Annotated in this window: 71 protein-coding genes (1 of these 71 only partly in view); 68 read left to right on the top strand and 3 right to left on the bottom strand. The window is 32.1% G+C overall.

What is annotated here, in order from left to right:
• Positions 1 to 75 precede the first annotated feature (75 nt).
• The 50 genes from QZU75_RS05635 (at position 76) to QZU75_RS05390 (ending at position 40,391) form a co-directional block, all read left to right on the top strand.
• Entirely contained in the window at positions 76 to 279 is a 204-nt protein-coding gene (locus tag QZU75_RS05635; RefSeq protein WP_296882160.1) for a hypothetical protein, read from the top strand.
• A gap of 154 nt (positions 280 to 433) precedes the next feature.
• Entirely contained in the window at positions 434 to 793 is a 360-nt protein-coding gene (locus QZU75_RS05630; protein ID WP_296882159.1) for a hypothetical protein, read from the top strand.
• 7 nt (positions 794 to 800) lie between these two features.
• Positions 801 to 1,145 (top strand): hypothetical protein, encoded by a 345-nt coding sequence (locus tag QZU75_RS05625; RefSeq protein WP_296882158.1) that lies wholly within the window; start codon positions 801 to 803, stop codon positions 1,143 to 1,145.
• Positions 1,146 to 1,150: 5 nt separating this feature from the next.
• Complete coding sequence (pcn, locus tag QZU75_RS05620; protein ID WP_296882157.1) at positions 1,151 to 1,888, top strand: proliferating cell nuclear antigen (pcna); 738 nt, start codon at positions 1,151 to 1,153, stop codon at positions 1,886 to 1,888.
• Complete coding sequence (locus tag QZU75_RS05615; RefSeq protein ID WP_296882156.1) at positions 1,889 to 2,575, top strand: ERCC4 domain-containing protein; 687 nt, start codon at positions 1,889 to 1,891, stop codon at positions 2,573 to 2,575.
• The gene (locus QZU75_RS05610; RefSeq protein WP_296882155.1) at positions 2,575 to 2,859 is read left to right on the top strand and encodes a hypothetical protein; all 285 of its coding nucleotides are present in this window, start codon (positions 2,575 to 2,577) and stop codon (positions 2,857 to 2,859) included. The genes QZU75_RS05615 and QZU75_RS05610 overlap by 1 nt, the downstream gene beginning before the upstream one ends.
• Before the next feature lie 2 nt (positions 2,860 to 2,861).
• A complete protein-coding gene (locus tag QZU75_RS05605; protein WP_296882154.1) occupies positions 2,862 to 3,473 on the top strand; it encodes a DUF3310 domain-containing protein in 612 nt (203 codons plus the stop codon).
• 101 nt (positions 3,474 to 3,574) lie between these two features.
• A complete protein-coding gene (locus tag QZU75_RS05600) occupies positions 3,575 to 3,700 on the top strand; it encodes a hypothetical protein (protein WP_296882153.1) in 126 nt (41 codons plus the stop codon).
• A gap of 185 nt (positions 3,701 to 3,885) precedes the next feature.
• Positions 3,886 to 4,143, top strand: coding sequence for a hypothetical protein (locus QZU75_RS05595; protein WP_296882152.1), 258 nt, complete (start codon positions 3,886 to 3,888; stop codon positions 4,141 to 4,143).
• On the top strand, positions 4,136 to 4,333 hold the full coding sequence (locus QZU75_RS05590; protein ID WP_296882151.1) for a hypothetical protein: 198 nt from the start codon (positions 4,136 to 4,138) through the stop codon (positions 4,331 to 4,333). Before QZU75_RS05595 ends, QZU75_RS05590 begins: the two co-directional genes overlap by 8 nt.
• A gap of 6 nt (positions 4,334 to 4,339) precedes the next feature.
• The gene (locus QZU75_RS05585; protein WP_296882149.1) at positions 4,340 to 4,669 is read left to right on the top strand and encodes an ASCH domain-containing protein; all 330 of its coding nucleotides are present in this window, start codon (positions 4,340 to 4,342) and stop codon (positions 4,667 to 4,669) included.
• Positions 4,659 to 4,829, top strand: coding sequence for a hypothetical protein (locus tag QZU75_RS05580; RefSeq protein ID WP_296882147.1), 171 nt, complete (start codon positions 4,659 to 4,661; stop codon positions 4,827 to 4,829). The genes QZU75_RS05585 and QZU75_RS05580 overlap by 11 nt, the downstream gene beginning before the upstream one ends.
• Positions 4,830 to 5,126: a hypothetical protein gene (locus QZU75_RS05575; protein WP_296882146.1), complete on the top strand. Its 297-nt coding sequence runs from the start codon at positions 4,830 to 4,832 to the stop codon at positions 5,124 to 5,126.
• A gap of 34 nt (positions 5,127 to 5,160) precedes the next feature.
• The gene (locus QZU75_RS05570; RefSeq protein WP_296882145.1) at positions 5,161 to 5,667 is read left to right on the top strand and encodes a hypothetical protein; all 507 of its coding nucleotides are present in this window, start codon (positions 5,161 to 5,163) and stop codon (positions 5,665 to 5,667) included.
• Between the two features lie 3 nt (positions 5,668 to 5,670).
• On the top strand, positions 5,671 to 6,030 hold the full coding sequence (locus QZU75_RS05565; RefSeq protein WP_296882144.1) for a hypothetical protein: 360 nt from the start codon (positions 5,671 to 5,673) through the stop codon (positions 6,028 to 6,030).
• A gap of 232 nt (positions 6,031 to 6,262) precedes the next feature.
• Positions 6,263 to 6,466 carry a hypothetical protein gene (locus QZU75_RS05560; RefSeq protein WP_296882143.1) on the top strand — a complete coding sequence of 68 codons (204 nt, stop codon included), beginning with the start codon at positions 6,263 to 6,265 and terminating at the stop codon, positions 6,464 to 6,466.
• Between the two features lie 338 nt (positions 6,467 to 6,804).
• Positions 6,805 to 7,134: a hypothetical protein gene (locus QZU75_RS05555; protein ID WP_296882142.1), complete on the top strand. Its 330-nt coding sequence runs from the start codon at positions 6,805 to 6,807 to the stop codon at positions 7,132 to 7,134.
• Positions 7,135 to 7,209: 75 nt separating this feature from the next.
• Positions 7,210 to 7,647 carry a hypothetical protein gene (locus QZU75_RS05550; protein ID WP_296882141.1) on the top strand — a complete coding sequence of 146 codons (438 nt, stop codon included), beginning with the start codon at positions 7,210 to 7,212 and terminating at the stop codon, positions 7,645 to 7,647.
• Positions 7,648 to 7,756: 109 nt separating this feature from the next.
• On the top strand, positions 7,757 to 8,380 hold the full coding sequence (locus tag QZU75_RS05545) for a ParB N-terminal domain-containing protein (RefSeq protein ID WP_296882140.1): 624 nt from the start codon (positions 7,757 to 7,759) through the stop codon (positions 8,378 to 8,380).
• Positions 8,349 to 9,332 (top strand): DNA cytosine methyltransferase, encoded by a 984-nt coding sequence (locus tag QZU75_RS05540; protein WP_296882139.1) that lies wholly within the window; start codon positions 8,349 to 8,351, stop codon positions 9,330 to 9,332. The genes QZU75_RS05545 and QZU75_RS05540 overlap by 32 nt, the downstream gene beginning before the upstream one ends.
• 56 nt (positions 9,333 to 9,388) lie before the next feature.
• Complete coding sequence (locus QZU75_RS05535) at positions 9,389 to 9,796, top strand: hypothetical protein (protein WP_296882138.1); 408 nt, start codon at positions 9,389 to 9,391, stop codon at positions 9,794 to 9,796.
• Positions 9,783 to 11,096, top strand: coding sequence for a PBSX family phage terminase large subunit (locus QZU75_RS05530; RefSeq protein WP_296882137.1), 1,314 nt, complete (start codon positions 9,783 to 9,785; stop codon positions 11,094 to 11,096). The genes QZU75_RS05535 and QZU75_RS05530 overlap by 14 nt, the downstream gene beginning before the upstream one ends.
• 14 nt (positions 11,097 to 11,110) lie before the next feature.
• Positions 11,111 to 12,442, top strand: coding sequence for a phage portal protein (locus tag QZU75_RS05525; protein WP_296882136.1), 1,332 nt, complete (start codon positions 11,111 to 11,113; stop codon positions 12,440 to 12,442).
• Positions 12,439 to 15,654 (top strand): phage minor head protein, encoded by a 3,216-nt coding sequence (locus QZU75_RS05520; RefSeq protein WP_296882134.1) that lies wholly within the window; start codon positions 12,439 to 12,441, stop codon positions 15,652 to 15,654. The genes QZU75_RS05525 and QZU75_RS05520 overlap by 4 nt, the downstream gene beginning before the upstream one ends.
• Positions 15,655 to 15,715: 61 nt before the next feature.
• Positions 15,716 to 15,994: a hypothetical protein gene (locus QZU75_RS05515; RefSeq protein WP_296882133.1), complete on the top strand. Its 279-nt coding sequence runs from the start codon at positions 15,716 to 15,718 to the stop codon at positions 15,992 to 15,994.
• A 1,082-nt stretch (positions 15,995 to 17,076) separates the two neighbouring features.
• The gene (locus tag QZU75_RS05510; protein WP_296882132.1) at positions 17,077 to 18,240 is read left to right on the top strand and encodes a hypothetical protein; all 1,164 of its coding nucleotides are present in this window, start codon (positions 17,077 to 17,079) and stop codon (positions 18,238 to 18,240) included.
• Positions 18,241 to 18,343: 103 nt separating this feature from the next.
• The gene (locus tag QZU75_RS05505; protein WP_296882131.1) at positions 18,344 to 19,456 is read left to right on the top strand and encodes a hypothetical protein; all 1,113 of its coding nucleotides are present in this window, start codon (positions 18,344 to 18,346) and stop codon (positions 19,454 to 19,456) included.
• 28 nt (positions 19,457 to 19,484) lie between these two features.
• The gene (locus QZU75_RS05500) at positions 19,485 to 19,631 is read left to right on the top strand and encodes a hypothetical protein (RefSeq protein WP_296882129.1); all 147 of its coding nucleotides are present in this window, start codon (positions 19,485 to 19,487) and stop codon (positions 19,629 to 19,631) included.
• Between the two features lie 74 nt (positions 19,632 to 19,705).
• On the top strand, positions 19,706 to 20,278 hold the full coding sequence (locus QZU75_RS05495) for a hypothetical protein (protein ID WP_296882128.1): 573 nt from the start codon (positions 19,706 to 19,708) through the stop codon (positions 20,276 to 20,278).
• Positions 20,279 to 20,284: 6 nt separating this feature from the next.
• A complete protein-coding gene (locus QZU75_RS05490) occupies positions 20,285 to 20,623 on the top strand; it encodes a hypothetical protein (protein ID WP_296882127.1) in 339 nt (112 codons plus the stop codon).
• Between the two features lie 4 nt (positions 20,624 to 20,627).
• Entirely contained in the window at positions 20,628 to 21,050 is a 423-nt protein-coding gene (locus tag QZU75_RS05485) for an HK97-gp10 family putative phage morphogenesis protein (protein WP_296882126.1), read from the top strand.
• Between the two features lie 46 nt (positions 21,051 to 21,096).
• A complete protein-coding gene (locus tag QZU75_RS05480; protein ID WP_296882124.1) occupies positions 21,097 to 21,705 on the top strand; it encodes a hypothetical protein in 609 nt (202 codons plus the stop codon).
• Entirely contained in the window at positions 21,702 to 21,959 is a 258-nt protein-coding gene (locus QZU75_RS05475; protein ID WP_296882123.1) for a hypothetical protein, read from the top strand. Before QZU75_RS05480 ends, QZU75_RS05475 begins: the two co-directional genes overlap by 4 nt.
• Positions 21,960 to 21,963: 4 nt before the next feature.
• On the top strand, positions 21,964 to 23,133 hold the full coding sequence (locus QZU75_RS05470) for a hypothetical protein (protein ID WP_296882121.1): 1,170 nt from the start codon (positions 21,964 to 21,966) through the stop codon (positions 23,131 to 23,133).
• Positions 23,134 to 23,139: 6 nt separating this feature from the next.
• Positions 23,140 to 23,550: a hypothetical protein gene (locus QZU75_RS05465; RefSeq protein ID WP_296882119.1), complete on the top strand. Its 411-nt coding sequence runs from the start codon at positions 23,140 to 23,142 to the stop codon at positions 23,548 to 23,550.
• A gap of 131 nt (positions 23,551 to 23,681) precedes the next feature.
• Positions 23,682 to 24,413, top strand: a complete 732-nt coding sequence (locus QZU75_RS05460) for a hypothetical protein (protein ID WP_296882117.1) — start codon at positions 23,682 to 23,684, stop codon at positions 24,411 to 24,413.
• A gap of 213 nt (positions 24,414 to 24,626) precedes the next feature.
• Positions 24,627 to 28,586, top strand: a complete 3,960-nt coding sequence (locus QZU75_RS05455) for a hypothetical protein (RefSeq protein ID WP_296882115.1) — start codon at positions 24,627 to 24,629, stop codon at positions 28,584 to 28,586.
• Between the two features lie 20 nt (positions 28,587 to 28,606).
• On the top strand, positions 28,607 to 29,335 hold the full coding sequence (locus QZU75_RS05450) for a peptidoglycan-binding protein (RefSeq protein ID WP_296882114.1): 729 nt from the start codon (positions 28,607 to 28,609) through the stop codon (positions 29,333 to 29,335).
• A 19-nt stretch (positions 29,336 to 29,354) separates the two neighbouring features.
• Positions 29,355 to 30,407: a transglutaminase-like domain-containing protein gene (locus tag QZU75_RS05445; RefSeq protein ID WP_296882113.1), complete on the top strand. Its 1,053-nt coding sequence runs from the start codon at positions 29,355 to 29,357 to the stop codon at positions 30,405 to 30,407.
• A gap of 17 nt (positions 30,408 to 30,424) precedes the next feature.
• Positions 30,425 to 31,582 carry a hypothetical protein gene (locus QZU75_RS05440; protein WP_296882112.1) on the top strand — a complete coding sequence of 386 codons (1,158 nt, stop codon included), beginning with the start codon at positions 30,425 to 30,427 and terminating at the stop codon, positions 31,580 to 31,582.
• A complete protein-coding gene (locus QZU75_RS05435) occupies positions 31,579 to 32,286 on the top strand; it encodes a hypothetical protein (RefSeq protein ID WP_296882110.1) in 708 nt (235 codons plus the stop codon). The genes QZU75_RS05440 and QZU75_RS05435 overlap by 4 nt, the downstream gene beginning before the upstream one ends.
• Positions 32,267 to 32,710 carry a hypothetical protein gene (locus tag QZU75_RS05430; protein WP_296882108.1) on the top strand — a complete coding sequence of 148 codons (444 nt, stop codon included), beginning with the start codon at positions 32,267 to 32,269 and terminating at the stop codon, positions 32,708 to 32,710. Before QZU75_RS05435 ends, QZU75_RS05430 begins: the two co-directional genes overlap by 20 nt.
• Positions 32,707 to 33,864, top strand: a complete 1,158-nt coding sequence (locus tag QZU75_RS05425; RefSeq protein WP_296882107.1) for a baseplate J/gp47 family protein — start codon at positions 32,707 to 32,709, stop codon at positions 33,862 to 33,864. The genes QZU75_RS05430 and QZU75_RS05425 overlap by 4 nt, the downstream gene beginning before the upstream one ends.
• 169 nt (positions 33,865 to 34,033) lie before the next feature.
• On the top strand, positions 34,034 to 35,854 hold the full coding sequence (locus tag QZU75_RS05420; protein ID WP_296882106.1) for a hypothetical protein: 1,821 nt from the start codon (positions 34,034 to 34,036) through the stop codon (positions 35,852 to 35,854).
• A complete protein-coding gene (locus QZU75_RS05415; RefSeq protein WP_296882105.1) occupies positions 35,827 to 37,758 on the top strand; it encodes a hypothetical protein in 1,932 nt (643 codons plus the stop codon). The genes QZU75_RS05420 and QZU75_RS05415 overlap by 28 nt, the downstream gene beginning before the upstream one ends.
• A gap of 7 nt (positions 37,759 to 37,765) precedes the next feature.
• Positions 37,766 to 38,800, top strand: coding sequence for a leucine-rich repeat protein (locus QZU75_RS05410; RefSeq protein WP_296882104.1), 1,035 nt, complete (start codon positions 37,766 to 37,768; stop codon positions 38,798 to 38,800).
• Between the two features lie 5 nt (positions 38,801 to 38,805).
• Positions 38,806 to 39,171: a hypothetical protein gene (locus QZU75_RS05405; protein WP_296882102.1), complete on the top strand. Its 366-nt coding sequence runs from the start codon at positions 38,806 to 38,808 to the stop codon at positions 39,169 to 39,171.
• Positions 39,159 to 39,596, top strand: coding sequence for a hypothetical protein (locus QZU75_RS05400; RefSeq protein WP_296882100.1), 438 nt, complete (start codon positions 39,159 to 39,161; stop codon positions 39,594 to 39,596). The genes QZU75_RS05405 and QZU75_RS05400 overlap by 13 nt, the downstream gene beginning before the upstream one ends.
• Positions 39,597 to 39,824: 228 nt before the next feature.
• Complete coding sequence (locus QZU75_RS05395) at positions 39,825 to 40,079, top strand: hypothetical protein (RefSeq protein WP_296882099.1); 255 nt, start codon at positions 39,825 to 39,827, stop codon at positions 40,077 to 40,079.
• 54 nt (positions 40,080 to 40,133) lie between these two features.
• Complete coding sequence (locus QZU75_RS05390; protein WP_296882098.1) at positions 40,134 to 40,391, top strand: hypothetical protein; 258 nt, start codon at positions 40,134 to 40,136, stop codon at positions 40,389 to 40,391.
• On the opposite strand, the gene QZU75_RS05385 is transcribed toward QZU75_RS05390, so the two are convergent.
• Entirely contained in the window at positions 40,388 to 41,533 is a 1,146-nt protein-coding gene (locus QZU75_RS05385; protein ID WP_296882097.1) for an integrase, read from the bottom strand. The genes QZU75_RS05390 and QZU75_RS05385 overlap by 4 nt on opposite strands.
• A 214-nt stretch (positions 41,534 to 41,747) precedes the next feature.
• On the opposite strand from QZU75_RS05385, the gene QZU75_RS05380 reads away from it, so the two are divergent.
• From QZU75_RS05380 to QZU75_RS05325, 12 genes are all read left to right on the top strand, one after another.
• A complete protein-coding gene (locus tag QZU75_RS05380; RefSeq protein WP_296882095.1) occupies positions 41,748 to 42,926 on the top strand; it encodes a hypothetical protein in 1,179 nt (392 codons plus the stop codon).
• A 20-nt stretch (positions 42,927 to 42,946) separates the two neighbouring features.
• Complete coding sequence (locus tag QZU75_RS05375) at positions 42,947 to 43,222, top strand: hypothetical protein (RefSeq protein ID WP_296882094.1); 276 nt, start codon at positions 42,947 to 42,949, stop codon at positions 43,220 to 43,222.
• The gene (locus QZU75_RS05370) at positions 43,219 to 43,911 is read left to right on the top strand and encodes a hypothetical protein (protein WP_296882092.1); all 693 of its coding nucleotides are present in this window, start codon (positions 43,219 to 43,221) and stop codon (positions 43,909 to 43,911) included. Before QZU75_RS05375 ends, QZU75_RS05370 begins: the two co-directional genes overlap by 4 nt.
• Before the next feature lie 3 nt (positions 43,912 to 43,914).
• Positions 43,915 to 46,386: a hypothetical protein gene (locus QZU75_RS05365; protein ID WP_296882091.1), complete on the top strand. Its 2,472-nt coding sequence runs from the start codon at positions 43,915 to 43,917 to the stop codon at positions 46,384 to 46,386.
• A 2-nt stretch (positions 46,387 to 46,388) separates the two neighbouring features.
• The gene (locus QZU75_RS05360) at positions 46,389 to 47,222 is read left to right on the top strand and encodes a hypothetical protein (protein WP_296882090.1); all 834 of its coding nucleotides are present in this window, start codon (positions 46,389 to 46,391) and stop codon (positions 47,220 to 47,222) included.
• A gap of 16 nt (positions 47,223 to 47,238) precedes the next feature.
• Positions 47,239 to 47,367 (top strand): hypothetical protein, encoded by a 129-nt coding sequence (locus QZU75_RS05355; RefSeq protein WP_296882088.1) that lies wholly within the window; start codon positions 47,239 to 47,241, stop codon positions 47,365 to 47,367.
• Positions 47,368 to 47,445: 78 nt separating this feature from the next.
• Positions 47,446 to 49,134 carry a putative glycoside hydrolase gene (locus QZU75_RS05350; protein WP_296882086.1) on the top strand — a complete coding sequence of 563 codons (1,689 nt, stop codon included), beginning with the start codon at positions 47,446 to 47,448 and terminating at the stop codon, positions 49,132 to 49,134.
• 4 nt (positions 49,135 to 49,138) lie between these two features.
• Positions 49,139 to 49,327, top strand: a complete 189-nt coding sequence (locus QZU75_RS05345) for a hypothetical protein (RefSeq protein WP_296882085.1) — start codon at positions 49,139 to 49,141, stop codon at positions 49,325 to 49,327.
• Positions 49,317 to 49,523 carry a hypothetical protein gene (locus QZU75_RS05340; RefSeq protein WP_296882083.1) on the top strand — a complete coding sequence of 69 codons (207 nt, stop codon included), beginning with the start codon at positions 49,317 to 49,319 and terminating at the stop codon, positions 49,521 to 49,523. Before QZU75_RS05345 ends, QZU75_RS05340 begins: the two co-directional genes overlap by 11 nt.
• Positions 49,524 to 50,191: 668 nt before the next feature.
• Positions 50,192 to 51,094, top strand: a complete 903-nt coding sequence (locus QZU75_RS05335; RefSeq protein WP_296882082.1) for a CBS domain-containing protein — start codon at positions 50,192 to 50,194, stop codon at positions 51,092 to 51,094.
• 8 nt (positions 51,095 to 51,102) lie between these two features.
• On the top strand, positions 51,103 to 52,026 hold the full coding sequence (locus QZU75_RS05330) for a deoxyhypusine synthase (RefSeq protein ID WP_296882080.1): 924 nt from the start codon (positions 51,103 to 51,105) through the stop codon (positions 52,024 to 52,026).
• Positions 52,027 to 52,554 carry a hypothetical protein gene (locus QZU75_RS05325; RefSeq protein WP_296882079.1) on the top strand — a complete coding sequence of 176 codons (528 nt, stop codon included), beginning with the start codon at positions 52,027 to 52,029 and terminating at the stop codon, positions 52,552 to 52,554. It abuts the gene before it with no gap.
• Between the two features lie 39 nt (positions 52,555 to 52,593).
• Here the strand turns inward: QZU75_RS05325 and QZU75_RS05320 are convergent, their stop codons facing one another.
• Both QZU75_RS05320 and pyrF read right to left on the bottom strand, forming a co-directional pair.
• Positions 52,594 to 52,842 carry a DUF5654 family protein gene (locus QZU75_RS05320; RefSeq protein ID WP_296882077.1) on the bottom strand — a complete coding sequence of 83 codons (249 nt, stop codon included), beginning with the start codon at positions 52,840 to 52,842 and terminating at the stop codon, positions 52,594 to 52,596.
• A gap of 84 nt (positions 52,843 to 52,926) precedes the next feature.
• The gene (gene pyrF, locus QZU75_RS05315) at positions 52,927 to 53,574 is read right to left on the bottom strand and encodes an orotidine-5'-phosphate decarboxylase (RefSeq protein ID WP_296882075.1); all 648 of its coding nucleotides are present in this window, start codon (positions 53,572 to 53,574) and stop codon (positions 52,927 to 52,929) included.
• Between the two features lie 160 nt (positions 53,575 to 53,734).
• Here pyrF and cbiM point away from each other — a divergent pair, with 160 nt between their 5' ends.
• The 6 genes from cbiM to QZU75_RS05285 form a co-directional block, all read left to right on the top strand.
• Complete coding sequence (gene cbiM / locus QZU75_RS05310; protein WP_296882074.1) at positions 53,735 to 54,400, top strand: cobalt ECF transporter S component CbiM; 666 nt, start codon at positions 53,735 to 53,737, stop codon at positions 54,398 to 54,400.
• A gap of 10 nt (positions 54,401 to 54,410) precedes the next feature.
• A complete protein-coding gene (locus tag QZU75_RS05305; protein WP_296882072.1) occupies positions 54,411 to 54,698 on the top strand; it encodes an energy-coupling factor ABC transporter substrate-binding protein in 288 nt (95 codons plus the stop codon).
• 42 nt (positions 54,699 to 54,740) lie between these two features.
• Positions 54,741 to 55,436, top strand: coding sequence for a cobalt ECF transporter T component CbiQ (gene cbiQ / locus QZU75_RS05300; protein ID WP_296882070.1), 696 nt, complete (start codon positions 54,741 to 54,743; stop codon positions 55,434 to 55,436).
• A gap of 1 nt (position 55,437) precedes the next feature.
• On the top strand, positions 55,438 to 56,271 hold the full coding sequence (locus QZU75_RS05295) for an ATP-binding cassette domain-containing protein (protein WP_296882069.1): 834 nt from the start codon (positions 55,438 to 55,440) through the stop codon (positions 56,269 to 56,271).
• Positions 56,272 to 56,406: 135 nt separating this feature from the next.
• On the top strand, positions 56,407 to 56,865 hold the full coding sequence (gene ribC / locus QZU75_RS05290; protein WP_067041664.1) for a riboflavin synthase: 459 nt from the start codon (positions 56,407 to 56,409) through the stop codon (positions 56,863 to 56,865).
• 11 nt (positions 56,866 to 56,876) lie between these two features.
• Positions 56,877 to 57,176: the start of a glycosyltransferase family 2 protein gene (locus QZU75_RS05285; protein WP_296882067.1), read on the top strand. The gene runs 405 nt beyond the window's last position; 300 of the gene's 705 nt are visible here — the first part of the coding sequence; its start codon is at positions 56,877 to 56,879; its stop codon lies beyond the right edge, outside the window.

The raw sequence follows: 57,176 nt of genomic DNA, 5'->3' as shown, positions 1-57,176 counted from the left end.
AATTTTTAAGATTCACATAGATTTATTTTGATAAGATGTTACAATAGTACCAAGTTATTGATAAATATTAAAACTATGAATTCAGCAAATCAAATGCTCCAAGCAATCAAAAATAAAAAAGCATTATTGACAAAAGAAAAGAATGAATCAATCAGATATATTGAGGAATGTTATAAAAAAGACATGGAAACCTTAAACAAAGAAGAAAAAGAATGGTTAGAACAATTTGATGATATCCCAATCGAAGACATCTATAAAGAAAATAAAGTTAAAAAATAGTTGAAGCTTACATTGCAACCGAAGAAGAGTATATTAAAACCATTGAAGGAACAATGAAAGCAGACAAAGGAGATTATGTAATTACAGAAGTAAAAGGTGAACGATATCCTGTAAAACCAGATATATTCAATGAAACTTATGAGGAAGTGGAACAATGACAACAACCCATAAAACATGGCACAAGATCATCAAAAGACATAATGACTGTCGTGCAAAAATGATTGAACTAAACTTAAAAATCGAAGAAGGAATGAAAGAATATCTTAAAACAGTTGGTGAAACAGAAGATTTCATAATAAGATTCGAAGAGACTGGAACAATAAAATTAAACTGCAACGGAGATTTATTTAACTTGGAACAAATCTTTGATTTCTGTGATGTATTTAATTTATCATTGATTATTAATAATCGTGTTATAGTTGAAAATCATCTAAAAAATACTACTGAAATCAGAACTAACTACTTGTTTACTACTGGTAAATTAGAAGAGAAAACTACTGATTCTGGGGATTGATAGTTTTATGGAATCAATTGTAATATATGAGTTAATTCAAGAAGCTAAATCTATGAATAAATCAGTTAGATTAATTACAGATAAAGAACGGGCTTTTGAGAATGTTAATTTTAAATTTATCATTGGACCTGAAGATACTGTTACTTTTAGAAAGGGTAATGTTTTAAGGTGTAATGGTTGTGTAATTGATTTGAATTTTGTTGTATGTGCAATGATTGTTCCAAATAATCTTAAGCAAATGAATGCTACGACTTGGTGGATTGAGAATCCATATAAAAGTAATCCAAAAGGAAAAAGAACAAGGGATGATGTATATCCTCTTAAACCAGAAGGAAAAGAATATGTAGGGTGATTTAAATGACTTTCCAATTAGAACTAAGTAATAATAAAATATTCAAAGATGCCTTTAGCAGCATCCGCAAAATCATAGATGAAGTAATAATAGAATGTGACTCAGAAGGAATGAGACTAAACGCATTAGACCGCAGCCACATAACCTTTGTGAACATGGAATTTAAAGCAGAATTATTTGATGAATACCTTTGCGATGTTCCAGAAAAAATAAATGTTGATACTGAAGACTTAAATAAAGTTTTGAAAAAATGCAAAACATCTGATATTTTGAAACTTACTGTAGATGAAGGTAATGTAATATTAATTTTTGAAGGTGATGCTACAAGGAAATTCAAAATCCGATTAATAGATTTGGAATATGAATCTGCAACACCCCCAATGATTAACTATCCTGTTAATTTAACAATACCAACACAAGTTTTGAAAAATGCAGTAACAGATATGGAACTATTCAGCGACAAATTAACATTCACAGTAACACCCGATTACTTAATAATTTCAACAGAAGGAGCAACAGGAGATGCAGAAGTTTCATATATTCATGGAGAACATGTAAAACAAGTTTACAAATCAACATTCAACATTGATAGAATAAAAGACATGTTAGAAGCAAGCAACTTAAGTGAACAATGCGAATTATCTTTAGGTGAGGATATACCATTAAACTTAAAACTTAAACTTGTAACTGGAGATGGAGAATTAGGATTCCTCCTTGCACCTAGATTAGAAGAAGCTGATTAAATGTCAAAGAAAATAAAAAACTTCAACATTCAAATAGATCATCGTGAACATGATGACCGTATACGAAAAGCAGCATGTTATTACAAATCTAAAGGAGATACTGTAAATGTTAAAGAATTATTAATTGGGGATTATGTCTTCAATAACCAAGTATGCTTTGAATATAAAACATTAAAAGATTTCATAGGTAGTGTTGAAAGTAAACGTGTTTTTAATCAAGCAATAGACCAAACAACAAGTTTCCCATACCATTTTGTTATAATCGTTGCAAGTGACATGGAAAAACATGAATACTTCGATGGCCTTGATGGTGAAGCATATGTCTTCGGATGGGATAATTACGATGGAGCAATAGCAAGATTAAACACATTCACAACTGTTAAAGAATGCAGTACAGAAGAAAGAGCTATAAAATTCATGAGACAACAAGCACGAAAATGTATTGATAATAAACATGTTGTTAAAAGATTGAAACAGAAAACTGATAATCCTGCATTCAATTATTTAGCACTTACTAAACATATTGGTGATGATACTGCAGAGTTAATAGTTGATAATCTTGGAGTATATGATTTGGATGACTTATTACAATTAGATAATAATACTTTACAAGAAATTAATGGTGTTGGTAGTAAAAAAGCAGGGATTGTTATGCGTGCAATAAATAAGAAAAAAAGGGGATTATAATGAAACTTGGAATGAATGAAAGAGCTCCTTTGATTATAAATAATGTTAAAGAAGTATTAGATAAGATTAAGGATAAGATTAATGATTTTGCTTTATCTTTTCAATTGAATTATCATGAAGCAAATACTATTTTTTACTTGCGTAAAGTTGATGAGATTTATTTTGATGAATATTGGATTAAAATAAGTCAAAGCAATGGTACAGTAGCTTTCTTTAATTATGATTTTATTTTAGAATATTGTATTATTAATGCAGATGATGTGATTGATTTAGGAGTGGTTTAACTATGTTAAATAAGTTATTAAAAGATGAGGAATTTGGCAAAATCTTTTTTGCTGAATTATTAAATCAGAACGGTGCTGAAACTGGAATCGACACGGAAAGAATGTTTAAAGAATGGGCACGGGAGAATTCAAACAGTACTTTAGATGGAGTTGAATTAGAAAGATTCAAACAGAATCTAGTCAAAGAGATGCATTCATCTCCTGATGAAAATTTGGTTGTTTTAGGGGATGTGCTTGACAAAGAAAATGGGGATGATGATATGGAAGATATACCAATCAGTATTAGAGAACTTGAAGAAAAAGGAAAAGAACCAACTGAAAAATTAGCTGAACCGGAATATTATGCTGGAAATGGATTAAGTCCATTAGAAGCATTTAAAAAAGGATTATTATCACGTGAAGAAACAATTGGGTTCATCAAAGGAAATGTGATTAAATATACTGTTCGTGCAGGGCATAAAGAAAATGCTTCAACGGATATTGTTAAAGCAATTGATTATTTGGGGCATTTGAAGAGATTATATGAATCTGATGCATATTATATTGATAAAGTTGCTGAAAGAATGGTTATAAAAGCATTTGAAGGCCTTAATGAAATCGAGGATAAACAATGACATTTGAATTTTATTTGGGATGCATATGTTTTGGAGCATGTTTAATCGCAATAACTGTAGATAAAATAATCACAGCAATAGTTAGAAATAGGTGATTACTCATGAAAATTGAATTAAACCCTGATGAATTATTAGAACTCCTAAACGGAACAAATCAAACAATAGTTGATAGAATCAGATTAATTGCAGATGGGATAATTGAATCAAAAACAGATAAGGAAGATTGAATATGAAATGTAAATTTCCCGTACAAATAACTGAACATAAAACAGCACTTCCTGAAGAAACAATGAGGACAATAACACGTCTTCATTTAGGTTGTGCTTATTATAGTCAAGTATCTGACAAATGCGATTGCCCTTATGATGTATGCGCAATGGATTACCAAATAACATTAAAGGAGGCTTAATTGATGATGGATAAAAAAGAAGCAAAAGAAATGCTATCTCAAGTACTAATTGATTTTTTTGCATTAAGAGTAAATGGAGTGGATGAAAACTATCTTAATAAAAGAAGAGAATTAAGAATCAATAATTTTAGAGAATTAGCTGATAATGCTATTGAAAATGGAGAAAATACTCTTGGAACAGTATTCTTTTTAAATTATGATGGGGGGAAACATTACATATTATCCTTAAAATTAGAAGAAGGGGGTGGAAACAATGGTTAATATCTGTGGAAAATGCCAACACTACACAAGAACCAAAACAACAAAAGACGGAGAATATTATCATTACTGCGATAAAGTAAATGAACTATTCCCTCCAGAACAAGCAGAAGGAGAAACATCGGAAACTCCAACATTAAAAGTAAAATTCAACGACACAGCATGCGAACACTACCAAAAAAATAGGAGATAATCTTAAATGTACGATTTATTAAAATTCAACAAAAAATATTACTCTGACATAACCTCTGGAATAAAAACTCAAACAATAAGAAAACACAACAAAAAATTCAAAGAAAATCAAATAGTCAAAGCAATCTTCCCAGGAACAGAAAAAGAATCCTACATTCAAATAACAGATACAGGATACAAACAATTCAAATACTTAAATGATGAAGATGCAAAACTAGAAGGATACAAATCAGTTAATGAATTAAAATCAGAATTACTGGACATATACCCAACCTTAGATAATCTAACACGAATTTACTATATCCGGTTTAAAGTAGTTGATATTAATGCAAGATAAAGTATTATGGTATGTTCGCACCTGTTGGGATTCATATCGCTGTGCGGATAAAGATGAAGTAAAAAGAATTGTTAAAGAAGTCATTGAAGAAAATCCTGATATAAATGATTTTGTTAAATTAGGAGTAATCGCCAAAAGACGCTGCATAGGAGAGTTATAAATGGTTTATTTAGATTCAGTTAAAATAATGAGATGCGTAGAACTAGAAACAGTCACAAAAGATAAAATAACATTTAAAGTAGATGGAGAACAATTGCTAAACAGAGTATATGAAGATATTAGAATAGACCTAAAAGATAATGAGGGACCAATCCAAGAATTAACATTTCAAGATGCACCATTTATTCAAATATACCCAAATGAAATATTTGATGAACAAACCTGCAGAGAATTAGCAATTGAAATACAAAACAAATTAAATAATCAAATTAAAACACAATTAAACTTAAAAGATTAAAAAAAAAGAATTAATAAAAATTCATGTGATTTTCATGAGAGACCGAAGTGTGGAATATTTACTAGGATTATATGAAAAACCTTATGTAAAAGGAGAAAGAAGAAGCAAAGAAACAAATCGTAATTTAAGACATGAACAGAAAAGGAAAAACAGGCACTTAATATTTGATGAATTATGCTTAGAACTATTCAATGATTTTGATGAATTATGTCTTGAAGCAAAAACATTAATATTATCACCAGACCAGAAAAAATTAGTCAGATATTTAATTGACGAATTCAGCAGTAAATTTAAACAATTACATCATACAGCTTCAGAAAAATGCATAATCTTAGCGTTTATGTTTTATGTTAAAAAAGTTGAGAACAGTAAAATTAAATTGCAAAGTTACAGGATAACAAAAAAGTATGGTTTAACAGATCAAGTTTTTGAGATTATAGTTTGCCGTTTATTAGAATCTTTTATGAAGAAAATTCCAATTGTTCCACGTGCTCATAAGGTAGATGAGCATGATATTTTAGTTAGAGAAGGGAAGCGATAGTTTATGTTTAGTAGTGTTAATATCTGTTTAAATCCTCCTACAATGGAGGTTGTTGAAGAAGATTTATTGGATAATAAGGAAGTGTGTGAATTATTGGATAGTTTGACGGATTATTTTTCTCAGACTAATGTTATTTATGATGCAGAGTTAACAGTTACTAATTGTGAGTATGAAACTGTATCTGGGGATTTTGGTGTTTATCGTAAGCGTAAGGATTATAGTTTTAATTTGCGTTTGTTGGTTAGTGTTAAATTATTTTGTGATAGGATTGTTTTTGAGTTAGCTAATGGTTTAAAGTATACTGTGTTGGTTGGTGATGATTTTTTATTTTTCTTGGAGTGGGAGGATAGTTTTTATGATTAAAAAGAGATTTGATAGGATTATTTTTATGTGGTGTCCTTTTCTTTTTTTTATAAAAAAAGAAACAAAAAAAATTTTATACTGATATATATTATATATGTACTAGTATATAATAGTTTATAATTTATATCAACTATATTTTTTTTAATATATATGGAATGTTTCCGCTAGATATTAATATACTAATAGAGAAGGTATTAAAAAAACTTTTTTTTATAATTTTTAATGATAATCCATGTGTAATGAAGAACTAGTTGATGATGAAGTTGAAGAAATAGAAAACACAGACAAATGTCCGGAATGCAAGACATTAACAATAGTCCGTAGTGAAAACCGAAGCTATGAATACTGTGAAACCTGTGGTTTAATCACCCGTGCTAGTTACGACTATGCAGCCGGACTTAAATTAGATTTACCTTACGGATTATTAATTATCTAACACTTATCATATTATTTACCTCAAAAAAGAAAATTGGGAGTTTTTCAGAGTAAAAAAAAATATTCATATACAAAATTAAAAAAAACCTATTTTGCTTTTTCGTACAATTTTAAATTACCAAAAAAAATTATATTACAGTTCTTTTTACTCCAAAATTCCCCATTTTCTTATAAATGTTGTGGAGAACACAACACCAACTATTTTCTTAATTTCAAGTAAAATTGTCAATTCAATGATTTAACTATTCTGGTGTTTAATGTGGATTTTAGGCAGTTCAAATCTGCCCCACAACATTCTTATTTTATAATTCAAAAAAAAATTTAAGGAGTCAAGATATTATGGTGGAATCTTTTAAATACAAATCGAAAATAGCAACTGCTGTAGCATTTCTTGCTACAATCATAGTAAGCCTTGGAAAAGATGGATTAACAAAAATCATACCCGCAGAATACGTATGGATAATCCCAGTATTAGTTACTGTTGCTTCATGGATTCTAGCACAAAAAACCGAAGACCATAGGGTTGTTGTAGCTGAACAAAAAGCAATTGAAGATTATAAAAATGAAATCATCACAACTGATGATGATGATGTTGATGTTGATCCAACTATCAAAGAAGATGAACTAACTGATGATGATGTGATAGTTGGTGACGAAAATGGCTGCTAATTGTTTTGATGAAGATGAAATCATAGATATTGACCCTGCAAGTAACTATGAAGAAATACAAAAGGGTGATGACTAATGAGTCCTGCAAAACAAGAATCATGCTACTATGAAGAAAGAATCAGTAACCTTGAAAGAGATGTTGCAGAACTCAAAGCAAGAATGGATAATAAAAAAGAAGACATCCATGACATCAACAAAGAACTACAATATGACCGTAAACAACAAATTGAATTAGTTGAAAAGGTAACGGAAGTGACAGTACTATTAAAAGCAGGTCAAGAACAAAGAGATGCAAACAATGAAGTTAACAATCAAAAGTTCAATGACCTGGAGAAAAAAATAGATAATCTAACCGATGAATTAGATGAAACTAAAACTCAATTAACAGATACAAAAGAACAATTAACAGACTTCGTAGCAAGTCAACGAAGCTTCAGAAACACCATGACAGTAGGAATACCAATCGCAATAAGCTTCATAGTAGGAATATTATTCCATTTATTAAAAATTTAAATTTTTATTATATATTTTATTTTTATTAATGCTCATTAAATCATGATTTAATGAATTTTATAAAGGGTTTGGTATAAATTGTTAAATTATTTTTGGAGGACATCAAAGAATGAAAATCGAAAAAATAAAAATAACAGACCTAGTACCAGCCGAATACAATCCACGAAAAATAACTCCTGAAGAAAAACAGAAGTTAAAAAATAGTATTGATAACTTTGGAATAGTTGAACCAATATTAATAGCTTTATCTGATAATGAAATCATTGGAGGACATCAAAGATTTGACGTCCTATTCGACCAATACCTATTAGATAACAATATCTTCAAAGAACTAAACCTCTTACGATTAAATGAAAGTTTCGGATGGGTATTCCCAGACAATGATAAATCATTAGAATCAGAAGATATGAAAAAAGCATTAAACCTAGTATTGAATCGTGTAAGTGGAGAATGGGATGAAAATAAATTACAAGCCATCTTCACAGAATTAAAAGACTCCGGATTCAACAACATGGGTTTAACAGGATTCAACAACGATGAAATAACTGGTTTCACAGGATTAAAAGAACTAAATGAAGACGCAACTATTGTTGAAGAAGACATTCAACTTGACACATCAATGATAATCCCTGAAGATGAACCAGAATACGATGAATCCATCGCAGATAATATTGAAACAATAACTTGTCCAAGGTGTGGATATGAACTCCCAAAAGAGGAATATTCACAATAAACCTAAAGTAATCTCAACATTTAGTGGATGTGGTGGAAGCAGCTATGGATACAAACTAGCAGGATATGAAGTCCTACTCGCAGTCGAAATGGACACACATGCAGTAGCAACATATCAAAAAAACTTCCCAAACACACCAATCTATTACGGTGATATCCACAAATTAAGTGTTGAAAAAATCTTCGACATAACAGGATTAACTCCTGGTGAACTAGACCTATTCGACGGGTCACCACCATGTCAAGGATTCAGTACAGCTGGACAAAGAGACTTTTGTGACTTCAAAAATCAATTATACCATGAATACATCAGACTACTAAGAGGATTATATCCAAAGACATTCGTAATGGAAAATGTCTCCGGAATGGTCAAAGGTAACATGAAGATCATCTTCAAAGACATCCTACGTGAACTAAAAAATAGTGGATATGATGTTCGTGCAAAACTAATGAACGCACAATACTACAACTGCCCAACAAGTCGGCAAAGGATGATATTCATAGGTGTAAGAAAAGACTTAAAGATACCTGCAAGTCACCCAAAACCAAAAACCCAACCAATACCATGTAAAAAGAGTATTGGACATTTAGAAGGTAAAATTAAACCTAACAACTCAAGCATCACAAAATATAGTATTTACTTACGACCAGGACAAAAGTCCGGTGATGTTCCAAACTTCCCAACAAAGACAAGGGACATATACAGATTATTGCCGAATAAACCATGTCCAACAATCACACGAAAACCTCAACTCGTCCATTATAAAGAAGACAGAGAATTAGATGTAAGTGAACTAAGCATACTTCAAAGTTTCACTTATGAGGATAATGATTTCAAATGGATTGGTAGTGAAAATCAAGTTAAAGAAAGGATAGGTAATAGTGTACCACCAAACTTAATGCGTGCTATTGCAGAGCATATCAAGGTGAATGTGTTGGATAAAATTTCATAATTTTTTTTTAATTTATTAGTATTTTTTAGTATATAAAAAAAGGAGGGTTATTCCTTATGGCAAAGACTAAATTAACTCCACAGCTGCAAGCAGAGTTTTGTAAAGCTTTAGAAAATGGAGCAAGCATATTAGGAGCTTGCGGGCATGTTGGAATAACTGAACCTACTTATTATAATTGGATGCGCAAAGCAGATGAAGCAAAGACAAGAACTAAATTTGTTAAGTTCAAAGAATGTGTTGAAACTGCAAAGGAAAAAGCATTATTCAACTTTGAACAAGTTATTGTCTCTGCTAGTATGGAACATTGGCAAGCTGCAGCATGGATGCTTGAAAGAAGGTATCCTAACATGTATGGTAAACGAGATAAAATTGAAGCTGATGTTAATCATAAAGGTTTATCTGGTCTTGCAGATGCTATAGCCATGAGTAAAGAGAAGCATAGGCGAGAAGATGAAGCAGACTAAACAATATTTTGAATATGGTGAATTTGGAAGAACTGCTATAAATTTTCTTGAGAATAGTGATGCTTGGATTAATGTTGCTCATGGATCAGTGAGGTCCGGTAAGACAATTACATGTAATGCAAGATGGTTAACTTTTCTTGCTGAATCTAATTCTGATGAATTCCTAATAAGTGGTAAGACATCATCATCTTTGAAAAGGAATGTTATTAATCCATTAATGGCAATGATGAATACTGAGGATATTCCTCATGAGTTTCATCAATATGATGGTGAATTAATCATTGATGGTAAAACCTGTTATTGCATGGGATTCAATGATGAGAAAGCCGTTGATGTCATCGCAGGTATGTCTGTCGGGGGATGGTTAGCAGATGAGATAGCAAGATGCCCACAATCTGCCGTGGAGATGGCCATATCACGTTGCAGTGATATTGGAGCTAAAATGTTCTGGAATACCAATCCAGATAGTCCTTACCATTATCTTTTCACTAATTACATTAACGACCATGAATTATTAAAATCAGGAACAGTCAAAACATGGAAGTTCCTATTAGATGACAACCCAAACTTACCACCAGAATATGTAGAAGAATTGAAACGTGTTAATCAGAAATCTGAAGTATTCTATAAAAGGAATATTCTTGGTGAATGGGTTATTGCCGAAGGAGCAATCTATGACATGTTCGACACTAAAGAAAATGTCTTTACATGGAATTACTTAAATCATGATTTTCCTGCAGATCAACAAATTCATGAAATCAACATATGCTGCGACTACGGAGTAAGTACCGTTACAACTTTTGGAGTAATGGGCATACATCGTGATATCGCTCATGGTAACACCTACTATTTATTAGAGGAAACCTACTATGACAAAGAAGATATCGGTGTAGCACAATCAGACTCCGAACGTGTAGATGACATTGTAATGTTACAGGACAAATACCACCTGGACAACAACAGCACAATCTATCTACCTCATGATGCAGCAAGCTTAAAAACTGCTTGTCAAAAAGACAATCGTGTTAAATTAAAAATTAAAACTTATGCTCCAGATACCTATGAGGATATTAAAAAAACACAAGACCTCATAGCTAATAGGAGATTCTTAATACATCAAGACTGTGTAAATAGCATAAGTCAAGTTCAAACTTATAGTTGGGATAAGAAAGCTCAACAAAGAGGAGAAGACAGGCCATTAAAACTCAACGACCACTGCCCCGACATGTGGAGAGGCGGATTATACGGTCCTGCAAATATAACAACCAACGCAACACCATTAGGTGTAATCTACTTTTAAGGAGACCATAAATTATGTTTGATAATTTTCGTATGAACATTAAATCAATGTTTAAACATGAAAAAGTAAATCCTGTACTTCGTAAACCTTACTTGGATAGTTTATATCAACAGTACATACAACAATATAGTTTCATGTTTAACATTGTAAATAAAACAGCTGGACATTATGGTTTCTTTAAAGAAGCAACAGACAATCCATATGTCTACAGTTGTGTAAATGCAATCAGTGATACATTTTTGATTAATGGATTTAAAATAAACAATCCAGATGAATTCACAGTAAATATTCAAAATGTAAGATACTTAACCAATTTATTCAATCAACCGGAAAGCAATGAATCTGCAATGACTTTCCCAATATTCCTGAAACAAATAGTTAACAGTCAAGAATTAATAGGAGACACATTCATTGAAGTTAACTATGATGACTTCAGCTATAATGATAACAATTACAGCATCATAACTGGATTACAATATGTACCGGCCAGTCTGTTAAGATGGTTTGATGATACTGCCCAGTATGGGTTTCGTAACAAACCAAATATTCGTTATGAGCCGGATGAATTAATCCATATCTACGAACCGGAATTAGAATTAACTGATAGTAAATTCGGTGTCAGTAAATTAGAGAAAATCCAAAAACCATTGATTATGATGTGGCTTGGATTAGATTATAATCAAAAGATTATGGAGCATGAAGGTATTGATCCAACTGCAGTATTATCATTCCCTGAAACAATGGATGATGATATGTTCAATCGTGAACTGCTCCGTTTGCAAGCTATGATTCAAGCTCAAAAACAAGGTGGTATGTTAGCAGTTAAAGGTGCAACATATCAATCAGCTAATCTTACTAATAAGGATATGGATTATGTTAATACGATGAATATGTGTCGTGATATGATTGTTAGCTTGTATCGTGTGCCACCGGCAATGATTGGAATCATTGAAACCGCAAACCTTGGAAGCGGAAATGGGGAAGCTCAAAAAGAACAATTCAAAAACGTTATGAATGCAAAAGCTAAATTTTATGAAGCAGCATTCAACAAGACATTGGGTCGTAATGGTTTTCAGGAAGTTTTCCAATTCAATGAAATGGATATTGAAGATGAATTGAAACGTGCTAACATTGAATCCACTCAAGTTCGTGATGGTATCTGTACTGTTAATGAAGTCCGTAAAGGTTATGGTTGGGACCCTGTTGATTGGGGTAATGAACCATTAGGATACGGTCAAGCAGGAGTTAACCAATTATTTGATATTGAACAGAAAAGTTTAAAATTAGAAAATAAAAACTTACAAAAAGCCTTATTAATGGAACGATTAAGGAACGAATATCCATGATAACTGTAAATGACTCACAATCTCTCACTAGTCAATTATTAATTGATGAATTAGAGTTATGGGGATTATTTGATAGTAAAAGTATTAGTGATGATAAAACTAAAAGATACTATCAATTAATCGATGATTTGTTGGATAGTCAGATTGGTGAGTCAATCGCATGGTTACAATCAGATGAAGCGAAAGAATACTTCTTTGAACAAGTAGAATTGCAGAAAGAAATATTCGATGCATTAGAAGATTCATGGGATACAATATTCGACGGCCATTATGAGAAAGTTGATGATTTACTCGATGCTATATATGATGAGGGTAAACGAAAAGGTTACTCTCAAATCAAGGAAACATTAAATTATACTGATGCGGATATTCAAGCTATCCGTTTAGCTAAAGATTATAATTATGATTTAATCCGAAATTTAACTAGTGATTTGCAGAATACAGTTAAGAATAAAATATTACAAGGAATTATCTCTGGTGAAAATCCTTATAGTTTATCAAGGATATTAACTAAAGCAGGTGTAACTAAATTAGATGGTTCACCATTCACAGCACGTCAACGTGCTACAATGATTGCTAAGACTGAAACATCACGTATGCAGAATACTGGTATGTTGCAGTCTTATGTTAATGAGGGTTATACTCAAGTCAAAATATTAACTGCTGAAGACAAGGATGTTTGCACTACTTGTCTTGAATATGCTTTCAAATTCAATAAAGATGAACCAAGAGTTTACTCTCCAGAATTACTTGAAAGAGAAAAGGTTCATGATATTGTTACATTAATTAAAGGTGGTAAATTCCCACCATTCCATCCTGTATGTAGATGTACTTATTTAACTGTTTGGGAAACTAAGACTGATGCTCCATCTAATCCGCCAATTATTAATTTAACTCCAATTGGTGCGGATATTAGGAGACAGGAATATGAGTTACCTGAACCTACAAAGGAACAGTTAATGAAAAATTTAAGGCCTCAGGAAAGGGAGAAATATGAGAATTGTAAGCGTAATATTCCAAAGCAAAAGGAATGGTTACAGAACAATCCTAATGCTCCTGCTGAAGAGATTGCTAAGCATCAGAAACGTTTAGCATTTTTGGAGAAGAAGTTTTTAGAGTTGAAGAAAAAAGCTTTAGGTGGAGAAGCTAACATTCCAGTTAAAAAACCTAAACCTAACGAACCTAAAAAACCAGTTGAAGAAAAACCTAAAAAAGAAAAACCAACATCCGAAGAACCAAAACCACAAACTCCAGTTGAAAAACCAACAAATAAACCTACTACTCCACAAGAACCAATTACTGTTACTCGTGGACAATTAGAAGATGGTTTAAATGAAACTGAGTTAAAAGAATACGATGACATTGTCAAACGTATTGAAAGAATTAATAAATGGTTAGCTAATGACCCATTAAGTCATGGGTTTACTAAAAGTGATGTTGACCGTCAAAAAGAGATTCTTCAAAATGGTAAAGAAAGGATAGAAGAACTTAAAAAACAAGCATTGAATTCTAAACCAAAAACTCCTAAAGTGAGCACCCCAACTGATGCTCCAAAACCTGAAGATAAACCTCAAATTTCAAAGATTAATTTTGATGAAAAAGTTTCTGAATTAAGAAAAGACTTACCAATTAGCAGTGAATCTTTTGATGAAATTCTTAAATGGTCTAAGAAAAGAGTTAAAAATAAAACTCGTTACGGCCGTGAATATGATACATCAACTGGTGAATTATACCCTCGTGAAACAAAAGGTCGTGAATATATCTGCCAATTCACAAGTAAAGATTCTCCTAATGTTGTAAGAATAACAAGTATGGGTAAAGGAGAAGATGGTATCCCATCATCTACTGATTTTAAATTAAGTCGTGCAAGTGCAAATCAAGATTTTCTATTTGTATCTAACAAAGAAATATGGTATATTCATTCCAATGAAAACTTTGGTTTGTCCTCATTAGCTACTAGTCAAAAAGAAATTGATACTATCTGCAGAAATGCATCAAGAGATGCTCGAAGTAGAGTTATGGATTTAGTGAGAGAAGGTAAATTATCTCGTGATGATGTATCTGCTTTACGTGAAGCACAAATGAAATTTGAAGGAGATAATCTTCTTAAAGCTTTTAGTAGTAAATCTTGGGAAGATAAAGGATTCATTGTTCGCCGTGCTCAAAGAGAAGATATTAAAACAGTTACTCGTAAATCATCTAAACCTAATACTAAAGAAACTGTGGATACTACTCATATTGATAAATCTAAATTAACTTATGATAATCTTAAAACTCCTGAAGAAATAGCTGTATTTTATGACTTGGAGTATGTGCCTGAACTTAATGCTAAAGGTAAAATTGTTAGTCAGAAATTCATTGACCATATGACTTATGTTGATCCAAGTACTGGTGAAAAATTTAATCATAAAATGGAGATAGTTTTTGACAGTACCTTTGTTGGACCTAATAGGCGTAAAGCTAAAAATTTAATTGATACTACTAATTCTGGACAATGTAAGTATGACCAGAAAGAGTTAATCCGTATTGTTAAAGAAGCACCAGAAGTTTATAAGTTTGCTACTGGTCAGATTAATTTCACTGGTAAAGACCGTTATGCTAATAGGTCATTCCAACCTAATGAGTTAGGAAATGCTACTTGGTATCGTAGTTATGAAATTAAGAATAATAAATACTATTTGAAAGGTGTTAATAGTATTATGATGCCTTATCTTCCTTTAAGTGTTAATCATGAGAATAGGGGTACTGCTAGGCAAACTTTGTATCATGAAATGAGCCATCTTTTTGATTATAGTTTAATAAAAGGTGAACCTCGTGATTTAATGGTTAAAGGTACTACTACTGGTTTGTCTCGTGAGGAAATTATAAAATTAAATCAGTATTTGAAAGCTGGTTATGGTCATGGTGTATCTGGTGATAAATCTTGGAAAGATGTTCAGAAAGATGAGTATGATTATCAAGGAAAAAATAATTATCCTCAGGAAGGTGCATCTTGGTACGGTACTGTTAGCAATGCTCCTGAACATTGGGCTGAAACTGGTAGTATGGCTGCAATTAGTTTAACTGATGATTTGACTGATGCAGTTATGGAAGATTACCGTCATAATAGTGTTAAGTTTGATGATTGGAGCAAGTATCATAAACCTACTTTGGATTATGCAGTTAAGAAAATAAAATCAATTAAACCTTCAATGTTTACTTATAAGAGTTAAATGGTTTAAAAAAGGTTAAGTATGATGTTTAACATATATAATAATTAATTGAGGTGTTATTTTGAAGATTAGAGATTTATTAAATCAGTTTGATTTATTCTTGAAGATTTCTGATGAAGTAATGGAATTGGAAATTGAAGGAAATTTTAAATCTTATTCTACTATGAAAGATGATGAATTCGGACATACTTATTATGTCTTTGAAGATAGTAATCATCGTGTGGAATTATCTGAAACTAATTATAATTGTATGTTGGTGTATAGTACTTTTCCTGACCGTGAGAGTCCTGCTCATGTGGTTTGTTATAATGACCTTGGAGGGATTGTTTCGGTAACTTAACTTATTTCTATTTTTAGATCATGTTTATTTTCTTGCATTAGCTATTTTGAGGTCACAACACATTTTTTTGTGTTCGTGGCCTTTTTTAATAGACCAACAATAATCATAAAAAATACTTTACATTCATTTGTTACAATAGTACCAACCCAACAACAAAATAAAACATGATGATAAAAACCGAAGTTCAAACCTTCAATATCATCACAAAAAAAATAGTGTGTACAAATCTTCTGTCAAATAAACCATTTAACAATCTCCGAAATTGTTAAAAACTGGAGTTTTCCGTGGTTTCTCCCATAAAACCAAAAAACCCGCATAATATTCATAACATATATTCCTCCATTAAAAGACCATGACAAATAATAAAGTTCATGGTCTTTTAATGAAACAATATCACAGTCATTTCGCTACTTTAAGACTCCACCTGAATACGTGGCTAAACTATTCAGAAGTACGCAATTTCTACATCAAACGACATTATTTTATGTCACCAAAAAAAATAGAGTTCCTCACTCTCTTTGTTTTTGACCAAACATACAGGGGATAAAACGTTACGTCATAAAACTGTCCTCATATTTTCCCCCCACATGTAATTGCTACAAAAAAAACTGCGACTTTGCTTTCTAAGTATCTTTTGCGACAAAACCAAATGAAAAACAAAAAAAAGGGAGAATCCTCTCAAAACTAATTTTATAATTTAATATTTTTTTGAAACATAAAAAAAAGGGCTTTTTTATAAAATTTTAAGACTTTAACAACTTTTCTCCCTTTAAGTTTTTTCATAGCATCTGTATAAATCTGCATAAAAAATATACAGTTAAAAAAAAAGGATTAACAATTTAAGAATCCAGTATTTTTTTCTATATTTAATCTCTCTTTTAAAATACAATATAAAATTCTTCATGTTAATCCTTTTTTCACCTCCTTTCAAAAATTATTTTAATTTAATCAGAATGTTCTTTTTTATATGAAATTTAAAACACCGTCTAGCTATGCTAAGAACTATTAAACTTCATATAACTTCACTTTTAAGCTAGTGAAAAGAACAAACCTTTAAAAAAACATTTTTTTTGTGATACAAAATGACAACCGCTGTAAAAGAATATCGTGTCTACGGATTACCCATTGAAGCAAAATCCTACGACATGAACGACGATGGAACATTAACAATAGTAGGTGTTGCATCCACCACCAACAAAGATTATGCTAATGAAATAGTATCACCAGAAGTTTTAGAATCATTAGCAAAACAAGCCGTTGGAATCAACATATATCGTGACCACAACCGGCGCTACGAAGGTGGAATAGGAGCAGTTATCGAAGCATGGGTAAAAGATAACCAACTTTGGATCAAAGGAACAATCCTATCAGAATATGCTCCAGGAATCAAAGAACGTCTAGACATTGGAATGAACTTTGGTTTCAGTATATCAGGATTCCCAAAGAAACAAAGAACACCTGAAGGCTTACTAATTGTTGATTATGATTTGAAAGACATTACCTTAACTTACATCCCAATGAACTGGGATACTTACGGTACTGTTGAGTATAAAAGCCAAAATTTGATAGCCAGCAACTGTTTGACTGGTGCATGTTATCATGCGATAAATAACGAGGTTGAAACAATGGAAAAGAAAGACAATGATAAAATTGAAGACAAACTTCCGGAAGAACCAGTAGAAGACAAAGGTATTAACGATGATGCTGGTTTATCTGAGGCTCAATTAGCTCAAGTGAAAGATTTGATTAATGAATCTTATAATGAGTTTGAGGGTAGAATAGTTGAAGTTATAGAACCAAAACTGGAACCATTAGCAAACTCTGCAGCAAACAAAGCAGCTGAAGAAGTAGGTAATCGCATTATTTCAGAGTTCAAAGCAAGTCAAGAATTAAATGAAAAAGACTTGGATGAAGAGGAAGAACCGGTTGAAGAATCTGAAGTAATCGAAACCGAAACTGACCCTGTCTCTACTGAAGAAGAGGAAGTTGAAGTTGAAGTTGAAAAATCTGAACCTGGTATGAGTGAACCAACAACCGGCAAACCTGAAGACGAAGAAAAAGATGAAGAAGAAATTGAAGAAAAATCATTAGATGAAAAAATTCATGATGAAATTGTAAAACAATTAAATGAAAAATCTAATACTTCAAAATTCGGTAAATTCCAACAATCACAATCTGAACCTCCAGTAATGGAAGAAAAATCTGTTAAACGTGATGGTTACGGAAGAAACCTTAAATTCGTATAATATTTTATTTTTAAAATCTTTTGTGTAAAAATTTTATTTTTTTTTTTATTAAGACCACAATTTTATTTTTTTTAATTAAACTTTTTTAGGAAACGTGATTAATATGGCTATGAATATTAAAGAATTAATTTTAGCTCAACAACCTGTAAATATGAGCTTTACTCCTGTAGTAGGAAAGAAAATGGATGAAAAATCCGCTGATGCAATGTTTGATGCTAATGGTAAATTAAGTCCTGGTTGGGCAGAACCAACTTTCGATGATTTCTTCACCAAACTTGATGAAGACCCTGTATTATTAGATCAATCCAGAATGATTAAAATGACTTCAGCACAACATGACTTAGATGACTTAGATGCTGACTTAGACTTTGAAGCTCAAAGAGACACCACTACTGGTAACAGTCTCAAATTAACTGATAATGAAATTCCTATTAAAAGGACTCGTAAACAGTTAACTGCACAAGCTTTACAAGCTATGACTGTAGTTACTAAAAACTTCATTGATGAGAACATTGAAAACGATGGTTTCATGTCCACTTTAATGAGCTTATTAGGTACTAAAACTGGTCCTGCAATGGAAAGATGGGGTATTTACAGTGACCCTAATGCAACTCCAGTTCAAGGAGAAGCATCTGGTTTTGGTATGACTAAAGGTTTAATTGCTCAAGCTATTGACATCAAAAAGGATAATACTACTGATGCTAATGGTCTTGCTAACCTTGTATACTCTAATGATGTTGTTGGGGGATTATTAGATGCTGCTGAAATGTATGTTGAACAAGATGGTAATATGAAAAATGCTAACATCGTTGTTCCACCTATCATGTACACCAGAGCAGTAAGAGACATCGCAACTCGTGAAACTGATTACGGTGATGCTATATTGAAAGATGGTAAAATCCCAATGATTATGGGAATGGAAGTTGTTCAAGATAACACTCTTCGTGAAACTAGAAATGGTTTCGATACCATGAAATTCACTAATGGTGAATATAAAGCAAATGGTTCTAATGTTACTGATATGAGATACGCTTTCATTGGTGAACCTTCTAACATTGCATTTGGTATGATGAGAGATATTGAAATGTACAGTCAATGGGATATCCGTGAAATCGGTTACATCGTAGCTATTCTTGCTAAAGCAGATGCTAAAATCCACAGAGATGAAGACACCCTTATTGTGCCTTTCACTAAAAATGCAAAATCTAACTCTTAAATATTCTGCTTAATGGAAGTTGATATTTATGACTGATGTAGATTACTGGTTAGATTTACCAGATAAATGTAAAACTGATAAAAGAGCTAGATTTAATTATATTATGGCTAAAATCAATGAAGATGGTGGAAGTTCAAATTCCACTTCTTCTGAAAACACTGATGACGGTGAATAAATCCCATAATATTTAATTAAATTCTTTTTTATTATTATTTTTTTTTAATATTTTTCAAAGGGAGGGATTATAACATGAGTTTAATTACTCCTGAACAATTAAAAACTAATTTAGAATTACAAGGGGTATCTGATTCTGATTTAGAAGATGAAAACAAATTACAATCTTTAATTGATTTGAAAACAAGTGAAATTATTGCTCTGACTGGTTTACCAGTTAACCCTGTAAACAAAAAACAGATCATAAGAAAATTCACTGGTGATTTATTTGAATCAGATTGGTATCCTATAAGTGAAGTTACTTCTTTTAAAATTGATGGAATTGAATTAACTGATGATGATTATGTATTGGATGAAGATAGTGGTGTCTTTTATCTTAATAATTACCACAATGGCATGTTGGTTATTGAATATATTCATAAACTATCTGATGAAGCTATTCAATCTAAAATCAATCCTTTAATCTCAGATATGGTATTATATGGATTCACTGCATTGGATAATAAAACTGGAGACATATCAAGTATTCATGAATCCGACCAATCAATAAGTTACGATACCAGTAACAGTCTTGGTAACAGGATTTATGCAAGAATTGATAATTTGAAATCCAGTTACAGTTCATGTCGTGTAAGATGGTTAGGGTGATACTTTATGCCGGTCTTTTTCCCAAACGAAGAAATCGAATTATACGGCCATGGTGAAGATGATTATGATTATCATGGACCCAAAGGTGATTATATTCTTCGTGAAACAGTTAAAGGTAATTTTTCACCATTAAACCCTTCATCAAGTTTAAAAGAATTTGGAAAAATATTAACCGATACTTATAGGTTAATATTAGATGAAAATACTGAAATCTATGATACTGATTTAGTTAAAGTCAATGGTGTTGATTATGAGATAATTGGAACACCAGAAAATTGGAATCATGGATTATTACCTCATAAAACAATACTTTTGCAGAAATTACGGAATAATAGCAGAGGATAAAAGAATGGCTAATGGATTAACATTAAAAGTTGATTTTAGTGATAACTATTATAAAAAGCTTGGTTTGAAAAATGGTAATGGTTTTGAAGATGCATTAGATAAAGGATTGGAACATTCTATGTCTGATGCTGAAAACATTATCAAAAGAGAAGTGCCAAGACCGGGACACAGTATGTCAAGGTCTGTTCCACAGTACAAACCAACAGGTAATTTGCAAAGAAGTATTCACAAAACGAAAAAACAAAAATGCTCATACGAATTAAGGAGTAATGCAAGGAGCAGAGGTGTTTTATATTGGCCTTTTGTTAATTATGGGACTAGTAAAATGCCTGCTAATCCATTTCTGACTCGAACTGTTAATAAGATTGCTCCTAAAGTGAAAGAGTATGTTCTAGAAGAATTAGCTGCTATGGGCATTTTTGATTAAAAAATAATTTATTTTTTTTAAATAAAGTAGTAAAAGGGTGAAATGAATGCATATCCTTGAAAAAGCATTTATCACTTTACTACGCAATCATCTACCAATACATAACAAGTATATCTTCACAGGAAGTCGATATATTGCTTCAGACAATACGCCATGTGTATCGGTACAGGTAGCAGATGAATCATATATTCGTAAACATTATGTTGAACTGGATCATGTCCAACATTTACGAAGATTATACAATGCTGATGTCTGGGTTAATATCTGGTGTAATACTGAAGAAGAAAGAACTAGTCTTATTGATGCGATTGAATTACGATTTAATCAATTAGAAGCTAGTCATTACACTACTTGTTCTAATTTTAATGATGACTGGTGTAGTAAACTTGATAGTGAATGTGAAGTTTTAACTTCAGATACTGGTCGGGCAAACAAAGGACAATGCCCAAATCTAGAAAATTTCACTTCTTTTTTTGAAACTTTCAATATTTCACAACGGACATTCTATGTAAACAGCATGACTGATTTGGATGAACGTGATGAATCTGAACCAGTTCTTAGAACTATTTTTAAGTTAAATATGCAGTATTACAAGTTTTATCCGATTGGTGGAAGATTATTTGATGATATTAATTTTAATGAGGATTTATTATGACTGTAAAAAAATCTGATAAAAAATCTGAAACTTCGACTCCTGCAAAAAATGCTGCGGATAAAGAAAAATTAATTCTTTACGAAGCAGTCCAAAAACACCCTACTAAAAATTACATTATCATTGGTGCTTTGTCTAGTGCAGGTTTATTAGACCAATACAGACAAGAAGAGTCTGAATATGGTATTGAAGATATTGCTCCATCCATTACTATGGATGAGCTTGATAAAATTGTTAAAAACTTTTTAGGAGAATAAATATATGTCAATTGATTTAACTGAAACTCCAAAGATTAAATACTTTGAAACTGAGTCTAATCCGACACCTAACGGAGATGGTGCGGAAATACCAGTTATCATAGGTATTACTGGAAACTCCACTCCAGCAAGTGATGTTTTAAAATTTAAAAATTATACTGCAGCTGCAAAAAGTATTGCAAATGGAGGTATTGGTACTGACCCTGATACAAATCCAGTTCTTAAATTTTTAAAAGGATTCTTTGAAGAAAACATTAAAAAAGAATCTGATGACCTTACAGTACCTTATGTATATGTTATTGACCTTGGTACTGGTAAAACTTCTGGTCAAACACCTACATTAGATAATGCTGCATGGACTGCTGCATTTGCAACTGCAAAAATCAAAAGAGATGCACAAGCTGAAGTATTAGTCGGTTTTAAAAAAGCTGATACTGCTGCAAAAATCATCCCTATAATTCAATCAGGTCTTGCTAAAATTAAAGAAGATGCCAAAAAAGGAAATCCAAGAATCTTATATTACTCTGTTGATGGAATGGATATGGATGAATTAGCAGAATTAAATGATTCAGACCAAACTAATTATGTTCAAGACCCAAGAGTTGGATTAATTGGACCATTCGATGAATTTGGTATTACCTGTGCAAGAATATTCACAACTCACTTCAGTGAAGAACCAGGATACGAAGAATACCGTTCTGTATCTGCAGGAACTTTCACTGAAAGAACTGACGATGAAGAAGATGAAATTCAAAATGCAGGAATCATTTTCAATCGTGATGAAAAACCTGGAAAAAGTGTTCATCCAAAAATCTGTCTTGCAGTTTCATCTGCTTTTGCAAAAAACCCAGATAATCGACCAAACGATTGTTTGTTGCATGCAAGAAGAAATGTAGACCAACTTATTAGAGATGCTTTTGAAGTATTATATCCTCAACTCAAAAGAAATGAAACTGAAGTTAATCTTTCTTATTTGCAAGCAGATATTGATACTCTTGTTTCTGAGAAAAAAGAAGCTGGCTACATGATGGAAGGAACCTATATTGATGTTAAAGAATCTGAATCAAATCCTTTCGATTTAGATGTTGAAGGTGTAGCTGTTCCTGTAAATTCAACTGAATTAATCCGCTTCACTATGTATATTGAAGCACCTGTAACAACTGTTAGGAGTTAGATAAATATGGCAATAACTGTTGACCCAGCTAATAATACTTATGACTTAGCCGAAATGAGATTAGATGGAACTACTATCTTATCTAATGAAAATAATGTTGACCTTTCTGAAGAAGGTGGGGATATTAAATATGTCACTAATTCTGAACAAGGTACACGTAGATCAAGTAAAAAAGATACTATTGAATGGGGTTTATCTGGTGTTGAACCAGAATATTATGATTTACTTTTAGAATATAAATTATCTGGTAAATTATTCCCAATCCAATATTATAATTTCGGTAAAGGTGGAAAATACAATCATAGATTAACTTTAACTTATTGTAAAATCACTGAATTGACTATGAGTCATGGTGATGATGGACCAACTATTGATTGTAGTGGAAATGCTTTAGGTGTTGAAAGACCTAGATTATAAAAAGAAGATTTTTTTTAAAGTCTTCTTTTTTATTTTTTTTTAATTTAATTTAATTTTTAATTTAATATTTTTAAAATTTTATTTTTCATGATTATCATTTTATTATTATTTTTAAAGGAGGATGCAAAAGGATGATAGATGCAAAAGACCAATATGCTCTTCAAAATGTATTTCCTGAAGAATGCAAAAGATTGCCTTTAGGATACCTTGAAGAAGATGAAAAAATATTAGCAGAAAAATGTATAAATGGAGAGGAATTCACACAAGAAGAATTAAGCCAATTACAAGAGTTATTGGATAAATATCGCCAATATTTCCACAAATATGATAGTGTAGAATTAGAGGAAAATATTGAAGCGAATATTAAAGTTATTAATTCTTCTACAGAATTGTTAAATATTTTAGATGATCCAAACCGTTACCGGTTTGATATGCATGTTAAACTCAGTGGGCAAGTTTACCGTTTAGAATTCCGTTTAAAACCATTATCTGATAATGAATACATGGATTTATTGGACGCTCAAACAAGAGTGTTCCGTGATTTAAGTAAATCTGAAAAAATGGTTTATAGTAAAGCAACAAATGGTGTGCCGTTATCTCAAGAGGAAGAAAAAATGCAACAATCCATTCAGGACAAGATTGTTGAAAAATTGGGAGATGTTGATAAAAATAATGATGTTATCACTACTTTTTTAATCGACCATGTTGAATTGGTTGGTGATGAAGATTTGAATAAAACACAACGTAGAAAATTCTGGACTAAATTAGACATTGGAGTTCGTGCTTTAATCTATAATAAATGTAAAGAGATTGTCCGTATCGATGAAGGATTTGAAGTTGATTTATTTCCAGATGTTAGATAGTTTTGTTGGTGAAGTTTATTTTCGTGTTAGCAAACATTTGTGCATTCCCATTTCTGAAGTTATTCGTGGTTTTTATAATCGCGATTGGGATATTATTATGTTAATGCGAAAATATGGTGAAGAAATCAAAGCAGAGCAGAAAAGAATTAAACAAATGAAAAAAGAAGCTCAAAAAGCTAAATCTAAATCTAAACGTATGAGGAGAAGATAAGAATGGTTAATACTGCTGAAGAGATAATGCTCACATTGGAAGGACGTGACAATGCATCTCAAATGTTTGCTAATGTTGATAAAAATGCTCAATCGATGGCATCCAATATCTCCGCTGCAATGTCAAAAGTAAACATGGGATTAATGAATATTGGGCAGGTATCTGATAATGTAATGCAATCTCTGACTGGTAAATCTGCATTAGACAATATTTTCGGCACTACTAGTAAAGCTGAAACTAATGCTGTTCTTCTCAAAAACATGCTTGATGATACTGCGAAAAATTATGATAAGTTTTATGAGAAAGTTGATAAAACTACAGATTCAAGTTTAACCAGTATGCAAGAATTAATTCCTGCTTTAAAAGCTTTTAAATCTGCTACTGGTGCTACTGATAAAGAAATGACTAACATCACAGATGAAATGGCTAATTTTGGTGCAGCAGTATTAGCACAAACTGGTAGTACTGATCTTGCTCAACAATCTATGATGGATTTAAGCAAAGGTATTAAAGGAGCATTCGCAGCATTAGATCAGTATGGTATTACTCAAGATGCATTGGAACGTACTGGTTATTGGAATGGTGATGAAAAAGATGTTGAAGGTTTCATGAAAGCTGTTCAAAAGGTAACTGGTTCAACTGAAGAGTTAATGGAAACTAATACTGGTTTGGATGCTTTGATTGGTAAGGCTTTTAGTCGTGCGGGTAAAAAAATTGGTAATGAATTCTTACCAATTATTAAGGATGTTAAACGTGGTTTCATTGATTTAGATAATGAATTAGGTGGAAATCTTACTGCATCAATGCTTGTTCTTGGTGGAGGTATTGATACTCTGAACCAAGGATTCTGGAATATCTCTACTACTGCAAATGGTCTTAGAGATATTGGAGATGGATTTGAATGGTTAACGAAAAAAATTAAAGGTACTACTGATGCTGCTGAAGCTGCTGGAGACGCAATCAACACAATCAGTAATATTAGTGATATGGGTGCAGGTGCTGCTGGACTTGGTGGAGCAGTAGGTGCTGGAGCACAAGCCGGTAAAAAAGCAGGTAAAGCTGAGAAAGCAGTTGAAGGTGGACTTGGTGCAATGTCCACTGCAGACATGCTTGCAAATCTCAAATCCAAAAATAATTATAGTGAAGAAGCAATTAAAGAAGCTAGTAAAAGTGTCAAATCATCAAAACAAATACAAAAAGAAATTGACACCGCTTACGATGCCGAAGCTAAAATATTTGAATTAATGGGTAAAAAAGATGCAGCTCAAGCCAACATTGATTCTGGTATTTTTGGTAGTGGAATGAGAAAACAATTCCAAAAACAAATCCAAGATGTCACCGATGAAATGGATAACATCGTTGGAAGAGATTTATGGAATGGAATTAAATCTAACAAATCCTCATTATCCAAAGTTGAAGATGAAAGTAATTCTCTTTGGAAATATTATCAGAACATTTTTGATGGTCAAGAAACTGCAATGTCCAATGCAGAAAAAGTATCATCAAAATTAGGATTCAAAGACAAAGGTGGAATCGGTGTATTCCGTGAATTAGCAGAAGAAACATCTTCATCTAGACAAGAAGCTTCTAAAGTATTAACTGGTCTTGATGAATTAAAAGATGTTCAAGATGAAATTCAATGGGGAATGGATTATACTCAATCTGGTTTTCTTGGCAAATTAAAAATGAGAAAAGACAAAGGAGTTAAAGGAAATGTCTCTGATTTATTAGGTGGAATTAAAAACTTTTTCAAAGGTGGGGAAGAAATTGCAGATGTTGTTGATGACGCATCGGATATTGGAAAAACATTATCTGGTGTAGATGATATTGCAGATGGTATGAGTGCAGCTGCTGCTGCAGGTGAAGCAGCAACTGCAGCAGGTCCTGCAATGGAAGCAGGTGCAGCAGGTGGAACTGCAGCGGCTGCCGGTGCAACAAGTTTAAGTGCAGCATTCACTTCAATGATTGTTCCACTATTAGCTTTATCTGCCGTTATTATAGTGATGATTCCTATTGTGGCATTAATTGCAGCAGAAGCAATGGTATTCTTAAGACTGTTAGCAGATTTCATGCAAGCACTAAACTTTGATAATGTTGATTTAAAAGGAGCAACTAAAGGTATTCAACAAGTTGCTACTGCTTTGGCTTGGGTTGGTGTTGCCATGGCTGCAATGTCATTCACAAGCATAATGACTGGACTGGCAGTAATAACCGGAGGTTTCATGGGTATACTCGGACCATTAGATATTGCTGTGAATGCTTTGAAACAAGCAGGTCAAAAGTTATCTCAATTCAATAGTGTTGCTATTGATCCAAGTGTAGCTACTAAAATCAAAACTATTAGTGAAACTTTAGGTAGTGTTGCTGAAGCTATGGGTTCATTGACTTGGAATAATATTGTAACTGGTTTCAGTAATTTTGTTGCTAACCTATTAGGTTTTAGTAGTGTTACTGATGGTTTGGAACAAGCTAAAAATGATATTATAAAAGCTTCTGAAAAGTTAAATGAATTCTCAGGCATTACTGCATTAGATGAGGGTGTTGCGCAGAATATTCAAAATGTATGTAACAGTCTTGCTAGTGTTGGAGATGCTATGGGTGCATTACGCAGTATTCGTGATGGTCAAAACTGGGATGATATATTCGGTAGTTTAATGAATGGTCTGTTCGGTGAAGGAGTGGACATTCAAACAGCATTAATGAATGTTAAAGATGATATCATACAAGCTAGTCAAGCATTAGCACAATTTGAAGGCATTAGTGAAATTCCTGAAGATATTTCCGGTAAAATACAGAAAGTTGGAAGTACATTAACAACTGTTAATGATACTGTCAATACCATTAAAGAAATGGTTGGTTCTGGTTTTGATAATTGGGTTGAAGGATTATTTGGTGGTTATGATGTTGCTGGTGGATTAGAAAAGATTAAAACTGATTTAATCACTGCATCACAAAAACTCGCAGAATTATCTGCTTTATCAGAAATTGATGAAGGTATAACAGAAAAAATAACACAGGTAGGAGCTGCTTTGCAAAAAGTTAGTGAAGTTTCCACCACTTTAACAACAATTGGTGATAGTGGTATTGGTGAATTTGATTCAAGTATCATTACTACGGCGGTTAATAATGTTCAAACTGCTGCTACTGAATTAGCTAGATTAAATGAAGTTACATTTGATGGTGCAACAGCAGATACAATGCTAGGGGCTATTCAGACAACTTTGGAAAACTTGAAAACCACATTAGCTGCTGCGTCTGGTTTTACTGAAGCTTCAATGAGTATTGGTACTCAAATTATCACTGGTGTGCAATCTGGTTTAGCACCTTTACCAGGTGCTGTTCAAACAAGTGTTTCATCTGCGATTAATAGTGCAGGAAGTCAAGCATTAGCCGGTGGAGCAATGTTAGGTAGAGCAACTACAACTGGTATGAAATCTACTTTACAATTAGCAAGTGTTATGAGTGCAGAAATGGACCATGTGAAAGCAGCTGTAGATAATGGTATTGCTGCTGCTAAATCAGCTGCTGAAGGTGGTGCTAAAGAAGTTGTGGAAGCATTTAAATCTGGAATTAATGTAGGTTCTCCAGGGGATATTGCTCGTACTATGAAACAAGAAATGTTATACACAAAGCAATTTATTCAAGCAGCTTACGAACCTTTGGCTCGTGCAAGTTATGAAGTTGCCAAGGGTATTGTTGGTGGATTTGGAAATCCAAGCTTGGATATGGATATGGGTATGTTTAGTAATGGTGGTCAGTTAACTGCTGAACATATTGGTGCTTTGAAAACAACAATTAGTAATGCTCCGGAAAAACAAGACAATCGTCCTGTGACTATTATTGTTCAAGAAGGAGCTGTTAGAATTGATGCACGTAATCATACTGTGAAAGATGCTCAAAGATTGATGATTACTGCATTTGAAGGAATGAATCATATTACTAATATTGATGTTGATATCTAAAAAGGGAAAGGTGGTATAATATGGGAATGTATGATGATATTGTTACTGGAGTTTCAGAAAATATTAAAATCGGGGGTTACCCTTTTTATGCGGAGAATATTAATGGTTCTGAACCATTTAATCGGAGAGATTATGAGTTTAAACCTTTATTAAATGGTACTTTGGTAACTCGGAGAGGAAAATATATTCAAAGAAAATTCAGTTTCAGTACAACATTATATTCTGCTACTGGACGGCCAGATGCTCATGATAAAATACTTAGGGAATTGCAAAGCAAACCTGTTGAAGTGATTTCTCCTGCTATGGGTGGAATTTTCAAAGCAGTGGTGACTTTTAGTAAAAGTATTCAAGAAGGTTCAAAGTATCATACCGATTATGATGTTGATATTACAGAAGTTCCTGAGAAAAAATCTAATATTCCTGGTGAAACTCCACTGGTTGTTCCGAATATTAAAAAGATTAATGCTACAAAGAAAACTACTAAAACAGTTAGTAAAGAAGAAGCTAAGTTGAATAAATCTTTAAACAAATGTAAAGTTCCATTCCGTAAAGGACAAAAGAACAATTGTGTGAAATTATTACAACAAAAACTAATTAATTTAGGGTTCTTAGATAAGAAACACAAAACTGGAGTTTATGATACACGTACTGTTAATGCGGTTAAAAGTTTCCAACGTTCAACAAAAGGTAAACTTATTGTTGATGGTGTTTTCGGTAAATCTACAAAAAAATATCTTGTTAAAGAATAAAAGGGGAGTGTGAAAAACTATGGCAGTTACAATTTTACCTCCTTTTGGAATTTCAGGTTTTGAAGTTTACGAAACCGAAAAGAAAAAAGATAAGGATAAAGAAAAGGATTCTAAAAAATCAAAAACTGATGAAAAAAAAGAAGAAGAAAAAAAAGATACTTCAAAATCTACAGAGGAAAATGTTTCTGATGCTGAAAAAGATTTGCAGAAATTTATTGCGATGAATGGTGAAATCAAAGAGATTGCATATTATGATGAAATGTATGACAATGGTTTTGATGAAGACTATGAAGGAATAAGCAATAGTGGGAATGCTTCTTTTCCTGAAGTGGATACTGCACGATTTTTCAAAGGAAAAAAGATTTGTTTAAAAAAGGCAAATGATACTGGAACTCCTTTAAAATGGGATGATCTTGTCACTTGTCTTTTGGGTTTTATTTCAGAACAGACTTTTTCAAGGGGTAAGGTTGACTTAAAATTAGTTGGAATGAGTAAATTATTAGATCAGGAAAAACAGTTTACTTTCACTAAAACTAAACGGTCAAAGATTCTTAAGGAAATGATTGAGGCTGCTGGTTTAAAATGTGTGATTGATGTTACTGGTTTGAAAGATGATGCGATTGATTATACTAATGTTTCATCAAGTGGGAGTAGTGGAACAACTGGTATTGGTGATGCTGAGATAGATGAATTGGTTGCTAAATGGTGTGAGGGTAAAACTTCTGATTTGGATAAAGCAAAAGCAATTCATGCAGGGCTTCGTGATGATGTTGGGATATGGTATGATAAATATTATAATTCAAGATATCATACTCCTAAAAAGTGTTTAGAGAATCATAAACATTTGAATTGTGGGGATACTGCAATTTTAACTTGTGCATGTATGAAATCTGGTGGATTAAATGCACACATTGAACTTCGATGTGATAGTGAGCATTATTTTACTGTTATTGTGATTGATGGTACTAAGTATTATTCTGATTTGACTTGGACTCAGGGTCAGAAGAGTCAAAGAGCTTGGAATGATGTTTGGCAAGATAATAAATGTGGTAATAAATACGATTTAAAATAATTAAGGAGAATTTTTCCATGGCTAATATCATAATGGGGTGTGACTTAAATAGTACCGCTTCAGATCAACAGACTCTAAAAAAAATAGGGAAGATACTTGAAAATGCAGGGCATAGTGTTGAATTATTAAGTGTGGGTCCAAATTTTGTTCAAAGTGCAATGCAACAATCTTCCACTAAAGGGAAAATTGCAATATACTTAGTTAATGGGGCGGATTTGCAAACCTATCGTGATTTCCACGATGGAATCACACAGGGGTATTATCATGCTAAATATGCTTATTTTGGTTTGCAGGGATGGATAACTCCAAGTACATGTAGTTGTAATGGGGCAAAAACTGCCAAACTTAAAAGAGCTCATGATGATCAGTCCCCTGTAAGTTATACGGCAGCATTAGTGGGTATGACTACTGCGGAAGTATGTGAAAAATACAAAAAAGCAATTGCATATGCCTGCGGGTCATCTGCTGAAGAATTAGGAAATAATCTCGTTAAAGTTATAGGAGGGGGCTCTAATTCCGATGGGTCGGGCAGTTCTGCTTCAACAATTAAAAATGCTATGAAAGAAGTATTATACGGATGGAATGGAGATGTGGAATGCTATCTGCGTGATGATACAATTTATATTAATAAAATCCGTGACCCTACATCAGCTAAATTACAATTAGTTGAAGATGTTAATGTTTTCATGGAAGGAATTTCAATCACAGATATTGATCCAAACACACCTAATAAATTAATTGTCAAGTGGCATAATAACAAGTTTATTATTAAAGATGATGCTCGTATTAAAAGATTTGGTGAAGTTTCTAAAACAATCACTTCTTCTAATAAAACTGAGAAAGATGCTGTTGATTTTGCTTATCATGAATGGAATAAATTATTAAAAGATTCTGGACGTAAACTTGAATGTAAAATTGATGGTGGTCCCGAATGGAGAATTGGACAATGGGTTCGTGTTTATATTCCATCGTTCAATCTCAATGGGTATATGTATTTGACTAAGGTTTCTCATGATGATAATCTTGATTGGAAAGTTAATGTGACTTTAGAGGATTGGCCTCCTGACTTGGGAACTAAACCTGCAGAAAAAGCTAAAACTACTGAAGAAGCTACTGATTCTGATTCATCCAGTGAAGATACAAAGGATTCTGAAACTGAAACTGAGGAGGAATGATTAATTTGGCGGATTTTAAAGAGATTACTGTTACTGATGATAGGTTGATGAAAGCTTTAAGCGAACCTGTTAATCATATTATTAACACTAATGTTCCTCAAAAGATAGAGAAAGTTTCGGAGAATCTTAAAACTAAAACTGGAGTTATTACAAAGTTTTATCCTTATTTGGATAAAGCCGAAGTTCAATTAGATGGTTCTAATAAAAAAATCATCTGTAAACCTCTTCATAGGTTTGGTGGGGATTTAATTGATTTTTATACTCCTTCTGCTCATGAAAAAACTTTTTGTGATAAACTTAAAGAACCATGTATTCTTCCAATGAGTCGTCAACATGTTTTTATAATTGATGTTCCTGATAAAGATTTTAGTTTGATTCTTGGTTATTTTGTTGATGATGATGAAACTGTTGGTTTTAATCCTGCTGCACCCGGAAATGTTAAATTAATCTCGTTAAGTGACACAAACTTGTATTGGATTAAGTTTGGTCGTGATGGTTTTGAATATCGTTTACCATCTACTCCTAGTATGAGTGTGGGTAATATGGATGAGAATATGGAAGAGTTTGATTATGCAGATTCTTCTAAAGTGTACACTAAGGAAGAGGTGTATACTAAAGAGGAAGTTGATGAATTAATTGCAGAAAAAGTAGCTGAAGCTATTGCAGAACTTCAAGGAGACGATAATGATGACACTACCTGTTGATTATGAAAGTGATGATTATCAATTTTTAAAGACTTTGAATGAAGATGTTCAAGTGTTGCCAGTGAGTCCTACTGCTAATCATTGGGATATTCAAATGGAAAATGATGATTATGTAAATTTAACTGGGAAAGAATCGCTTCGTAATGCTATATGTATTGCAATTATGACAAGATTCAATGAACTTGATTCTATCCCATTATATGAAGAATTTGGTTGTAGAGCACATCAGCTGATTAAAGCAAATAAATCGGAGATGGTCAAATATGAAATTGAATTATATATCTCTGAAGTTCTTGAAAACATGAGGCGAATACAAGAAGTAAATAGTCTAAAAGTATCTGACTCTGATACTTGTTCATATCTTGTTGAATTTAATGTGACAAGTGTTAATGATGAAACTATAACTGGGAGTGTAAACATATGAATTATGTTGAGAAAACTTATGAAGAAATTTTTGAAGCTGCTCTTCAAGACAGTCTTGAACAGGGTTTGATAAGTCATGCAGATGATTTTGAAGATTTCATTGCCAATCGGCAAGACATTAGTAACTATTACGTGATGGACAAATCAGTTATCTCAATGATTATTAGAAGAGTATATGAAGACATCACATTAGTGTATCAATCTAATATAATTGAATCTGCGGAAGGAATTGACTTAGATAATATTGGTGATAAGGTTGGTGTGCTTAGGCCTCAGGCAACTAAATCAAGTGTTGAAGTAACTTTTTATTTGCCAGAAATTAGTGATGAAGATATCACTATCTCTGAAGGGTTTATTGTTGCAAATGAAAATAATGATGTGCAATTTGAAACTGTGGATGAGATATATTTTGCTGCAGGCAGTACTACTGCGAAGGTAAATTGTTTAAGTTTGGATGTTGGGCCAGATACTAAGGTAAATGCGGGTAGTGTTGTTAATATTGTTTCTGCAAATGATTATAATTTGACTTGCAGTAATGATTATAAATCTGCAGGTGGGATTCCTGCATATGATGATAAAGAATACCGTTATCTTTTGATGAACTGGATTAAAATCCGGTTAAAAGGTTCTGATGAAGCTTATTTGAATTATTTTGCTAACAAAGATGGTGTTGATGACTATAGGATTATTCCAAATTGGGATGGAAGTGGTACAGTTAAGATTATTGTTGAACCAGGGGATTCAACATTATTGAATGAGATTTATAATGAATTACAGTCTAGTGTTTGTCAAGAGGACACTATTATTAATTTGTTTGCTCCTACTGAACATCGTATTAGTATTTATGCTAAAGTGAATGTGGATATTGATTTGATTAATCCGTACAGCGAATTAGAGAAATCAGATATTCAATCAAGGATAGTTTCTGCTATTAAAGTGTTCATTGACGGCGGATACATTAACACGAATGAAGGTAGAGTATGGTACTCTGGCCTAGGTCTTGGTGAAGATTTTATACCCCATAAATTAGCTGTTTTCTTAGATGAAGAGATTCCAGAATTGAAAAACATTACTTTCACTAAACCTTTAGATTATATTCCTATTTTAGACGAAGAAAAAGGAGTTAGTGATAATATTACTGTTGAGATGATATAACATGCCAAGAAATAGCTTAAAAAATTTGGTAGGGATGTTTCCTTTTTTTCTCGATAAGAATGAGAGTTCTAATTTTGTTAAATCTCAAACTGTAACTAATAATAGGTTAAAGGATTTGTATCAAAGTGTAAGGGATACTTATGAGAGTTTTCATTTAAAGAAGAAGTGTTTGATTTATAAAGAACAGGAAACTGATTTTGATTACACTATGCATTTTTTGTGTATGGTGCCTTTGTTGGAGCATGTTGAAATTTTTAAGAATGATCTTCTGATTTATGAAGCAGTTTTCAACTTGTCTGATGATGAGTCTTATTCTTATTTAGTTAGTGAGAGTTTTTATGAGATTGTTACTGTAGAAGATGGAGAGGAAACAAGGGATATTAGTCAGTTACTATACACTAACACATATGATATAGTTGATGATTTGAGAGTGATTGATTATTCTTATGATTCCACTTCAGAAAACATCATACCTCTTGATGATTATAGGATTTCTGCAATAACTTTTGATGAATACTTGTATGAGAAAGGTTTCCCTGAAAACGATGACATATTAAATAACATTTACGATCATGACATTAGTTTGGATGAACTCGGAGCATTACATAATATACCCCGAAAGAAATATATTCCTGCAACAAACTATCTACAAACCGAACCACCATATAATGACCGATTAACTGAAGATGATTATCATTATATGAAACGAATAATCGAATACCTTGCATTAGTACATACAGAACCATTACCTGTAGCTGAAATCTATAAATTATATGGTTTACCTGCAAAATTAATCAACCGTGACAGATTCATTGTAAGAATGTTTGACATTACTAAACATCCCCATCACATTGATGAAACTACCGGTGAATATATTGTTGATGATTGGATTCCGGAGCCATGGGAGCATAAAGATACGTTCTGTATTGGTGGAATTGATTTAGGGGAATATTTCTATGTTTCAGCAGACAGATTAAATCCTATAAGAAAACAGAATGTTACATTTACATTTGACTTTGTAAACTGTTTACTTGAACCTTTAACAGGAGATTTCACAGTTGACATTAACTTAAATGGAACAGATATCTACACTGGTTACACAGATTCTACTTTTATCTGCCCATATTCATTATTAGAAATTGATAACACTTTTATCTTCACGGGAAAACATGGGACTCATATACTGGGTGTCTTTGAAATTCATATCCATGTAAGAGGATGTAGTGAAGCAGATTTCTTTGTCACTTCTTCAGGTAATGATACTAAAGATGGTAAAACATTAGCTAATGCATTCAAAACAATTGAAAAAGGAACATCTGTAATCAATGGTATTTATGAATTAATATCAGTATACGGTCGTCTCGATACTGTTGGAGATAGTATTGTAATTGACAATACCACAGTATTAGGTTGTAATTCCGCCAGTTTAGATAATGAAATTAAACCAATTTTCTTCAATGTACTGTTAAATAATATGTTAACATTACAAGATTTAACATTTAACTTATTAGATGGTTCCATTGATGATGAAAACAGTACTACTTTTGTTGATACAGATACATTCACTAATGAACCTTACAATGATAAAGAAATGGATAATCCATTAACAGTATTAATGTACAATGTAAATTACGGAGTTTTAATCACAGATTTATCCAACACTACATTCATTAAAAACATAAAATTCAACACAACTACAGGAGTTTTATCATGGGATGAATTAACATTAGAAGAAATACTAAAACTAAAAGATTTAACTGGCGTTATCGCTGACATGGAATTAATAATTGATGATGATGTTTATTATAATGAGTATGTTCCTGTTACAACAGATGAAAAATTATTAAACTTACCTTTTGTTTATTTAGAAGACCGTAAACCTCTTGTTGAAGCAATTGAAACAATGACCTATGATATTTCAACTGGTGTTTTAACTCTAGATTTATGTGGAGATGATATAATATGGCAACCAAAAAGTCACTCGATTTAACTGATCTATTTTACAAAAAAAGTGAAACTCGTACAAGAACTGAAATAACTAATGAAATTGACACAACAATCAGGACTCATGAAGTTATTCAAGGGAAAGTAAATAAAACAGACATTAAAGATAATTTAACCAGTACTGATACCGATAAACCATTATCTGCTAATCAAGGTAGAGTACTTAAAGGTTTACTGGACACTAAAGCAAACACTACTACTTTGAATAGTGTTAAAGCAGAATTGGAAGGACGTATTGGTGATGTTGAAGACGATGTTGAAGATATTGAAGAAACCCTTACCACTAAAGTAGATAAAGTCGCTGGCAAAGGATTAAGCACTAATGATTATACTACTGCTGAGAAAAGTAAAGTTGCAACAATCGACAACAAAGTCGATAAAGTCACCGGAAAAGGATTATCCACTGAGGATTATACTACTGCTGAGAAAAGTAAAGTTGCAACAATCGACAACAAAGTCGATAAAGTCACCGGAAAAGGATTATCAACTAACGATTACACTACAGCTGATAAAAATAAACTTGCAGGCATTGAAGCCGGAGCAAATAAGACAATCGTAGACAATGCATTAAATCCTAACAGTACCAATCCAGTTCAAAATGCAGTAATCTGTGCTGAATTTTATAATAAAGAAGATATTATTGACCTATTAAATAATATTGAAACTGGTTCAGGGAAATTACTAACCATTTATATTGATGAAGAAACTGGGGATCTTGTAGTTGATGATGATGGATTCCATTATTATACTAGTGATGAAGTTGATGAAGGTTTCACAATAGATGTTCAAAAACAATCTACTCCTGAACAAGGATACTTAACAACATATGTTATCAGTCAAGGAGGATTGGCGAAAGGGGCTAAAATTAACATTCCAAAAGATTTCCTTGTTAAATCCGCAAGTGTTGAAACAGCAACTGCAGATAATGTCCCAATTCCTGGAATTCATCGAGGGGATAAGTATATTGATTTCGTATTGAATGTTAAAGAGGGAACTAGTGCTGAAGAACATTTGTATTTGAATTTACATGATTTAACTGATGTGTATACTGCAGATGAAACTACATTAACAGTGAACAATAATCAGTTCAGTATTAAAAGTGTACCTGTTAGTTTAATTACAGGTGTTTTACCGGCGAATCAAGTAACTCACCAGGACATTAGCGGTAAAGTCGATAAAGTAACTGGTAAAGGATTATCCACTAATGATTTCAATAATTCATATAAAAATGCTTTGGATAATTTAAGTAATAATTTAAATGCTAAAGTTGATAAAGTATCTGGTAAAGGATTATCTACTAATGATTATACTACTGAAGATAAAAATGCTGTAGCAACAATATCTGATAAAGTTGATAAGGTTACCGGTAAAGGTTTGTCCACTAATGATTATACTACTTCTGAAAAGAATCTTGTTGCAACAATCCCTAATAAAGTGAATACTAATGATATTAAAGATAATTTAACTAGCACTGATACTGATAAACCTTTGTCTGCTAATCAAGGGAAAGTGTTGAAAGGTTTGATTGATGCTAAAGATTTATCTGTTAAAGTGAATGTTAGTGATATCAAAGACAATTTAACTTCAAGTGATACTAATAAACCTTTGTCTGCTAATCAAGGGAAAGTGTTGAAAGGTTTGGTTGATAGTAAAGTGAATAGTAATGATTTGGCAACGGTGGCTACTAGTGGTAGTTATGATGATTTAACTGATAAGCCAACAAGCATGCCTCCTACTAGTCATAATCATGCTATTAGTGATGTTACTAATTTACAATCAAGTTTAAACAGTAAAATGGATAGTAATGATTATAGTACTGTGAATTTGAGTGTTGTTTTTGAAGATGATACTACTGGTAGTTATGATTTAGTGTATCATAACAGTTCATAAGGGGGGAATGTGTATGGTTTCGGTTAATAATAATATTAATACATTATACATTGATGGAAAACCTGTCAGGAGGGCTAGTCTTGGAGGTAAAGTATTTTATGAAAAGCATAATTATCATTTAGGTTTGGTTGCTTCTCCAAGCAGTATTTTGATTGGAGATACAAGTGTAGTTACTGCTACATTAACTGATTATAATGACTCTGTTGAGGGGGAAAATGTGAAATTTTATCAAGTATTTGAAGCTGATGGGCATTTATCATTTACCGGACAAACATTTACAGTTAGCTCTAGTACAGATGGTTTTTCTGGTTCAGGGATTATTATTGATTGGGGTGATGGAACAACAACAACCTATACGAATAGGAATAGTTTGAATCATACTTATGCTACTGAAGGGGATTATGCAATATCATTAATGGGGGATATAACTTCATTTAGAGTTAATTGTTTTAGAGATTGTCTTGGATTAACTAATGTTATTATCCCTGATACTGTAACAAGTCTAGAAGAAGATTGTTTCATGAATTGCTCTGATTTGACCAATATTATTATTCCGGATAGTGTAACAAGTCTAGGAAAAGATTGTTTTTTTGGTTGTTCTAGTTTGACCAATGTTGTTATTCCAGATAGTGTAACAAATATAGGAAACTCTTGTTTTTATAATTGTTCTGGTTTGACTAGTGTTATTCTTCCAAATAATTTAACAAGACTAAGCGATAGTTGTTTTTATAATTGTTCTGGTTTGACCAATGTTGTTATTCCTGATAGTGTAACAAGTCTAGGACAATATTGTCTTTTTGGTTGTTCTGGTTTGACCAATGTTGTTATTCCTGATAGTGTAACAAGTTTAGGGTATTGTTGTCTTACTTATTGCTCTAAGTTAACTAGTGTCATTCTTAATTGGGAGACAAATATTCCAACATATAATTCAAACTGGTTTATAGCTTCTACCATCCCTCAATTTAGCATTCCTAATGGCACACTTCAAGAGTATATTGCTGCAGGATATCCATCTAATAAATTAGTTGAAAGGGAGGATTAAATTACATGATTACTTATAGAAAATTAATTGGTGAAGGGGTTACTGATTCTAATGGTGAGTGTAGTATCGAGATTACTGGCGAACATGCGGAAAATCTAAATATACAATGTGATGTGCCTAATCTTAATCTAGAAGAAGACACTGAAATTAATGTAATGTCTGATACACCGGCAAGTATAAGTTGGAGTAAAACAAATAATGCAGTAGTGACTGATGAAGTGGTTAGTTTGATTGCGAGTGTTAAAAATCAGAATGATAATCCATGTGTTAATGTTCCGGTCTTGTTTACTCAAGAAGATGGTACAGTGTTGGGTATTGCTCGAACTGATGTGTTGGGTGATGCTACATTGACTTATACTTGGGGGGAGTAAAAGATAAGACGAATATTGTTCCTCATAATGTATGGACTGCTGGAGATTATAGTAAAAATACAAATAAGTTTAATACTTGGAATAATGGTGTAATCACAACATCAAATGAATGGAGTAGTAACGGAGAATATTCTATTAAATTCACACAAAGCACCGCCACAGCATGGCCCGGTTGCGATGCAGTAATATCAATTAATGGAGAAGTAAAAGTTGAATTTACTGTGGATATCTTAACAAATACTCGATTATGGGTAGTATTATATGAAATGGCTCCAAATCCTCATAATTTAACTAACATTATTGCTCCGGCAAGTTCTGATAAAACAACAATTACCTTAACTTATGAGTTGCCAAGTGTTAACTTCATTAAGTTTAAGATTTCTGCAAGTCTCAGCATCGTTGGAAAATGTTACATATATCGATAATTTGCATCTAAAAATTTTGTAAAAGATAAGAATAATCTATTCAACCATAACTTATGGTCGGGGACAGATTTAAACAAATCATTAATTCACAATACAGAATATATTTCAGGACACCTAGTAACTGTTTCATCAAACAATAACTTTTCAACAAATGGAAATTATTCCATTGAACTGAATCCTAGTGAAACCGCATGGGTAAGATTCCCTATACCTTTTACAGCAGATGATTTGAATAAAATAGTAACTGCATCCTTCGAACTTTACTCTCCTAATACGAATTGTACAGTACATTTGCTATTTATGGACGGTAACGGCAATGCTATTAAAACAATTTCAACAGCTGTGGCTAAAAATAATTCTTTCACAACAATTACAATAAGTAATGAAATTGTAGTTAATACTTCAAAAATCTGGTTTAATTGCGGTTTGGGTTCCAGCGAGGCAATTATTTATTTAGATAATCTCACAGCGACCATTCAGTAAAATATATAAGTAGTATTACGATTTAACACGAGAAAATTATATAAATGTGATAACATGACAAATCAAATCAAACTTACAAAAAAAATAGAACAAATTGATGAGGACAATAAAGTCGAAATGCTTGAAATCAGAGCAGAAACCGACCACCCATCAACTGAAATTAGTTTTTATATGAATGACACCCACCTTGCAACTACTATGACTGACTCTAATGGTGTTGCAATTGCAGGAATATCCTATCAACCGAATCAAGATTATACATTTAGTATAATAATAAATGGAGAAAAAGAAGAAGTAGAATATTCTACTTAAAGAGTAATTTTATCTTCAGACACGAAGATATTGATGTGGATATGATACTCTTCGTGTTTCTCTTCTTTTTCTTCATTGAAAATCATCACATTTTCCATTGCAGACATATAAATCTGTTTTAACTCATTAGGATTAGTTTTAATATAAGTTTCATGAACATAATCTTTACTCCGACCTTGCAAAGCATCAACATACTCCTGACCAAGATTAATATTACTTGCATGAAATTTCCGAAGAGTATGACTTCTGAAAAACCTATACCTACCTTTAAACCCATAACCCATTCGATCATTCACTTTTGTGAAATTTTGAGTTAATGTATTATCCTCAATTGGAAATAACTTATCAGACAACTCTAAATCTTTACGAGTTAGTAAATACCTGCAAATATACTCTGTTGCTTCAGGCGAACAGAAAGTATAATACCATTTATCAGTTTTAATTCTACGAAGATAAAAAGTAGGAACCACATTCTTTTTTAATAATAACTGATTACAAATCTCAGTTATACTGCCTCCATTATGATAATCTGTTGTTCCATCAACAAACTGTTGAACAGTTAAACTTAAAGTTTCTGCCTTTGCAGAACCACTACTTGACATGAACAGAATCAATGCTTGAAACCATAAAGGAATCTGACCATTACTAATCACTTCACGAATATGAGTTTTATTCGGTAAATCCAAATAAGAAGTTTGATAAGGTTTATCAATCTGCACTGGTTTAATTTTAGGAATTTCAATCTCAAAATGCCTATAGAATGCTAAAATCTTATTAACATAAGTTTTAATAGTATTCCAAGAATTAGTTTGAGATAATAAATCAGTTCTCCAATTTACAATTCTTCTTTTCAACCTTCTTTCTTTTAAAGGTATTCTACGATGTTCATCAATCATTGCTTCAACAAGCAATTCTCTTAAAGATTTATCATGAAATCTACAGTAAGAGTTTAGAGCAACACTATAATTAGTTATAGTTTGTTCTTTAATATTTTTCTCTAAACAAAACTGTTCAAAAATATTTTCCCCAATACCAAAATCATCATAATCGATAATGGCTTGAAGATTTTCTTCAATTGTGATTTCACAATCCTCTTCATTTGTTTTCATTATTGTATTATTACTTATCTCATATGTATCCATACAAAATCACCTTTGTGTGAAGATATTTAGAGAAAGGAGGTAATAAAGACTTTGCATTTAATCAAATAAAAAGTATAAAAAGTCAAGATTTCTTTTTTCTTAAGATTACCATAGAAAAAAGAAAAAAAAGAAAAAAATTGAATGTTTTTATTTTTTATAGATCTATAAAAAATTTTTAACAAACTAAAATTAATTTTAAAAAGGTGATAAATCTATGATAAAATATCAACTTGTTAGAATAATGAAAAAATTTTTCTACCCTAAAGCCACAGTCGATGACCTACTCACCGACAAAGAAACAATAGAAATCCAAAAATCACAAATAACAGACTTCCCAAGCAGCTTACCACCTGCAGGTCACACTCATACTACATCAGAAATTACTGATTTCCCACAAACCATGACTCCCACCAGTCATACTCACTCTAAATCAGAAATTACTGATTTTCCAACAAGTATGACACCAACAAGTCATGCTCACGGAAGTATTACTAATGATGGGAAAATTACTTCTAATGATGCTAGTTCTGCAAAAAAACCTGTGGTTATTGATAGTGATAATAATATTAAAACAATCGACAAATTACCCTTCAGCAAATTAAATATAACAAAAAATAATATTACAGGTCTTGGAATTCCTGCCAGTGATACAAATACCACTTACACTGCAGGAGATGGTTTAACATTAACTGACACTACTTTCAAACACACCAACACAGGTTTAACTCCTGTAACTACTAATGCATTGATAAAAATCAAATACGATGCACAAGGACATATAACCGGTTCTGCAAATGTGAGTAAAAATGATATTGTTGCTTTAGGTATCCCTGCAACCGACACCACATATACTGCAGGTACTGGTTTGAATTTGAATGGAACTACTTTTAATGTGCATAATGCTCCTGCAACACAGTTAATACATACTGTAACTAACAATTGTGACTTCAGCAATATTACCGGAGGAACTCCCTTATCCGTAGGTAGTGAAGTTACCCAATCCGGAATTAATGAATTATTAGATGCCAGGTTAGGTGAGATATTTAATTCTTTAGAAATTTCTTCAATTACTTTAAGAAATACTGATATGAGTAGTGGACGTTTCAATAATGATTCTACAATCACTTTCAGAAAAATGGGTAAATTAGTCATTATGGATTATCATTTGCAAGGAAACAGTACTTTTAAAAAAGGAAGCGATATTTATGTTTGTAATTTCCCTCAAGGATATGTTCCAACCACTAATGCAGCATATAGTACCTGGGCGAATGCTACTGCTCACGGCCAAGTAAAACCAGTATTAACTAATGGAATATATCAAATTAAGATTTATTGTGCAAATGCTGATACTAGTAATATGATTTTAGGACAGTTAGTTTACTTCACAGAATAAAATAATTTTAGGTTATTTTTATGTCAAATAATTGTAAAAAACTACGAAACGAACCATTCATGAGTCCGAATAATTATGATTTAGAATTTGATTCAAATAAAATACCTGCAAATATTCAAATTGAAAAAGGAGTTAACCTTGAGAAAAGATTGCAAAAATTAATGCCGTTAGGTAAAATAATCCATGTAGATTCTGCTTCAACGTCAACTCCTCAAAATAATATGATAAGTATTTTTTCAAATTTAAATCTAAAAAAGACTAATGGAGAGTTAATATGTGAGGTTGATTTCATATGAACTTAAATGTTAAAGGAGCATATTCATTCACAATTCCAATTACAACCATGTTTCTTAATACTAAACTAAAAATAAAAGGACATAACATTATCACCCGTGTTGGAGAAGCGTTTTTCCTTTACCGATGCATTGATAATGATTTATGCAGTCCTATAAATTACATAGTAATTGGAAATGGAACATTGCCTCCAAAAAGAACAGATAGAAAATTAAGTAATGAAAGATTACGAAAAAAATGCAGTTCAACTGTAGAAATAGATAACAAAAGAATTATATTATCGTGTAATGTTACAGTTGATGAAATAAGTGATGCGACCGAGATAGGTGTAATTAGTTTAAACAGTAAAAATGAAGATTTACTCATTAGTCATGATGTTTACAACAAGATAGATCAAACAGTATTCTCAGGAATTAGTGGTGAGATTAACATTGAATATATTTATCAATTCACAACAAGTTTTCAGAAAAATGCCTGGAGCATTATTGATGAAACTAATAATATCTTTTATTCTTATGAAGAAAATACTGTAATCAGAGTTTTTGAAAATAACTCTGGTTATCGTAGTGTAAGCAGTCTTGAAGAATTAAAAAATCATGATGGAGCATTTTATCAAGATTTAACAGATAAAATCTTGTATATTAAACCTATTGGTGATTTGAACAATAGTGATATAATTGTGCAGGTGTAAAATATGGGGAAATGTAAACCTAAATATAAAAATTTGAATTTAATACAATCATTCAGTGACCAACGTTACGTTACAGTTCAATTAATGGAACAAGCTTGCATGAACGATGAATGGCTACATCAACAAGTTGAAAAATTAAAGTATTTATCCAGTCCTGCTGTCCGTAAATGGTTTAAGTTCAGTGAGGGTTCATTAGATATAATCAATAGTTATGGGTGTAAAGTATCTAATGATGGAGATGTAATATTTGATAATGATACTGAATATGAACTGCCTACAATTGATTTTACTGAAGATACAATGGGTTATGTGGATGTAGAAGAATCATTAAACAATGGTGTTGTTTTCAGTTCTTTTGTTGATGGTAATGGTAATAATAAAAAAAGAGCTATGTTAAAACATGATACTGTAGGAACTCCAAATTACAGTACAGCTCTTCGTAACCCAAATGGGGGAGTTAACAGTTTTTGGTATGTTGGTTTTGATAAAAATAAAACTTATCAAGTCCGACCAGATTGGATTAAAAACTGGAAAGATTATGAAATCCCTGCAGTTTGCAGAGCACAAACTGTGAAAATTAAAGAAGGTTGTACAGGGCTTCTAGAAGCTGTTGCTTTACGTGTTGAAACAACTGGTACTACAAAAAGTAATTGGGGTAGTCCGTTATATGTGCAGATATGGCCGACAAAAGTTAAACAAGTTGAAAGAACCACATATGACCGAAAAACTAAAAAAACTATTAAAGTTAAAGATAATCAAGGTAATGTTATTAAAGATAACATTAGATTCCCTAAAGGTAATCCAGGTAATGCTCTAGCGACTGGAGTGTATAATCCTAGTCGTACAACACCTGGTTTTATCACAATTGAATTAGATAAACCTGTGCAAGTTAAACCTGGAGAGTATTATGCTATTGTAATTTCAAGCCCTCTTTCTCATTACGATCATTGTCCAAGGATTGGTGGATGGGGAAGGAATTGTAACATTGATAAATATGCTGATGGAGATGCTTTTTTATCTGAGGATAATGGTAGGCATTGGAAACGATATGGTAAACCTGGTGAATCTCAAACTGAATATAAGATGGGTTTACATACTCCACAAGATTTTAGTTTTGAATTGAAAATCACAAATTATGGTGAGGAATATACCCGTGATGACTGTTATTTATATTTGAAACCGATTCAATGCAATCCATTAAAAGAAGTTATTTTAAATGCTGATGATGATGGTGATGCTACTAGTGCTACTGGTAAACATATTGAATATCAGATTAGTACTGATGGCCGTAACTGGGAAGCTATGCAGAATAAACGTAAAACATTTAATAATAGTCATCCTACCAGAGTTTTTATCCGTGCTAAAATGTGGCAAGACAGCAGTAACAATAAAGCTTCACCAACAATTGAAAGGATTACAATAACTTTAAAAACTGATGTTGCTATGGAAATGTTTGCAAAAACACAAATGTATACTCCAAAAATCACTCCAATGTTAGGTGCGAGTAGATGGGGTAGAGTTTATGCTCCTTTTATTTGTGACCCAAATGTTGAATGTAGTGTTGATATTGTAAAAGATAATCCTCAAGTTCAGCATTTTACTGTTGTTGATAATACAACTTTATATGATGCTATTGAGAGTTATAAGGATGAAGAGGAGATTGCTTCTGTTTTAGATTTTACTATTTTATCTGATTCCACTAAAGTTTATGACTATCTTGTTGATACTCCTGATGCAGTTACTTTATTGAATAATCTAGGGATTTATCCTAAACCTTATACTGATGGTGAAGGGATTATTCATCCTTTTGGTTGGTTTGAGTATAATAGTGGTGGTGAACTAGTTGGTGGTTTAAAATTAAACAATAGTCCTGCATATCCTATTCTTAAATCTGTTGTGAATCCTGATAATGGTGAGCAATTTACTATTGGGGAATGGTATGATTATACTGTTGATTATGATAAAGATACAATATTATTTGATTTAGATGTATTGGATGGATTACCTAATGGTAATTTGGAATTTACTTATAATCCTGTTTTTGTTCAAGATTTATTGCTTGAGGAAGTAGGGGACCGTGTTAACTTGGAAACTGGTTTACCAGAGCAGGGTTTAATCATTGATTATTTCAAGCAGGAATATGAAATTGGATTGAATGAAATTCGTACAAGGACCTTGCCTTTAAGAGTTATCCCTGTAGAACCATTAAGAGAAGTTATTTTAACTAGGAATGAAGAAGACATCACTTTAATTGAGGGTAGGGATTTTGATGTTGATTACGATAATCATCAAGTAATATTCAAAGTAACTGATATTGATGGTGTTTCAAGTATATTGCAAAATGAAGACACTATTTCAATTGTATATATTCCAAACTTTGAAGAAACTGGTATTTATTTAGTGTATCGGGCAAAAAGAACAAATTCTGATAAACAAGTTCATATTAAAGATTATTACGTTGAATACAAGGTGTAAAAATGGTGGATTATAAAGCAAGAGTTTTCTACGAACCGGATAACGATAGTGTAGGAGCCGAAGTAAGAATTTACTCAGACAATAATGAAGAGATTGATAAAATATTAATTACCACTGAATCAGAATATAAGGAATTAGAACGCAGATTAGATGAGTTAGACATCAATTTTGTTAATCGAGAAGATTTATTAAACATTTTAATGAATACTCAAGAAGATTTAATTGCAATAAACGCAACTAGTCTAGGTGGTTTGACTAGTGACCAGTACGCTAAAACAAACCATAATGAATTACATACCAATTACTTCGCACCGATAGATCATGCCCTAACTACTAGCAAATATGGTCTTGGAGATGACAGTAAGTATGGACATGTTAAATTAGTAGATAATTTAAATTCTGAAATATTCCTCTCCGGTGAAGCATTATCCGCACGCCAAGGTTCCATATTGAAAAATAGTATTAGTAATATTGAAGCATTATTAAACCCTCAAATTTTAGAAATTGGGTATACTCAAATGTTTAAAGACAGTTCAGGAAATTATCGATTTACTTCTGATTCAACCATAAAACTCACAAAGATTGGAAAATTAGTTATATGTTTTGCTAAACTTAGAACTGCAGTGAATATTACTCATAAGGACACTGATTTTCATGTAGTTACATTGCCTAATGCATTTAAACCAAGATATACTGTTGCTCAAGATTGGAGTCATTATCAGCATAATGCTCATGGTTTAGTTTCATTCCAAAGTGATGGAGATATTAAAATGAGAACTAATACTGAAAATGCAAAGCCTGTAGCCTATGTCAATGTAGCTTGGGTAACTGTATAATATGGAGTTTTTATATATGGATAAAGTTGACGAATGTTCTGGTTGCTGTTACAGGAGAACTTGTGACCATGATTTAGAGAAATGTTGTTATCTGGTACAAAATCGTTGTATTATAGATAATGACAGTAAATCTGACTTTATATGAATTAAATTTAAATAAAATATTTTTTTTTAGGAGATACAAAAAATGAAAAATTTTGGTTATTGGGTGTTTGGAAAAGATATGACAAGTGTAAATCTTGAAACACTTAAAAAGAATGGAGTTACAGATTTATTTTTAAACTTTTATGCTTTTGAAGCTCATGGGGAATCTAAGGTTAAATCTTGGATTAAAAAGGCAAAGGCACAGAAGATTAATGTGCATATTTGGGTTCAGTCTTTTTATGATGGTGAATGGCATAATCCAAAAACTATGAATCTCACATCAAAATTAAAAGAGATTAAAGGGTATGCAAATATTGAAGGAGTAAAAGGAATACATCTTGATTATTTACGTTATCCTGGTAATGCATATAAAACAGATGGTGGTGCAGATGCTATTACTAATTTTGTGAAGAAGGTTCGTAGTCAGAATCCAAAGGTATTTCTTTCATGTGCGGTAATGCCTGAAAATGATTGTAAAAAATATTATGGGCAAGATATCAGTGCATTAGGAAAAATTGTAGATACAATTATTCCAATGCAGTATAAAGGAAATTACAAGGCCGGAACTGAATGGTTAAAATCAACTATTAAACTTTTCAGCGGAAAAGCAACAATTTGGAGTGGACTTCAAACTTATAAATCTGATGATGATCCAACTAAATTATCTGCAAGTGAATTATTATCTGATGCTAAGACATGTATATCAAATGGTGCAAAAGGAGTAATTTTATTTAGATATGGATTATGTCCAACAATTAATTTCACTTCATTACAAGATAAAAAAACTGTAGCACTTTCATCAGATAACATTAAAACAATGGCAGTTACAGTTAAAAAGTATGTTGATGAACATAAAAAATTACCTTCTAGTGTTACTGTTAACGGTAAGAAGTATACTTGGCCTCAAGTATGGTATGTCTTATCATATGCTGTTAATAATCTTGGTAAAAGTTTAACAAGTGTTCCTAATGTTAAAAGTTCTATTAAAGCAAATGGGAATGTTATTAATGAAAAGGTTTATCCATCTGATTTTAAGGATCAATCTAAAAGGGTTGTTCAATATATTAAGCAGAATGGTCAAGTTCCAAATTATGTTAGGACTGTGAAATCTAAAAAGAGAGTTAGGCCTCGTGTAAGTATTGATGCATTAGCAAGAATACTTGTATACTATTATAGTCATAAAAATACTCTTCCAGATTATTGTAATTATAATTCTAGTAGGTTTTCATCTGCTAAATCTAAATATGGTCATGCAACTAAATCTGGTTGTGATAATATGGGTCAGAATAATGGTGTTTATTGTGGGCCTCATAGTATGCAGGAATGTATCAGAAACCTTACGGGTAAAGTTATATCACAGTCTACATTAGCTTCTTGGGCTGGAACTGGTAGTGGTGGAACAGATCATCAAGGTTTGGAAACTGCTATTGCTAAAGCAGCAAAACAATTGAATGTGAAATTGACTTGTAAATGGTATAGTTTCAGTGAACTTGGTTGGGATGGAATTAAAAAGATTCTTGCTTCCCAAAACCAAGATTGTGTAATTCATAATCTCTACAGGTATAAACCTGGAGTGTATGGTGGTGATGGGCATTATGAAGTTGTCAATGCAGTAAACGACAGCAACATTAATGTCCAGAATAGTTTAGGTAATAGGTCATGTAATGATTGTTACTGTGGTTATATTGAATACCGTAGTAAGTCTGATTTTGAGACTTATATTAGTGGTATTTCACAGAAAAGTGTGCTTGTAATTACAAGGGGATGATTAAATGGTGAATCCGGTTAAAAAGATTAGAGCATGGCATTTGAATCGTAAACAATCAAAAGTTGATGCATTATATGCTGAAGTTGGTTTTACTGATGAAGTTTTAGAAAAACAAGTTGAAATCAACAAAGCAAGAAATAAACATGATATTCCTGATGAATCCAAAGTTGTTTATGAAGATTTTGTACAGTAAAGTGATTCTGATGTTGTCTATTAAAGAAAATAAGGTTTTGAATGAAACTAATCAACGTAATGTTATTCGTGCAAAGATTAAAGCTTTGAATTTCCGTTTGTTAACTTGTGTTGATGATGAACGTCAAGAGATTGAAGAAGAGATTGCACGTTTAACATTTCAATTAGATAATGTTACAATAGTATCAAACAAATAACAAATAATATAATATTCATGTGAAATAATAGTTTAGAAAAAATTTTTTATCAGTATGGGATAATATTTTTTTCTATGTTAATTGAGAAGATCATCTAGGGAGCAATAGTAGCAGCGAATGTGAAAGTTTCTTTGGATGTAAAACTAAATATTTTTAATAAAAACTAACTATGTTAAAAGTTTATTATCCATGTGTTAAATATTGTAAGTTTGTAGAATATTATAAAAAAAATATTTGAGAGTTTGTCTCAGTGTTTTTGTACACTATATTTCTTCTTAATTACTTAATAGGATTTATATTGTCTTTTTGTTTAGGAGTTTTTTCTAGATATTTTTTTTACATGAATATAGTTAATAAGTAAAATAACATATAGGGGAGTTTTGACTGTCGACATTTTGTCGGTGGTCGGCTCCCCTTATTTTTTTTTAAATTTTTTTATATTTGTAATTTCATATTATATTTATATGGAACTTTTTAGATTTTTTTTTGAAAATCATTGTTGTACAAATTTGTACATTAGTGTATCCTAACTCTTATTTGATTTGAATAACATAAAACTAAACATGTGTGAGGCAAAAAAGTATAAGATTTAACATTATTTATCATTAACATTTATAAACTATTTCTAACAAAAATAAATATATTATAATACTCAAAGGGGATTAAATATGTTAACATCTGTTCAAAAAGAAATTTTACAAACCTTAATTAATTTATACCAATCATCTAATGGTAAATCAATTAAGGGTGAAGACATTGCTGAGGTTATGAATAGGAACCCTGGAACAATACGTAATCAGATGCAATCATTAAGAAGTTTAGGTTTAGTTAAAGGTGTGCCTGGTCCGAGAGGAGGATATAAGCCAACCATTGAAGCTTACCATTCACTAAACATTTCAATATCAGACAATGATTCCAAAGTGCCTATTTATATAAACGGTGAAAGGCTAGATGACATTTCTGTTGCACGTATAGAATTTACAAGTGTTCCTCAACCTACGGAATGTGAAGCCGCCATTAAAGTTTTAGGAAGCATCAAGGATTTAAACCTTGGAGATACAGTCAGGATAGGTCCGACTCCTGTGAACAATTTGGGAGTTATGGGAACAATTGTAGGAAGAGACGATATGGACAATATCCTTTTAGTTGATACTACCACAATCAGAAGTATTCCTAAAAAGACTGTTGGTGATATTGCAAGTAAGGAAGTAATTTCATTTTCAGTTGACTGCTCTGTAAAAGAGGCATGTAAAAAATTGACTTCCCATGAAATTGACGGAGCTCCTGTCATTAAAGATGGAAAAGTAGTTGGTGTATTTACATTGACAGACCTTGTCCAGGCAATAGCTCATGATAAGGAAAACTTGTCTGTTGGTGAATTAATGTCAACTAATGTTGTCATTGTCAATGAAGATATGAAAATAGCAAATGCAATTGAAGTGATGCTTAAAAAATCAATTTCAAGATTAATAATAGCAGATAACAATCAGGTTTTACTAGGAATTGTCACAAGAACAGATTTAATAGACAGCATAACTAATTTAGAACAATTCCCAATTATTACTAATTAAGTGATTAAATGAAAGTTTCACAGCTCAGCATTGAAAAAGATATGAAAATAATTGATTTGATTAATCAATTTGAAAGTTCTGGAGTATTAGGTGCAGGCAGGGTAGCTCGTGCCTGCGATATTTTGGCGGACATGATTTCAGATGAAGACATGAATGTATTTTTAAGCCTTGGCGGTCCTTTGATTCCGGGAGGTATGCGAAATATTGTGACCAAAATGATTAAGGAAGGTCATGTCAATTTAATTGTTTCAAGTGGCGCAAATATTACTCATGATTTGGTTGAATCGTTTGGTGGAGCTCATTATCGCCATGAAGGAAAAGATGATGAAGAACTAAACGAAGAAGGTATCGGAAGAATTGCAGACATCAATGTAGGCTCTGACGATTTCACTCTTTTTGAAACTGAAATAACTAAAATATTTGAAAAGATAGCCAGTGAAAAAAATGTTGTTTCAATTCAGGAACTGCTTCATGAAATAGGTCTTCTTGTTGAAGATGAAAATTCATTTGTAGCTGCTGCAGCTAGAAATGATGTTCCGATTTTTGCACCGGGGCTTATTGATTCGATGATGGGTTTGCAGTTATGGATTTTTTCACAGGACCATGACTTTACCGTAAGTGCTGCAGGAGACATGCCTTTATTGTCAGATATTGTCTTTGGATCTCAAAAAGTGGGTGCAGTTCTTTTGGGAGGAGGCCTTACCAAACATTATACATTAGCTTCCAATGTAATTACTGGAGGTCTTGATGCGGCTATTCAGATTACAATGGACAGGCCTGAAGCCGGAAGTTTGGGCGGAGCGCCTCTTGAAGAAGCAAAATCATGGGCAAAAGCAAGATGCGGTTCTAGTCTGGCCAGTGTTGTTGGTGATGTTACAGTTATTTTCCCTTTAATTTATGCCGCAGCATTGGATAAGATTAGCGGTGATTAAATGAGTTATATAATTTTGGCCTTATTGTTTATTTTATCAGGATTTTTCATGAAATATTCTGATGATTTATATGATGAAAATAATGATTTGACTTTCGCTAGTGTTTTAGGAGTTGTTTGCGGTATTGCATCTGCTTTAGCTGCAATCTACAGCTCAGATGCTGCTTATATTTTCATGGCTATTCCGATAGGTAATTTCCTTGCACTGAAAATAGATGGAATTCATCATATAATTACATTAATAGTTTTCATTGTAATGTTATTAATTGCAGGAGTTCCTGAGTTGAATTTAGTTGTGTTACTAATTTGTATTTTAGGTACACTTTTAGATGAAGTTGGCCATGAATTAATTCATAAAATTACACAAAACAAGTTTTTAAATCTATTTTTTGAATATAGGTTTGTATTGAAAATTGTAATACTTCTGCTTGCAGCCTATGGCGTATTTGATATTTGGATATTTGTTTGCTTCCTTTTATTTGAAATATCATACGTATTTGCAGGAATTATTTTTGAAAGTTTGAATTAAAAAAAAGAAGTAAAAAAAGGAATATAAAATTCCTTAAATTTAGTCATCACCGAGGTCAATTCCCATTTTACCAGCTACTCTTGCGAGTAATACGGTAACAATAACAGCAAGAATGGTTACAACTATAGCATATATGAATAAACTTGGAAGAGCATCTCCAGTACCTATAAATTTCTCAATTAATTTTTGGATTGCTTCATTCCATGCTAAACCTGCAACAAGTGCGAATGCAGTTGTAATCAATCCTAAAATAGTTTCCATAATTAATTTTGTTACTTCGTTTGCCATATTTTTTCCTCCATTTAAATCAGTTTGTTCAAAGATAATAAGAACAATATTATATTTATTTCTTATAATTAAAATAGTTTAGTTTCAATTCAAGGATTCAATTAATTTTTCACATGCTTCCTTTGGATTATCTGATTCGTAAATACTTCTTCCAACAATAATTGCATTTGAATATTCCAATGTTTTTTTACCGTCTCCTCCTTGCTTTCCAACACCCGGAGAGATAATATATGCATCTTTCCCGACAATATCACGAATATCTGATAATCTGTCAAGTCTGGTTGCAGGTGCAACATAGTTTGTGATTCCCATGTCCACTCCCATTTGAGCTATTGCATCTGCATTTTTTTGCAGAAACATTTTTGCTCCGGGATGTGACATTTCAGTTAGCAGGAATAATTCTTTCTGGTGTTTGTTTGCCATATCTAGACATGCCTGTACACTGTCTGATCCGACAAAACCATGGCATATAATTGCATCTGCACCTGCCTTGAATGTTTCATCACATATTTTTTCATTTGTTGCGTCGATATCTGCTACCTTAAAGTCACAGATTACTTTAAATCCGAATTTGTCTTTTAGTTTGTTGATGATTTCAAGACCTTCGGCAAGTGCCAGTGGATATCCTATTTTAATTGTATCAATTTGTTCTTTAATTGAATCACATATTTCAATAGCTTCACTTTCACTCATTACGTCAAGTGCTAATATCAAGTTGTTTTTTATGTTCATAGTATCATCTTTGTTCTTTTATTTTATAAATATAATATTTATATATAATAAGGTATATAATATCATTATCAATAAAACTTTAATAAATTTTAATTATATTTTAAATTTTTATTGAGTTATATATCAATTAGTATTGATAGTTATTTGGAGGAAATTATTTATGCATATTATGGAAGGATATTTACCATTAAACTGGTGTATAATATGGTTTGTCATATCATTCATCGTTGTTGCATTTGGTATATATCAAATTAAAAAAATCGTGGATGAAACCCCTGAATCAAAAGCATTGCTTGCTGTAAGTGGTGCATTCATGTTTGTATTATCATCTTTGAAATTGCCTTCTGTTACTGGAAGTTGTTCTCACCCTTGTGGTAACGGGTTAGGCGCAGCATTATTTGGTCCAGCTGTAACTGCAGTACTTGCAACTATTGTACTTTTATTCCAAGCAATTTTACTTGCTCACGGTGGATTAACTACTTTAGGTGCAAACATATTCTCTATGGGAATTGTCGGACCATTAGTCGCATGGTTAGTATATAAAGGTTTAACTAAAGCTAATGTTTCATCAACTATTGCAATCTTCTTTGCAGCATTTTTAGGTGACTTGTTAACTTATGTAGCTACTTCATTCCAATTAGCTTTCGCTTTCCCTGCTCCTACTTTTGGTGAAGCATTAACCAAATTCTTAGTTATTTTCGCAGTAACTCAAGTGCCATTAGCTATTGGTGAAGGTCTCTTAACCGTAATTATATGGGACAGATTAAAAGCTTATAAACCAAAATTATTAGATAAATTAGGTGCTTTAGCTCCTAATGAAGCATAAGGTGATATAAATGAAAACATCAACATTAATTATTTTAGCTGTTGTGTGCATCATATTATTCATTGCACCATTAATAATGTTTAATGGTCATGGAGAAGATGACGGATACTTTGGCGGTGCAGATGATGCAGCAGGTGAAGCTATCGAAGAAACAGGTTTTGAACCTTGGTTTTCATCTATATGGGAACCACCTAGTGGTGAAATAGAAAGTTTATTATTTGCTCTTCAAGCAGCTATAGGTGCAATCATTATTGGTTATGCATTTGGTTACTGGAGAGGTAAAGGAAAAGAAGAATAATTTATTTCTTCTTTAATTTTCTTTTTTTTTTTAAGTGATTTTATGAAATTTGATATGGATTATATTGCACATAATAATGAATTAACAGAAACAAATCCTTATTTTAAATTGTTTTTAACAATTATATTGTTAATTGTTACATTAGCACTCGATAATCTGTATTTTGATGTATTCATATTTGTTGTAATGTCAATTGTCATTTTAGCAATTGCAAAAATTAACTATAGATCTTATTTGAAATTCCTGTCAATTCCAATGGCATTTCTTGTTATAACATGTATATTTTTACTGTTCTTCTTTGGAAAGGGGGATGTAATATATGAAACTGGAATACTGGGCATAGTGGTTACTAATGATTCATTTCATTATGCTGTTTATACATTTATGAGAGTTATGGGATGTTTGCCTTGTTTAGGATTTTTAGCATTGACTACTCCTATTGCAAAGATTTTAAATTGCCTTAGAACTTTTAAAGTTCCAAAAATTTTAATTGAAATTGCACTTTTGATGTATAATACTATATTCATATTTTTAAATGAAATCGACACTATGCAGAAAGCTCAAAACTCTAGATTGGGTTATCATTCATACTGGACTTCATTCAAGTCTTTAGGAGCTCTTGCAAGTACAATATTTTTAAGGGCACTTGATAAAAGTGAAACATTACAACATTCTTTAGATTCTAGAGGCTACACAGGTGATCTTCCGGTTTATGAACCAAGAAAAAAGGAGCATTAACATGATTGAAGTAAAAAATATTAAATATGCTTATAATTCTGAGTATCAGGCTCTTAAAGGAGTTAGCTTAAAGGTCGAAAGAGGCGAAATGGTTGCTCTTTTAGGTAAAAATGGTGCTGGTAAATCAACTTTGTTTCTTCATTTGAATGGAATTTTTGAACCTGATGAAGGTCAGGTCTTCATTGATGGTGAAGAATTAAAATATGATAAAAAGTCATTGCTTAAATTCAGACAAAAAGTTGGGATTGTATTTCAAAATCCTGATGACCAGATATTTGCTCCTACAGTTGAGGAGGATGTCGCATTCGGTCCTCTTAATTTGGGATTGTCTATGGAAGAGGTTCAGGACAGAGTTGAATATGCCCTAGCCCGTGTAGGTATGTCAGGATATGAGAAAAAAGCACCTCATCATTTAAGTGGAGGTCAAAAGAAACGTGTTGCCATTGCAGGTATTCTTGCAATGAAACCTGAAGTGATGGTTTTGGATGAACCTACAGCAGGCCTTGACCCTCAGGGAGTTGTTGATTTGTCAAAATTGTTAAGAGAACTTAATGATGAAGGAATTACAATCTTAATTTCAACACACGAAGTAGATTTGGTCCCTAATTATGCTGAACGTGTTTTTGTTTTAGTTGATGGTTTATTGATTGCAGAAGGAACTCCTAAAGAAATTTTTGCAAAACCTGAAATATTGGATCAAGCTAATTTAAAAGTCCCAATTGTCACTGAACTCTTCCAAGATCTTGAAAAGGAAGGTTTTGACATGCAAGGGGATTATCCGTTAACAATTGACGAAGCTAAGGATAAGTTTTTAGATTTGTTAAACAAAAACTAATTTTTTTTTAAATCAGATTTTTTTCATAATTATACTGCCCAAAGTATTACTCGCAGTATTAATTCATAATACTTTTTAATTATTAACTAAACATTTATATTATTAAAAACATATTTTTTCATAAGGTGAATTTACATGAGAATTGGAATTTGTGACACTACATTTGCTCGCTTTGACATGGCTGCAGCAGCTATCGATGAGCTTAAAAATAATGCTTATGATTTAAAAATCATCCGTCAAACAGTTCCTGGCGTTAAAGACCTGCCGGTAACTGCAAAAATTCTCATTGAAGAGGAAAACTGTGACATTGTAATGGCACTTGGAATGCCTGGCCCTATGGAAAAAGATAAGATGTGTGCTCATGAAGCATCAACAGGTCTTATTAATGCACAGCTCATGACAAACACTCACATTTTGGAAGTATTTGTCCATGAAGATGAAGAAGAAGATCCTGTTGAGCTTGCAAAACTTGCTGAAAACAGGGCACGTGAACATGCACAAAACCTGATAAAAATGATGTATCACAGAAAAGCAATGAGAAAAGAAGCTGGAATGGGAATGCGTGAAGGAAAAGAAGATGCAGGACCATTATAAAAAGGTGTAAAATGGAATATGAAGTAACTTTGGAAGATAAAAATGCAACATATGTGGTTCTTCCGGCATATAATGAAGCAACAAGAATCCCGCCTGTATTGGAATCAATTGCAGAGAAAGGATATAATATGGTCATTGTCAATGACGGTTCAACAGACAATACATTGGATGTTATTCTTGAATCCAAAAGGAAATATCCAAATCAGATTCATGTCTTTTCTTTACTAATTAATAGAGGTGTTGGTGTTGCTACACAAACAGGCTTTGATGCAGTTTTGAAATTCAATCCAAAATATGTTGTCAGTATGGAT

The sequence above is a fragment of the uncultured Methanobrevibacter sp. genome, from assembly GCF_902764455.1.
GTDB lineage: Archaea > Methanobacteriota > Methanobacteria > Methanobacteriales > Methanobacteriaceae > Methanocatella.
Note: the sequence above shows the minus strand (reverse complement) of the source record. Positions and strands in the feature narration are given on the sequence as shown.

What these genes read in the sequence shown, in the direction of transcription:
- QZU75_RS05635 (WP_296882160.1), top strand. Translation starts at nt 76, where the DNA reads ATGAATTCAGCAAATCAAATGCTCCAAGCAATCAAAAATAAAAAAGCA.
- QZU75_RS05630 (WP_296882159.1), top strand. Translation starts at nt 434, where the DNA reads ATGACAACAACCCATAAAACATGGCACAAGATCATCAAAAGACATAAT.
- QZU75_RS05625 (WP_296882158.1), top strand. Translation starts at nt 801, where the DNA reads ATGGAATCAATTGTAATATATGAGTTAATTCAAGAAGCTAAATCTATG.
- pcn (WP_296882157.1), top strand. Translation starts at nt 1,151, where the DNA reads ATGACTTTCCAATTAGAACTAAGTAATAATAAAATATTCAAAGATGCC.
- QZU75_RS05615 (WP_296882156.1), top strand. Translation starts at nt 1,889, where the DNA reads ATGTCAAAGAAAATAAAAAACTTCAACATTCAAATAGATCATCGTGAA.
- QZU75_RS05610 (WP_296882155.1), top strand. Translation starts at nt 2,575, where the DNA reads ATGAAACTTGGAATGAATGAAAGAGCTCCTTTGATTATAAATAATGTT.
- QZU75_RS05605 (WP_296882154.1), top strand. Translation starts at nt 2,862, where the DNA reads ATGTTAAATAAGTTATTAAAAGATGAGGAATTTGGCAAAATCTTTTTT.
- QZU75_RS05600 (WP_296882153.1), top strand. Translation starts at nt 3,575, where the DNA reads ATGAAAATTGAATTAAACCCTGATGAATTATTAGAACTCCTAAACGGA.
- QZU75_RS05595 (WP_296882152.1), top strand. Translation starts at nt 3,886, where the DNA reads ATGATGGATAAAAAAGAAGCAAAAGAAATGCTATCTCAAGTACTAATT.
- QZU75_RS05590 (WP_296882151.1), top strand. Translation starts at nt 4,136, where the DNA reads ATGGTTAATATCTGTGGAAAATGCCAACACTACACAAGAACCAAAACA.
- QZU75_RS05585 (WP_296882149.1), top strand. Translation starts at nt 4,340, where the DNA reads ATGTACGATTTATTAAAATTCAACAAAAAATATTACTCTGACATAACC.
- QZU75_RS05580 (WP_296882147.1), top strand. Translation starts at nt 4,659, where the DNA reads ATGCAAGATAAAGTATTATGGTATGTTCGCACCTGTTGGGATTCATAT.
- QZU75_RS05575 (WP_296882146.1), top strand. Translation starts at nt 4,830, where the DNA reads ATGGTTTATTTAGATTCAGTTAAAATAATGAGATGCGTAGAACTAGAA.
- QZU75_RS05570 (WP_296882145.1), top strand. Translation starts at nt 5,161, where the DNA reads ATGAGAGACCGAAGTGTGGAATATTTACTAGGATTATATGAAAAACCT.
- QZU75_RS05565 (WP_296882144.1), top strand. Translation starts at nt 5,671, where the DNA reads ATGTTTAGTAGTGTTAATATCTGTTTAAATCCTCCTACAATGGAGGTT.
- QZU75_RS05560 (WP_296882143.1), top strand. Translation starts at nt 6,263, where the DNA reads ATGTGTAATGAAGAACTAGTTGATGATGAAGTTGAAGAAATAGAAAAC.
- QZU75_RS05555 (WP_296882142.1), top strand. Translation starts at nt 6,805, where the DNA reads ATGGTGGAATCTTTTAAATACAAATCGAAAATAGCAACTGCTGTAGCA.
- QZU75_RS05550 (WP_296882141.1), top strand. Translation starts at nt 7,210, where the DNA reads ATGAGTCCTGCAAAACAAGAATCATGCTACTATGAAGAAAGAATCAGT.
- QZU75_RS05545 (WP_296882140.1), top strand. Translation starts at nt 7,757, where the DNA reads ATGAAAATCGAAAAAATAAAAATAACAGACCTAGTACCAGCCGAATAC.
- QZU75_RS05540 (WP_296882139.1), top strand. Translation starts at nt 8,349, where the DNA reads ATGAACTCCCAAAAGAGGAATATTCACAATAAACCTAAAGTAATCTCA.
- QZU75_RS05535 (WP_296882138.1), top strand. Translation starts at nt 9,389, where the DNA reads ATGGCAAAGACTAAATTAACTCCACAGCTGCAAGCAGAGTTTTGTAAA.
- QZU75_RS05530 (WP_296882137.1), top strand. Translation starts at nt 9,783, where the DNA reads ATGAAGCAGACTAAACAATATTTTGAATATGGTGAATTTGGAAGAACT.
- QZU75_RS05525 (WP_296882136.1), top strand. Translation starts at nt 11,111, where the DNA reads ATGTTTGATAATTTTCGTATGAACATTAAATCAATGTTTAAACATGAA.
- QZU75_RS05520 (WP_296882134.1), top strand. Translation starts at nt 12,439, where the DNA reads ATGATAACTGTAAATGACTCACAATCTCTCACTAGTCAATTATTAATT.
- QZU75_RS05510 (WP_296882132.1), top strand. Translation starts at nt 17,077, where the DNA reads ATGACAACCGCTGTAAAAGAATATCGTGTCTACGGATTACCCATTGAA.
- QZU75_RS05505 (WP_296882131.1), top strand. Translation starts at nt 18,344, where the DNA reads ATGGCTATGAATATTAAAGAATTAATTTTAGCTCAACAACCTGTAAAT.
- QZU75_RS05500 (WP_296882129.1), top strand. Translation starts at nt 19,485, where the DNA reads ATGACTGATGTAGATTACTGGTTAGATTTACCAGATAAATGTAAAACT.
- QZU75_RS05495 (WP_296882128.1), top strand. Translation starts at nt 19,706, where the DNA reads ATGAGTTTAATTACTCCTGAACAATTAAAAACTAATTTAGAATTACAA.
- QZU75_RS05490 (WP_296882127.1), top strand. Translation starts at nt 20,285, where the DNA reads ATGCCGGTCTTTTTCCCAAACGAAGAAATCGAATTATACGGCCATGGT.
- QZU75_RS05485 (WP_296882126.1), top strand. Translation starts at nt 20,628, where the DNA reads ATGGCTAATGGATTAACATTAAAAGTTGATTTTAGTGATAACTATTAT.
- QZU75_RS05480 (WP_296882124.1), top strand. Translation starts at nt 21,097, where the DNA reads ATGCATATCCTTGAAAAAGCATTTATCACTTTACTACGCAATCATCTA.
- QZU75_RS05475 (WP_296882123.1), top strand. Translation starts at nt 21,702, where the DNA reads ATGACTGTAAAAAAATCTGATAAAAAATCTGAAACTTCGACTCCTGCA.
- QZU75_RS05470 (WP_296882121.1), top strand. Translation starts at nt 21,964, where the DNA reads ATGTCAATTGATTTAACTGAAACTCCAAAGATTAAATACTTTGAAACT.
- QZU75_RS05465 (WP_296882119.1), top strand. Translation starts at nt 23,140, where the DNA reads ATGGCAATAACTGTTGACCCAGCTAATAATACTTATGACTTAGCCGAA.
- QZU75_RS05460 (WP_296882117.1), top strand. Translation starts at nt 23,682, where the DNA reads ATGATAGATGCAAAAGACCAATATGCTCTTCAAAATGTATTTCCTGAA.
- QZU75_RS05455 (WP_296882115.1), top strand. Translation starts at nt 24,627, where the DNA reads ATGGTTAATACTGCTGAAGAGATAATGCTCACATTGGAAGGACGTGAC.
- QZU75_RS05450 (WP_296882114.1), top strand. Translation starts at nt 28,607, where the DNA reads ATGGGAATGTATGATGATATTGTTACTGGAGTTTCAGAAAATATTAAA.
- QZU75_RS05445 (WP_296882113.1), top strand. Translation starts at nt 29,355, where the DNA reads ATGGCAGTTACAATTTTACCTCCTTTTGGAATTTCAGGTTTTGAAGTT.
- QZU75_RS05440 (WP_296882112.1), top strand. Translation starts at nt 30,425, where the DNA reads ATGGCTAATATCATAATGGGGTGTGACTTAAATAGTACCGCTTCAGAT.
- QZU75_RS05435 (WP_296882110.1), top strand. Translation starts at nt 31,579, where the DNA reads ATGATTAATTTGGCGGATTTTAAAGAGATTACTGTTACTGATGATAGG.
- QZU75_RS05430 (WP_296882108.1), top strand. Translation starts at nt 32,267, where the DNA reads ATGATGACACTACCTGTTGATTATGAAAGTGATGATTATCAATTTTTA.
- QZU75_RS05425 (WP_296882107.1), top strand. Translation starts at nt 32,707, where the DNA reads ATGAATTATGTTGAGAAAACTTATGAAGAAATTTTTGAAGCTGCTCTT.
- QZU75_RS05415 (WP_296882105.1), top strand. Translation starts at nt 35,827, where the DNA reads ATGGCAACCAAAAAGTCACTCGATTTAACTGATCTATTTTACAAAAAA.
- QZU75_RS05410 (WP_296882104.1), top strand. Translation starts at nt 37,766, where the DNA reads ATGTGTATGGTTTCGGTTAATAATAATATTAATACATTATACATTGAT.
- QZU75_RS05405 (WP_296882102.1), top strand. Translation starts at nt 38,806, where the DNA reads ATGATTACTTATAGAAAATTAATTGGTGAAGGGGTTACTGATTCTAAT.
- QZU75_RS05390 (WP_296882098.1), top strand. Translation starts at nt 40,134, where the DNA reads ATGACAAATCAAATCAAACTTACAAAAAAAATAGAACAAATTGATGAG.
- QZU75_RS05385 (WP_296882097.1), bottom strand. Translation starts at nt 41,533, where the DNA reads ATGGATACATATGAGATAAGTAATAATACAATAATGAAAACAAATGAA.
- QZU75_RS05380 (WP_296882095.1), top strand. Translation starts at nt 41,748, where the DNA reads ATGATAAAATATCAACTTGTTAGAATAATGAAAAAATTTTTCTACCCT.
- QZU75_RS05375 (WP_296882094.1), top strand. Translation starts at nt 42,947, where the DNA reads ATGTCAAATAATTGTAAAAAACTACGAAACGAACCATTCATGAGTCCG.
- QZU75_RS05370 (WP_296882092.1), top strand. Translation starts at nt 43,219, where the DNA reads ATGAACTTAAATGTTAAAGGAGCATATTCATTCACAATTCCAATTACA.
- QZU75_RS05365 (WP_296882091.1), top strand. Translation starts at nt 43,915, where the DNA reads ATGGGGAAATGTAAACCTAAATATAAAAATTTGAATTTAATACAATCA.
- QZU75_RS05360 (WP_296882090.1), top strand. Translation starts at nt 46,389, where the DNA reads ATGGTGGATTATAAAGCAAGAGTTTTCTACGAACCGGATAACGATAGT.
- QZU75_RS05355 (WP_296882088.1), top strand. Translation starts at nt 47,239, where the DNA reads ATGGATAAAGTTGACGAATGTTCTGGTTGCTGTTACAGGAGAACTTGT.
- QZU75_RS05350 (WP_296882086.1), top strand. Translation starts at nt 47,446, where the DNA reads ATGACAAGTGTAAATCTTGAAACACTTAAAAAGAATGGAGTTACAGAT.
- QZU75_RS05345 (WP_296882085.1), top strand. Translation starts at nt 49,139, where the DNA reads ATGGTGAATCCGGTTAAAAAGATTAGAGCATGGCATTTGAATCGTAAA.
- QZU75_RS05335 (WP_296882082.1), top strand. Translation starts at nt 50,192, where the DNA reads ATGTTAACATCTGTTCAAAAAGAAATTTTACAAACCTTAATTAATTTA.
- QZU75_RS05330 (WP_296882080.1), top strand. Translation starts at nt 51,103, where the DNA reads ATGAAAGTTTCACAGCTCAGCATTGAAAAAGATATGAAAATAATTGAT.
- QZU75_RS05325 (WP_296882079.1), top strand. Translation starts at nt 52,027, where the DNA reads ATGAGTTATATAATTTTGGCCTTATTGTTTATTTTATCAGGATTTTTC.
- QZU75_RS05320 (WP_296882077.1), bottom strand. Translation starts at nt 52,842, where the DNA reads ATGGCAAACGAAGTAACAAAATTAATTATGGAAACTATTTTAGGATTG.
- pyrF (WP_296882075.1), bottom strand. Translation starts at nt 53,574, where the DNA reads ATGAACATAAAAAACAACTTGATATTAGCACTTGACGTAATGAGTGAA.
- cbiM (WP_296882074.1), top strand. Translation starts at nt 53,735, where the DNA reads ATGCATATTATGGAAGGATATTTACCATTAAACTGGTGTATAATATGG.
- QZU75_RS05305 (WP_296882072.1), top strand. Translation starts at nt 54,411, where the DNA reads ATGAAAACATCAACATTAATTATTTTAGCTGTTGTGTGCATCATATTA.
- cbiQ (WP_296882070.1), top strand. Translation starts at nt 54,741, where the DNA reads ATGAAATTTGATATGGATTATATTGCACATAATAATGAATTAACAGAA.
- QZU75_RS05295 (WP_296882069.1), top strand. Translation starts at nt 55,438, where the DNA reads ATGATTGAAGTAAAAAATATTAAATATGCTTATAATTCTGAGTATCAG.
- ribC (WP_067041664.1), top strand. Translation starts at nt 56,407, where the DNA reads ATGAGAATTGGAATTTGTGACACTACATTTGCTCGCTTTGACATGGCT.